Here is a 56,061-nt window from a genome sequence, read left to right on the forward strand (position 1 = left end):
TTGGTGAGACCAACCCTGAGAGGGCTGCCGGTGATTCTCTTACCCGATCACGGGCCGGGTCACAGGCCGAAGCACCCGGTGAAGGCAACCAGTCGCGGGAGGGCAACCAGTCCGGGGAGGGCAACCAGTCGCGGGAGGGCAACCAGTTTTGGGGTGTGCAGGCGAAGGTCTTCGTGACGGTCCCGATGCAGACCCTCATGGGTGGGGATGCGCCGGGTGAGCTCGAAGGGTACGGGCCGATCGACCCGGACACTGCCCGGAAACTCGCCGGGCACGCGCCGTCGTTTACGAGGATCCTCACCCACCCCTTCACGGGGGCCAGGCTGGGCGCTGATGCGACCACGTACCGGGTCCCCAAAGACCTCCAAGATGCTGTGAGAGTCAGAGACGGGACCTGTCGGCATCCGGGGTGTAACCGGTTGGCGGTGTTCTGCGAACTCGACCACACGATCCCCTGGTCCCGGGGCGGGACGACCAGTTACTCAAATCTGGCAGCGCTCTGTAAACGTCACCACATGTTCAAAACGGAGGGTTTCTGGCACTACACCCAACCTGAACCCGGGACGATCATCGCGATCTCCCCCGCCGGAGAAACCTACACCACCAAACCCAACCCACCACCCACACCACCACCACCACCACCGCGACCAGAAACCCCACCACCGTTCTAGGATGAAGCCCCTCCCCAATCGCCGAAGCGGGACATCCGGCGTCTCAGAACGACTCAGAACGCCGTCAACCCGCCAGATCTCACGCCTCGGCGAAGAGGGTAATCGTGGCATGCCGCTTGGCCGGAACGCGAAGAAAGAGCGTACGGGGGATGCTTACCCGCGATGGGCTGGCTCGGCGCGGTGTTCGTGCTCCTGGCGCCCGGGAGCCTCTCCCGCAGAGCCCCTGTGCACCGGTCCGGATTCCCTGCCCAGCCGTGACGGCCACCAGATGCGGTGACCCAGGTCGTAGGCCAGAGCGGGCACCAGCAGCGAGCGAACAATGAGCGTGTCCAGCAGCACCCCGAAGGCCACGATGAACGCAATCTGGGCCAGGAACAGGATCGGAATCACCCCGAGCGCGGCGAAGGTCGCGGCCAGCACTACCCCCGCCGACGTGATCACGCCGCCAGTGACGCCCAGACCCCGCAGGATTCCCGGGCGGGTGCCGATCCGCAGCGACTCCTCCCGGACGCGTGTCATCAGGAAGATGTTGTAGTCCACGCCGAGCGCCACGAGGAACACAAACCCGAAGAGTGGCACCGAGGCATCGGCGCCGTCGAAGCCGAACACGTTGTTGAATACCAGCGCCGAAACGCCCAGCGCCGTGGCGTAGGACAACACCACGCTCGAGATCAGCAGCACCGGCGCTACCACGGAGCGGAGCAGCAGCATGAGAATGACCAGGATCACCGCGAGCACAATCGGGATGATCTTCACCAGGTCGGCCTGCGCCGTGTCGTTGGTGTCGATGGCAATCGCTGTCACACCGCCCACCAGCGCCTCCGGGCTGGCGTCGTCGAGCTCGGTCCGCAGGTCCCGCACCACGTCCTCGGCCGCTTCTGAATCCGCCTGGGACTGCAGGGTTCCGGAGATCAACACGTTGCCGTCGCGGACGACGACGGCGGCACCGGGTTCTGGTGACTCGACAGTCAGTGCCGCGTTGGTGATGCCCGACTGACCCTGCACCACCTCCAGCACAGCATCCTGGTCCTCTTCAGGGGCGATAACCGAAACCGGGCTGCCGGAGCCGGCGTCGAAGTGGCGTGCCAGGGCGTCCTGCCCGTCCACAGCGTTGGATTCGGTCAGGATCAACGCCGATTGCGGCACCCCGTTGGCCTGCAGTTGAAGCAGTCCCAACGACCCGGCGACCAGCACCAGGAAGGACGCCACCCACACGGTCCGCGCGTGCCGTGAGATCAGCGTCGCCGTCCGCTTCCAGATACCGCGCAGACCTTCCAGCCCGGTGGCGTCGACGCCGGCCGGCTGGACATGATGGGAGCCGGCCTTGGGGCGCAACGGCCAGAACGCAGCCCGGCCAAAGAGCAGCAGGAACGCCGGTAGCAGGGTCAGGGCGGCGCCCAGCGAGAACACAATCCCGATCGCAGCGATCGGCCCCAGGCTCCGGTTCGAGTTCAGATCGGAGAAAAGCAGGCAGAGCAACGCCAGGATGACTGTCGCGCCGGAGGCGAGGATCGGTTCAAACGAGCCGCGGTACGCCACCCGCATCGCCTCCCACTTGGACTCGAACTCGCCGAGAGCCTCACGGAACCGGGCCACCAGCAGCAGGGCATAGTCGGTGGCGGCACCGATGACCAGGATGGACAGGATGCCCTGACTCTGACCGCTAAGCTGGATCCATCCCCAGCTGGCCAAGGCATAGACCAGCAGGATGGAGGTTGCGAGAGCAAATACAGAGGTCAGCAGCACCAGAAACGGCAGAATAATGGATCGGTAGACGGCCAACAAAATCACGAAGACTGCCAAGAGGGCGACGCCGAGCAATAGCCCGTCGATACCGCCGAACGCGCTGACCAAGTCGGTGGCGAAGCCGGCTGGCCCCGTGACATAGCCGGTGGTACCCTCGGGAATTTCGGCGGTCAGCACATCGCGGAGCGACTCCACCACCTCACCCAGCTCGGCATCGTCGGCAACGAACGCGATGTATTGGATGGCAAAGGAATCTTCGGATGGCACGGGCCCAATGACTGTGGGGCCACCAGCCTCAGCCGCTTCCAGACCGTCGACGGCGGCGAGCGACGCAGTCAGCTCCTCGTAGACCCCCAGCTCCGCCGGCGGGATCTCCGTAGCCGATTTCACAACGATTACGGCGGGCAGGGCATCCGAATCGGTGAACTGTGTCTGCAGCTCCCCAGCCTCCGTGGACTCGGCGCTCGCTGGCAGGAACGACGCCTGGCCATTGCTGGACACCTCCTCCAGCTTGCCGAACGTGGGGCCACCGAACGCCGCGCCGACTAGCCACACCAGGACGACGACGGCGGGCAGCAGGACCCGCAACCACTTGCTGTGCATGATGAACGCCTCTCGAAGTAATTATCTCTAGAGAAGACTATATCTATGATGGAGATAAATGGATAGACGGACTAGAGTTGTCGATGCGGCACCTGTTCAACCGATGAGGTGAAAGGACACATGGTAGAGAATCCGGGCCCTGAACTGATGGCGCTGCTCCAGCAGTTCACCGTTGAGACGGATCGGTATGTTGATGCTGTCAGCGCGCGCGATTCCCTCTACCGCACTGATCTCAACGCCCTCGGTGTGATGATGGGCGCGGCCCGCGCAGGGGCAACGGTGACTCCCGGAATGCTCCGCTCCGAACTGCACCTGAGTTCCCCCGCCACCACCGCGTTGGTGGACCGCCTGAACAGTGCGGGCCACGTGAAACGCACCAGGAGCGACGTCGACCGCCGTCAGGTTCACCTCGAGATGACCGAAAAAGCGATGGAGACCGGGGGGAAGCTCTTCGCCCCCCTAGCGCAGCACATCAGCGGCGCGCTGAAGAACTTCTCGACCAGGGAGCAACTGCTGCTCGCCGAGATGATGCGCCAGATTACCGCGGCGACCATTGCGGCGCGGAATGACGTGGACCAACCACCAGCCCTTTAGCCGGGTTGCTAGGGTGAGTCAATGGATCGATCACGGGCCGGACAGGATCATTTCGACGCAGTAGTGGTGGGCGGCGGACACAATGGGTTGGTCGCCGCCACGTATCTGGCCAAAGCGGGCCGGTCGGTGGTGGTCCTTGAACGCCAAGACCACGTCGGTGGAGCGGCGGTGTCGGCCGAGGCCTTTCCAGGCACTGGGGCGCGGTTGTCGCGCTACTCCTATCTGGTGAGCCTGCTCCCGCAGCAGATCATCGACGATTTGGGGCTCGACCTTGAACTGGTCCGCCGACGCTACTCCTCCTATACGCCCTTACCCGGGGGCGAGTCGGGGCTGCTGGTCGACACCGAGGACCGGAAGGCGACCCGCGACAGTTTCCGGCGCATTGGCGCCGGCCCGGACGCCGGTGCCTTCGGCGAATTTTACGGCCGCACTGCGATCCTTGCGGACAAGCTTTGGCCCACCTTCACCAAACCACTGCTTAGGCGGTCCGAGGCGAAGGGCCTCGTCGGCGACGACGAGATCTGGAACGACTTCATCGAGCAGCCACTCGGCGGGGTGATTGAGCGGGCCGTGGACAGCGATCTGGCCCGCGGAGTGCTCCTCACCGACGGCCTGATCAGCACCTTCGCCCGGGCCCACGACGAGGACCTGCAGCAAAACAAATGCTTCCTCTACCACGTGGTGGGTCGCGGCACCGGGGACTGGGATGTCCCGGTGGGCGGGATGGGCGCTGTCAGCGGCACCCTGGAACGAGCCGCGCGGGCAGCGGGGGTGGTGATCCGCACCGACGCCGAGGTGACCGGGGTGGCCCCCAACGGCGTCGTCCACTACCACCCCACCGGCGAGACTTCTCGGACGCAGCGCGTCACCGGTGAGTACGTACTCGCCAACGTCACCCCGGCCGTGTTGGGTCAGCTGATGGGCGGCCCCCGCACTGATGGTTGGCTCGCTCACGGCGGCGGCGCTGAAGGCGCGCAGGTCAAGGTGAACCTGCTCCTTTCTCGACTGCCGAGACTCAGGGACCCTGAGGTTCAGCCCGAGCAGGCCTTCGGCGGCACCTTCCACATCAACGAGCTGTACTCGCAGCTCGATACCGCCTACACGGCCGCCGAGAATGGTCAGATCCCGTCGCCTCTGCCCATCGAGATCTACTGCCATTCACTGGCCGACCCCTCGATCCTGTCAGATTCGCTGCGGGAATCGGGCGCCCACACCCTGACCGTCTTCTCGCTGCAGACCCCGCACCGGCTGACCCATGACGCGGATCATGATGCCCTGCGGGCCGAACTCCAGGCCGCAGTGCTCGCCTCACTGAACAGCGTGCTGGCCGAACCCGTCGAGGACTGCATCCTGCTCGACGGCGACGGGCGGCCCTGCATCGAAACGAAGACCACCCTCGATCTGGAGGGCACCCTGGGCCTGACCGGCGGCAACATCTTCCACGGGCCGCTGTCGTGGCCGTTCGCTGAAGACGACGCACCCTTGGAGACGCCCGCGCAACGGTGGGGCGTTGCCACCGACCACCCGCGGGTGTTGCTGTGCGGCGCGGGGTCCCAGCGCGGCGGCGGAGTCAGCGGTCTGGGTGGCCACAGTGCGGCGATGGCGATGCTCGAGGAGCATTAGAGCTTGATGAGAAAGCACCGCGACGGCGCGGCATCCCGCCGTCGCGGGGGGTCCCGACAGTAGAGTAAAAGCCTACTAAACCTGGATCAACAGCAAGCGTCTGAACCGGTGCGGAGCATCGGGCGGCCGCTCACCACATCTTGAGGCGAGCGTGACATACACATCACATGAGGGGCCGCGAGCCCTGGTCATCAGTACCAGCCGGGACAGGGGTGCCCTCGCTGCCGTCCGATCCTTGCGCCAGTCCGGCTGGCTGGTAGGTGTTGGCACCCCCGACGACGGCGGAATGCTCGGCGCGTCAGCCGCCTGCTCCGCCCGGCATGTGGTGCCCCGACCGCGCCAGGACGGCAGCGCGTTCACCGAGGGTGTCCGCCGGGCGGTGGCTCTCGGGTCGTACGACGTCGTGTTCGGCGGCGGCGACGACTGGATGGCAGCGCTCGCAACCTACCGCGACGACATCCCCACCCATGTGGCCCATCCGCCCGCCGCGGTGGTCGACGCTGCCCTCAACAAGGTGGACCTCACCGCACGCGCCCACCGGCTCGGCCTCGCGGCACCCCACACTGTGCCAGCCACCGACCAAACCATGACGGAGTGGCGGGGTCCGGTGGTGGTCAAATGCCTGTCGCACTGGGCCCACGGGCAGACCCGCCCCCACCGGATTGAAGCGAAACTTTTCCCCGACGTCGTCTCGGCTGGCCCCCAGATCGACCGGGTTCGGAAAGCCGGCGCCGAACCGATTCTGCAGAAACCGGTCCAGGGTCATCTGGGCGCGCTGATCGGCGTCTTCCACGACGGCCGCCTCAACGGCCGGGTGCAACAGGTCACCTCCCGGCTCTGGCCCACACCCAACGGTGTGTCCACCCGCGCGGAGACCGTACCCGTGGACGAGGAGTTGGCCGCCCGCGCGGAGGCTCTGCTGAGTGATCTGGACTGGTGGGGGCTGGTGGAGTTGCAGTTCCTAATCGACGACGACGGCGTCCATCACCTGATCGACCTCAACGGCCGGTTCTTCGGCTCGATGGCTTTGACCAACGCATCACGTCCGGGACTGACCGATCTGTGGGGGCGTCTGGTGCTGGGTGAGAACGTAGAGAAGTTAGCCGACGCTACCCCGGGGATGCGCTACGCGTGGACCGCCGGGGACCTGCGACGGGCCAGCGTCGAACGACGCGGTGGGCCGGTTGCAGACGTGGTGAACACCCTGCGGTGGGCGGGCCGGTCCCGCCACAGCGTGTGGGATGTCAAGGATTTGGGGCCGACCCTGCACCTGGCCTCGGCTCGGCTGCGACGGGTGGACCGGAAGCCCACACCGGCCGCAGCCGTCCCCTGATCCGCCTCGGTCAACCCCGCCGCCCCCGCCGTGCGACGCCTTTGACCAGGTCGAGGGCGAGGAGCCGCTCCGGCGCGCGCAGCAGCGCCAGCCCGGCCAGGTACACCCCGCACACCACAAGCGCCACAGCCCCGCCGGCCACTAGGGCGGGTTGCTCCGCCACCACCGCGAGCACGGCGACGCCGGCCACTCCGGCTATCGCCGCGAGCCCCAGGGCCCGTGCCAGAAGCGCCGTGGCCGCCCCAAGATCAAGACCCTGATGGCGGCGGTGCAGCAGCCAGCTGTTTGCAAGGGCTGCGAAGCCCAGGGAGGCAGTGGTGGCCAGCGCGATACCGGCAATGCCCATAGTCGGCGCGAGCAGGATGTCACCGACTACGTTGATGACCATAGCGATCACCGCTACGACCACCGGCGCCCGCGCATCGCCGAGGGCGTAGGAGGCGCTGACCACCACTTGCCGGCACCCAAGTGCCAGCAGTGCTGGCGCATACCAGGCCAAAGCGGTGGCCGTTGCAGCGATGTCATCGCCGGTGAAGGCACCGCGGCCGAAGGCCACCTCCGCGAGCGGTTCGGCGGCAATAATCATCACTACACACAACGGCGTCAGTACGGTCACAGCTACCGCAAGCCCCCGCCCGACCAGCCGGCGCACTTCGGCGATGTTGGTTGAGGAAGCGCTCAACGCCGGATACAGGGGTACGAGGAGGGACGCAATGATCAGGGTCTCGGGAAGATTCACGAGACGCCAACCGTAAGACAGGGCGGTGATGGCACCTTCATCAAGGGTGGAGCCCACCGCTCGATCCACCAGCGTGTTAATGTTGCCGATTGCACTGCCCACCAGCATGGGCGGCATTAGCCGCGCCATTTCCCGAAACCCCGGGTCGCGAAGGTTCAGCCGGGGACGCACCCCGGTACCCAGGGAGAACAGCGGCGGGAGTTGCAGGAGCAGCCTCGCCCCCGATCCGACGACGAAGCCCACGGCGAGCGCGGCAATCCCGTAGGTGGGACCGAACAGTCCCGCTGCGCCGATCATGATGATGTTGAACGGAACCCCCTGGAGAGCCGACCAGGCAACCCGCCCATGCGACTGCGACAGGGACGCCAGCAGATCAGTTCCGGCGATCAGCACCGTCGCGATCAGCACGATGCGGGTGAGCGCTTCGGTGGTCTCGGCCTGGGCGCCGTCGAACCCCGGGGCAATAATCGCGGTTACCGGACCGGCGAAGATGCTCATCACCACCCCGCCCACACCGAGCACGATCATAGTGACGGTGAGGGCGGTATCGAACCCGGGGTGGCCCCGGCACCCGCCCTCTTCCTCAGCGGCCTCGCGGGAGGTGACAGGGATCGCCGACCGGGCCATGGCGTAGGCGATCAGGCCCAGCACAATGTTCATCAGGCCCTGGGCCACCAGGTAGGCGTCGAGTGCGGCACCGGCGCCGAAGACGGCGGCGATGACAACGTCACGGACAAACCCGAACAGGGTGGACACGGCGGTCAGGCCGGTCACCAGTAGGGCTGCCCTTCGTATACCTGGCCTAGTCACCCTATGACGATACATTTCGTGGTCTGGATTCCCCGCACCGCGGGGCCAACGCCGCAGCTAGGATCAGTTGGTGACATTTTCCGTCTGGCTGGCTCTGCTTGGAGCCCAGGCCCTCATCAGTTTCAGCCCCGGCGCGGGGGCGGTCAACACCATGAGCAACTCGCTGACGGTGGGTTTCCGTCGGTCGATGTGGGGCATCCTCGGGCAGCAGGTAGCCCTCCTGGTGCACATTGCGGTGGTGGCTGCCGGCGTCGGGCTGCTCGTGGCGAGTTCACCGGTGGCGTTCAACGTGATCCGCTTCGGAGGCGCCGCGTACCTGGTCTATCTGGGCATCCGGAAGCTCTTCCAGGCCCCCGAGCTCGAGGAGGCAGCCGCCGTCCGCCGGGTGGAGGGCGCCTTCTCCCTGTTCCGCCGGGGCCTGTGGGTGAACCTGCTCAACCCTAAGGCCATCGTCTTTTTCCTCGCCTTCATCCCCCAGTTCATCAGGCCCTCCGAACCGCTGCTGGGCCAATACGGCATCCTGGCGGGCACTGTGGTGGCGATCGACGTGCTGGTGATGTGGTTCTTCTACGCGGCTGCCGCCAAATCGTTCAGGCGGTTTACGCAGAACCCGCGCGGGCAGGTCGTCCTCAACCGTGTCTTTGGCCTACTGTTTGTAGCCGTGGGCGTCCTGCTCGCCGTCGCCTGACGACACCCCGAAGGATCCACTGCCCATGCCACCGACAGCCGGGACCGCCGTCGCACCGTTGATCATTGCTGTTGACGGTCGCTCGGGGGCCGGCAAGACCCGGCTCGCGGTCGAGTTAGCCGCGCTGCTCCGTGAGCACCACACGGTGAGCCTGTTTCACCTCGAAGATATTTACCCGGGCTGGGATGGCCTGGAATCCGGCATGGACCGTTACGTTGCGTCGGTGCTCCGCCCTCTCGCCGCCGGGCGCACCGCCACCTGGCGGGCCTGGGACTGGGCCGCCGGCGACGATAGCCCGGGACGCCGCACCGAACCAGCCGACGTCGTCATCGTTGAGGGGGTGGGCGCAGCCTGCCGGACCGCTCGGGAATTCCTTGACGTCAGCATCTGGGTGGACGCCCCTGAAGAGGTCAGGCGTTCCAGCGCGCTGACCCGCGACGGTGACACCTACGCGCCGTTCTGGGAGCGCTGGGCCCGGCAGGAACAAACGTGGCTCGACCACGATCAGCCGCAGGTCACCGCCGACCTGGTGGTTGACGGGCACCAGGACGCCGCGGCACCGGAGCGGGCCCGGGTGGCCCTGACCGGGCTGCCTCAGTGCGGATCGCTGCTCGCGGTGGAGCGCGCGCAGCGCCGCGCCGCCTCCGTCCAGGTCGAGCGGCTGGCCGGCTGTCCCGATGGTGGTGCCCTGTTCGCCGCCCTCTATGGGCCTTCCGAGGCCGCCGTCTGGCTGGACAGTTCGGATGCGGAGGCGGGTGTGGGCGGGCGGAGCCGGTTCAGCATCATGGCCGACGACGGCGGGCAGTACGGCCAGCTGGCCCGGCACACCGCCGGCAGCACCGAGATCGTCTCCGGGCCGGTCACGGCCCGGATCCCCGGGCCGTTCTTCCGCTGGCTCGACACGACCTGGGGTCGTCGGGCGGTGCCTACCCCCGAGGACTATGAGTGCGGCTTTACGCTGGGCTGGCTCGGCTATCTTGGCTATGAGCTCAGACGGGAAACGGGTGGCATCTCGGTCCCCGCCAGCCCTCTCCCTGACGCGGTGCTCCTGTTCGCGGGCCGCGCCGTCGTCCTGGACCACGAGCAGCAGGCCACCTATCTGCTGACCCTGGCCGGGACCTCCCACGACGAAGACGCACAGGAGTGGCTCGCCTCGGCCCGCGCAGCCGTCGCTGAGGCGCACCCGCAGGACCCTGCCCCGGCCGCCGGCCCGGCGCCGGTCTTCACCTCCCGCGACACCCGGACCGGCTACCTGGACAAGGTCCGCCGGGCGCAGGCGGAGATCCGGGAGGGCAACACCTACGAGGTGTGCCTGACCACCTCCCTGCAGGCCCACACCGCCGAGCCCCTGCGGCCCCTCGACGTGTATGGTTCCCTGCGCCGGGTCAGCCCGGCTCCCTTCGGCCATTTCCTCAGGTTTCCGGGTTTCGCTGCGGCCAGCACCTCCCCTGAGCGGTTCCTGCAGCTCAGCGCCAGCGGCTCCTTGCGGGCCGAGCCGATCAAGGGCACCCGCCGTCGTTCGCCTGATCCGGAACTCGACCGAGCCCTGCGGGAAGACCTGCTGACGTCCCACAAGGACCGCGCCGAGAACATCATGATCGTTGATTTGCTGCGCAACGACCTGTCCCACGTTGCCGTCCCCGGCAGCGTGAGCGTCAGCCGGTTGTGCGAAATTGAGCGGTACGCCACCGTCTACCAGATGGTGAGCACCATCGACGCCCAGCTGCGACCCGGGACGTCCCGAACCGAGGCCGTGGCCGCGGCATTCCCCGCCGGGTCGATGACCGGCGCGCCAAAGATCAGCACAATGGCCATCCTCGACCGGTTGGAGGGAGCCCCGCGCGGCCTCTATTCGGGCGCCGTCGGCTACTTCTCGTTGAACGGCGCAGCCGACCTCGCCGTCGTCATCCGTACGCTCGTGCTTGAGGACGACGACGGCGGCACCCGCCTGACCCTGGGCGTTGGCGGGGCGATCACCGCCGACTCAAACCCGGCGGACGAGTGGGATGAGGTCCGGGCCAAGGCGTTTGGCGTGTTGTCCGGTCTCGGCGCCGAATTCCCGGATAGCTAGGGCAAGCCGGCCGCGCCGTCAATCAGATCTGACGCAGCAAGGCATTAGTATCAGTGCGGAGGAGCGAAATCGAACGGCGCACAGTTCCCAGCGCAAAACCTAGAGGAACCAGGATCAACGGCACCAAAATGACCCATGACTGGCTGAGCACAGCCTGACCAGCCTGCAGGTTTGCTCAGGTTGCGCGACCCGTTCAGGGGGTTGCGGCGCGACACGCCGGCGAACGGCCCATTGCGGTACCAGCACCTGGGCAGACCTGCACGCCGTCGGGAAGAACCAACCGGCCGGAGCCGGTCCGGCTGTTTAGCGGCGGACCTTGCGGCGTCCGCTGATGCCCTCGGCGACGCCAATCAGCAATACAGAAGCGATCACAGCTGCCACGAAGCCGATCACGTTAAGTTCGAAGATCTTCCCGGTTCCCAGGAGGCTGGCAATGATGCCGCCGATCACTGAACCGACAAGTCCCAACAGCAGCGTCGCCAGCAGCCCGAGGTTCTGCTTGCCGGGTTTGATGAGGCGCGCGAGCGCGCCGATGATGAGACCCGCGACGATAAATCCGATCACAATGACTGTCCATTCTTTGAGAGCATTCCCGTTACCACGGGGATGCGTACAACTAGTAACACTACTGATGAAATTCTATCCGATACCGTTGTCGCGAGAAGATAGGCCAAGGACACCGTCGTCGGCCGACGCGCAACTATGCTGATGCCATGACTGTTCTCGTGTTCCTCGATCCTGACTACGACAACGGCCGCGTCGCTGACGCCTCGGTGCCGCAACTGATGGCCACCGACCTCGGCGCCACCCGCGGGGATGGCATCTTCGAGTCCCTGCTGGCGCTCAATGGGGAAGCCCGGAAGGTGCAGGCCCACCTCGACCGGCTCGGGTCATCGGCACACGCGCTCAACCTGGACCTGCCCGCCCAGGATGCTTGGCGTCGGGCCATCGCCACCGCGCTCGACGCGTACGCCGCGACGACGACGGGTCCGGCCGACGTGGAACTGGCGGTGAAGCTCATGGTCACCCGCGGCGTTGAGGGTGCCGATTCCCCCACCGCCTGGGTGCAGGTGTCCCCGGTCCCAGCCAGGACGCAACGTCAGCGGCGAGACGGTCTGGCCGTGCTGTTGTTGGACCGTGGCTACGACAGCACTGTGGCGCAACGGGCTCCGTGGTTGCTGATGGGAGCGAAGACCCTGTCCTACGCCGTCAACATGGCGGCCGTCAGGTATGCGCACGACCACGACGCCGACGACGTCATCTTCACGTCCTCCGACGGCAAGGTCCTGGAGGGGCCGACGTCGACCGTGTTGCTGGCCCGGGTCCGGGACGGCATCAAGACGCTGCTGACCCCGCAGCTGGAAAGCGGGATCCTGCCCGGGACCTCGCAGAACGCGTTGTTCACGGTGGCGAAGGCTGCGGGGTGGGAACTGGGGTACGGGCCGCTGGTCCCGGCTGACCTGTACGACGCCGACGGCGTCTGGCTGATTTCCAGCATCCGTCTCCTCGCCCCGGTAAATTCCCTCGACGGTCAGCAGATCGCCGCTGCCCCTGAGCTCACTGCCGAGCTGTCGGAGTTGGTGGCAAAAATTTCCTGAGCCGGGTGTCGATTTCGGCTCCATTCGACCGTCATGAAAATGAGCGACGCAAACGGCGTCCTCACAAGGGCACGATAGGAGATGCGATGAGCACCGAATACATCATCCTGCTACACGACAACGAGACAGCCTGGCAGGAAGCGACCCCCGAGCAACGAGCCGCGACGTACGGCCGACACACCGAGTTCGCCCGGCGCTGCGCCGAAGACGGGCACACCATGACCGGCGGCGCCGAATTGCAGCCGTCCGCAACCGCCAGGATCCTCCGCGGCGAGACTGTGGGCATCACGGACGGCCCCTACACCGAGACCGCCGAACAGCTGGGCGGGTTCTATCTGGTGGAAACCGACAACGTAGAAGCGCTGACGAAACTGGTCAATGAGTTATTGGCTGATACCACCGGGCCGGCGGAGATCCGGGCCACGATCCGACCGAGCGAGGGCGGCTAAATGAAAGTCGCAGTGTTTCTGTACCAGGATGAGTCGGTCTGGGCCAACGCCACCGAGTCCGAGCAAGCGCGGTACATGGCCGAACATGATGCCTTCTCCGAGGCCGCACGCCGACGGGGGAAGGTCATCGCGGGTGAAGCCCTCGCCCCCGTGTCCACCGCCACGACGGTACGCCGTCGAGGCAACCAGGTGGGCCTCACCGATGGACCGTTCGCGGAGACCGCGGAGCAGCTGGGCGGGTTCTATGTGCTCGACGTCCCCGACCTTGACGTGGCGGTTGACCTGGTGAAGCTGCTGCCCGAATACACGGTCGAACTGCGTCCCGTCGTCGAGTACTAAAGGCCAACGCCGATGCCGGGTCTACCCGATGCCGCAGCGGTCGCGCTCGAGCGGGCCTGGCAAGAGCACTGGGCGCGGTTGCTGGCCCTCCTGGTGGGCCGCTTCCGTCGCCTGGATCTGGCCGAGGACGCGCTGGCTGATGCTTTTGCCACGGCGGTACGCACCTGGCCGCGCGACGGCATCCCGGAGTCGCCGGCGGCGTGGCTGCTGACTGCCGCCCGCCGTCGGGCCCTTGATCGGGTGCGTTCGGAGGCCATCGCGCAACGCCGGGAACCGCTGATGGTGGTGGACGCCGAGGCGCGGGACGCAGCGGCCAACGCCGTCGACGACGGCGGGCACATCCCCGACGAGCGGCTAAGGATGCTCTTCACCTGCTGCCATCCCGCTCTGTCCCCCGACGCCCGGGCGGCGTTGTCCCTCCGGTTCGTCAACGGGCTGAACGTCAGCGAGATCGCCCGGCTATTCCTGGTGCAGGAGCCAACCATGGCGGCCCGCCTCACCCGGGCGAAAAAGAAGGTGGCGGCAGCTGGCATCCCCTTCACCGTGCCCGCACCGGAGCGGATGGCCGAACGGCTGGACGTCGTCGCCGCCGTCATCTACCTTGTGTTCACCTCCGGGTACGCGCCGGCCACCGGCGATGGACCGGTACGGACGTCGTCAGCGGCCGAGGCCATCCGGTTGGCACGGGTGCTTGATGCCCTGCTTCCTGACCAACCGGTGGTGCTCGCCCTGCTGAGCCTGATGACCCTGCAGCATTCCCGTCGGGACGCTCGGGTCTCACCCTCTGGGGCGCTGGTGCTCCTTCCCGATCAGGATCGCAGCCAGTGGCACACCGGCGAGATCGGCGTTGGGCTGGAACTGCTGGGACGGGTCCCCGCCGACAGTCTTGGTCTGGCCAGGGACTATGCGCTCCAGGCGAGGATCGCTGCCCAGCACGCGGTCGCCGCGCGCGCAGCAGAGACCGACTGGGGACGCATCGCCTACCTGTACGCCGAGTTGGACGCGCTGACCGGTTCGCCGGTGGTCCGCCTCGCGCGCGCTGTTGCGGTGATGGAAGCCGATGGGCCGGACGCCGGGCTCCTGTTGCTCGATGGGCTAGACGGACGGCTTTCCCATCATCACCGGCTGCCTGCGGTGCGGGCGGAACTCCTGGTTCGCGCGGGGCGGAACGCTGAGGCAGGTGCCTCATTCGACGCCGCTATCGCCTTATGCGGGAACGAAGCGGAACGTGACCATCTCCGCCGGCGGGCCGCCGAGATCGCTGGACGGCGCCGAGCTCCTTAGGACGCGCCGAGGAGGAAGTTCCAGGTCCCCGCCAGTACCGCTGCGGTCACCGCGGCCCCGGCGATCAGTATCCCCGCCAGACAGACCCAGAGGTCGAGCCGGCTGAAGGTGCTTTCCCTCGCCCAGGTGCGGTCTCCGGCCCCGAAACCGCGCGCCTCCATGGCGACCGCCAGCCGGGTGGCACGGCGGATAGCCTGCACGATCAGGCCAAACGCCTGCCCAAGAAAGCTTTTCAGCCGGGCCACCGGGTTACCTTCAGACCCGACGCCCCGTGCATGCCGGGCCAGTCCGAGGGTCCGCCACTCATCGACCAGCAACCCGACAAGCCGCAACCCCGCCAGGGCACCCAACACAAAGCGGTGCGGCAGCCGCAGCTTTTGCGCCAGCGCATCGGCCAGATCTGTCGGGTCGGTGGTGCTCAGCAGTAAAATACCGGGAAGGGCGATGGCCAGCCCGCGTAGACCAATGGCGATCCCCGAGTTCACCGAGTCCTGGGTGAACAGGATCGGCCCAATTTCCAGCAGGACCGCGCCGGTCTTCTCGGCCAGCAGTGCCGTGCCGTAGGCGGCGACCACCGCTGCCGCCACCAGGGGCCAGGTCCGCTTCAGCAGTTGCCAGGCGCTGATGCCGCTCAGCGGCAGCAGCAGCAGTTCACACCCGAGGACGACGGCGGCGCTCACCCAATCGATGCTGAGCATCACCACGATCGTTACCAGCACAGCGGCGAACAGCTTCGACAACGGGTTGGCCCGTGACAGCAGCCGTCCCGTGAGCTGGGGGGTCAGAACATTGACGCTCACAACGTCGCCTCCAGCACGGCCCGGCGATCGTCGACCCGCAGCACCCGGCTCCCCAGCGCTGCGGTGAATTCCTGGTCATGCGTGACCGCGAGGAGGCTGCCGCCGTTGTGGATCAGTTCCGCCAGCAGTGCCACCAGTTCCGCCCAAGTGTTGGCATCCTGCCCGAAGGTGGGCTCGTCCAGCACCAGGATGTCAGGATCGGTGACCAGCATGGTCGCCACCGAGAGCCTCCGCTTTTCGCCGCCGGACAGCGTGAACGGGTTGGCCTTCAACAGCGAGGTCAGCCTGAGCCGCTCGGCGATGGGATCCACCCGCCGTCGCACTGCTGCCTCGTCGCTGCCCGCCAACCGCCGGGGACCAAACTCCAGCTCGTCGATCACCCGGTGGGTCAGGAACTGGTGTTCGGGTTCCTGAAAGACCGTTCCGATGCGGGTCACCAGTTGCGCCGACTTCCAGGCGTGCGGATTGCTCCCGGTGCCACGGGTTAGCGCGGGTGCCGCCTCCAACCGGCCGCCCCGCGTCGGTAGCAGGCCAGCGAGGGTCAGTGCAAGCGTCGACTTCCCTCCCCCGTTGGGACCGACAATTCCCAGAGAGCATCCTGCGCTCAGGGTGACATTGACGCCGTCGAGCACGGCCGGGCCGCGCTTGGTCCGCGCCACCGCGAGCCCGCTCGCTGCGAGCAGCGCTTCCCCCGGCTCGGGCCGCAGCACGGGGGGCGTCCGTTGTTGGCCGGGGATCCACACTCCGGCTTCCGCCAGCCGGGCGCGGGCCGCCGGGTCGGTGAGCACCGTGCCGGGCGGTCCATCAGCGAGGATACCGCCGTCGGCCGCAAGCACCACCACCCGGTCCACCACGTCGGCCCACACGGCCACCCGGTGCTCCACCACCACGAACGTGGCGCCGGTGCGGTTCAGGACCCGCACGACGGCGTCGCGTACCTCCAGCACGCCGGCCGGGTCGAGGTTAGCCGTGGGTTCGTCGAGGAGCAGCAACCCCGGCTGCATCGCCAGCACTGCCGCCAGCGCCAGGCGTTGCTTCTGGCCCCCGGAGAGTGCCGTTGTCGGATGGTTCAGGGGGGCGGCCAGCCCGACGTCGTCGAGCGCGCGTCGGACACGTTCCCAAATCTCCGTCCGGGGAACGGCTTGGTTCTCGGCACCAAAAGCCACCTCGTCGCCCACCCTGGCCAGCACGATCTGCGTGTCGGGGTCCTGGAGGACCAGTCCGGCGCGCCCGCGCACTGCCCCCGGGGGCTGGCCATCGAGGGTGAGGGACCCGTGCTGTTCGCCCTGCCCCTCGTCCCCGAGGACCCCGGCCAGCCCGTGCAGCAGGGTCGATTTCCCTGACCCGGACGCACCCAACAGCAACACCCGCTCACCAGGCGCGACCGCCAGGTCAAGGTCCTGGACCGCGGGGATCTTGCGCCCGGCGTGGCGCCAACTCCAGCCCTGCGCGCTGATGCTGACGGCCGGAGCGCTGACCAGTTCAGCCATCCCGGTTAGACGTCAGCCGTTCGTCCGGAGGCGAAAGCCGAGAGGACTCCCGTTTTGGCCAGGGCTCGGACCGCCAGCCAGGAGACCAACCCGGCAATCACTACCCCCGAGATGGCAGCGAATGCCACGTACATCAACTGCCACTCCACCGCCCACAGCGCGTTGTAGAGGACGTTCTCGCTGATCGCCAAGGCGAGCCCGGAGCCGAGGCCCGCAAGCAGTGCCACGCCAAGGTTCCACGTGCGGTACAGAAAGAGCAGGAAGATCAGCTCCGCGCCGATCCCCTGGATGAGGCCGGACAACAGGGTGGTCAGTCCGAACTGGGTGCCGAGCATCGCCGAAACGGCTGCTGCCAGCACCTCGCAGTAGATGGCGGCGCCCGGTTTCCTGATGATGAGGCCCCCGAGGACTCCGGCGATCAGCCAGCCGCCGGTGTAGAGACCGGCCAGTGGAGGGAAGGCACCGGTGAGGGCTGAAATGCCCGTGTAGCCAGCCGACCAGGCGAAAAACACCACCCCGACGGCGACCGCCACCACCGAGGCGACCACGATATCGACCACCCGCCATTGATTGCGGGTCCGAAAGGTGGGGGTGCTGTGGGTCTGTGCTGTTGATGAAGCCATGAAGAATCCTCCTGAGGTGCAGGAGGGGAGGGTAGACCGGCCCGCAGCAATGCCGCTGGCCGGTCTACCCTGAGATACTCGACTCCCTTCGCCGGTACTAGCCGGATCAGGTTCGAGGGTCTGCGGCAGTCCGCACTCTCAGCGCCCGCCCACCTGGATGGACGGCGCTCCCCTGTCGTATGTTTAGCAATCTCGACTCTACACCCGTGGTGTTCCTGGCTGCCAACGCGGCAGGGATGGGAGAGTCCGATGGCGGGAGGCGCGTCGTCGTAGCCGGAGGGAAACGCTAGGCTTGGAAAAAAGCCACCACCGAAGGAGAAACCCATGAATCAGCTTATGAAACTGCTCGGCGTTGCGCTGAGCCTTGGCGCTGGCATTGTTGGCGCCAAGCTAGTGGATTTTATCTGGCATAAGGCCACCGGCAAATCGACACCAAAGGAAGAGGATGCCCTCGAAAACAGCCTGCGTTCCGCCATCGCGTTCGCTCTGATCTCGGGAGCCGTGCGTGCCGTTTTACAGGTGCTGACCAACCGCACCACCCAGAAGGCAGCCCTGCGCTTCGCGAAGACCCGCAATCTGACGTAGACAGTACTACGTATCCTCGGGGCGCTCGGTCGGTTTCCGACCGGGCGCCCTTTTGTTGGCCGCACGCTCCACTACCTCATCCAGTTCGTCCATGCTGAGCAGATCACGCCTCATGTGCTTGGTCCGGTAGCCTGCCCGGCCCACCATGTGTGCTGAGACCGGGACGGTCAGCAGCATGAAAATCCAGCACACCACCAGGACAGGAACCAACACCCAACTGCGCAGTTGCAGCCCCATCGCCAGCAGGAACAAGAGCAACCCCAGTACCTGTGGTTTGGTGGCCGCGTGCATCCGGGTCAGCAGGTCAGGGAACCGGAGCAGTCCGATCCCGGCCGCCAACGACATCAGAGCTCCACCCATGAGCAGCAGGGCGGTCAGGGCATCGGTCACTGTGTCGCTCATGTCCTGCTCCTGTCCGTGACGAAGCGGGCCACGGTGACCGAACCGATGAACCCGATCACCGAGATGGCGACCAGGAGCACCACATTATCTAGATGCCGGTTGACGGCCATGTCCATGGCGAGCGCTCCACCGATGGTTGCAAGCAGCACGTCGATGGCCAGCACCCGGTCCAGGATCGACGGGCCGCGGGCAATCCGGTAAAGCGCACACAGGGCCGCCAGGATGAGGAATCCACCGGCGATGGTGATAGCAGCGACCATCATGTATTGGCCCCTCCTTGGTGGTTCGCGTTCTCCGCGGCAAAGCGCATTTCGGTCTTCAGCAACACGAGGTCGTCCCGGGTTCCCATCATCCGGATGAGCCAGGCTTCGGTGGCGCGCACATCAGCTCGGATCTTTGCAGCGTCCTCGGGCGTTGCGACGTTCAGGCAATGCAGGTACAGGGTGGACGTAGACCGGTCCACCTCGACGATCAAGGACCCTGGAATCAGGGACAGCGCGTGGCCAGTGGCGGTCACCAACAGGTCAGACTGGCTGCGCAGCCGCACCGCGACAACAGCGTTGACGAGCCGTGGACCGCGGGTAACGGAGAGCCAGAACACCTCGAAGCTCGCGACTACAAGTTTGTAGATAAAGCGCCCCGTGAAGGGCACCGCGTACAGCACATTGAACCGGCCGCTGAGCTCCACCGGCGGAAGGTAGAGCAGGTTGGCAACCCCGTAGGCGATCAGTCCGCCAAAGACGAGGTTGCCTACGCTGAAGTCCTGCCACAGGGCGCCCCAGACGATCACCAGCCAGATAATCAAAGGCAATTCGGTGATGAAGGGGATCCGCTGCCGACTCATGGAGTGCTCCCCTCGCCGAGGACAGCATCGATGTAGTCGGTGCGCTCCAGCATGTTCCGTGCAGCATTGTCGCTGATTTCGAAGAGCGGCCCGGCCAGCAGCGTCAGGAGCACGCCCAGCCCGACCAGCCCCATCGTTGGGCCGACCATGGTACGGGGCAGCAGGTTTACCGGATTCCGCCCTGAGAATCGGCCGGTGGATTCGCCGTTGACGCGCTGCGAGGTGCGAACCGAGGAGCCATCAGCTTTGGTGGCCAGCAGGATCGGATCCGGGTGGAGGGCGTCTTCGGGGCGACGCCAGAACGCGCGGTTCCAGACCCGGGCTACCGCCAGCAGGGTCAGCAGGCTGGTGAGCACACTGGCGGCGACGGCACTGTAGGCGATCGGCGAACCCAGCTCCACCCCGGCCTGCAGGATGCCTAGCTTGCCCAGGAAACCTGAGAAGGGAGGGATGCCGGCCAGGTTCATCGCCGGGATGAAGAAAAGGACGCCCAGCAAGGGGGATATCCTGGCAAGCCCACCGAGACGGTCCATGTTGGCGGTCCCACCGCGGCGTTCGATGAGCCCGGTGACCAGGAACAGGCTGGTCTGCACCGTGATGTGGTGAGCCACATAGAAGATCGCGGCGCCCAACCCGACCACTGTCGAGATCGCCAGCCCAAAAATCATGAACCCGATGTGGCTAACCAGGGTGAAGGACAACATTCGTTTGATGTCCGCCTGAGCCAGGGCACCCAGGATCCCCACCAGCATGGTGAGGATGGCTACCACCATCAGCAAGGTGTTGATCCGGTCCCCAGGAAAGAGCAGCGTCTCGGTGCGCACCATCGCGTAGACGCCAACCTTGGTGAGCAACCCGGCGAACACGGCGGTAACGGGCGCGGGCGCCGTCGGGTAGGAGTCCGGGAGCCAGAAGGAGAGTGGGAACACCGCCGCCTTGATCCCGAAGGCGACCAGCAGCATCAGGTGCAGCATCATCTGGGTGGAGGGGTCTATCTCGCCGAGCTTGATCGCGAGGTCCGCCAGGTTGATAGTGCCGGTGGCGGCATAGATCATGCCAATCGCGATGAGGAAGAGCAGGGAGGACACCACGCTGACGACCACATAGGTGACGCCCGCCCGGATCCGTGGCGTGGTTCCGCCCAGGGTCATCAGGACGTAGCTTGCGGTCAGCAGGATCTCAAAGCCCACGTACAGGTTGAAGAGGTCTCCGGACATGAAAGCGTTGGAGACGCCGGCCACCAGGATCAGGTAGGTGGGGTGGAAGATCGAAATCGGTCCGTCTTCATCGCCGTCCGTCATACCCTGCCCGGTAGCGTAGATCAGCACGGCGAGGCTGACGGCCGTGGAGATGACCAGCATCAGGGCCGAGAATTGGTCGACAACCAGGGTGATCCCGAACGGCGGCATCCACCCGCCGATGAACACCGCCGTCGCCCCATGGTTGGCGGCATTGTGCAGCAGAAACAGTTCGAGCACCAGGGTGATACTGAGAGTCGAGATGCTGACCGCGCGCTGGGACCGGGAATGACGGATCAGTAGAAAGGCAATTGCCGCGCCGAGGAACGGCAAGACTACGGCCAACGGTGCGAGGCTTGCGATGTTCACCGTGGCTCCTTCGGGTCGGAGGGAGGGCTGAGGACTCCGGCGTTTTGAGATCCAGGGGCTTCCTCGGCTTCCTCCAGCGGAGTGAATTCTGTTGTCTCCTCGGGAACGTCGGCGTCGTCTTCGGCATCGAAGCTGCCCTGGCTCGCCACCCTGCGGTCTTCCATGTCATCCTGGACCTCGTCGCGACGGCCCAGCACCCAGGACCGGTAGATGATGCCCAGCATGAAAGCCGTCACGGCGAAGGAGATCACAATGGACGTGAGGATCAGCGCCTGGGGCAGCGGATCGGAGTAGTCCTCGGCGGGAATGTCCGCCGAAAACAGCGGAGCGACGCCCGCTTGGCCCCCGGTCGAAAGAAGCAGGATGTTGGCGCCGTTGGCAAGGAGAATCAGGCCCAGAAGTACCCTGGTCAGGCTGCGTTCCAATAGGAGGTAGATGCCTGCCGCGAACAGGGCGGCCATCACCACCAGCAGGGTGATGTTCACGCTCATCGGACCACTCCCTCGCCGGATTCGGTGTGTTCTTGCTGTTGGGCCTGCATGTCGTCCGGGTCGTCGGTCGCTGAGAGGCCTTCGCTGCGCTCATCAATCTCCGATCCGAGGCTGCGCAGCACGTCGAGGACCAGCCCCACCACCACCAGGTAGACACCGATATCGAAGATCGTGGAGGTGACGAATTTGACGTCCCCGAAGACGGGCATGGTGAATTCGAGGATGGCGCTTTGCAGGATCTGGCCGCCCAGAAGGACGGGCACGACGGCGGTCAGCGACGCGGTGGCCATTCCCGTTCCCAGCAGGACGCCCGCACTGACCGGGCTGGCCTCTGCAAGCTCGAAGCGTCCACCGGCCAGGTACCGCACGGTGAGGGCCAGCCCCGCCATCAGGCCACCAGCGAACCCGCCGCCCGGAAGATTATGGCCGGCAAGGAGCAGGTAAATCGAGAAGATGATGATCGAGTGGAAGAGCAGCCGGGTGACCACTTCGAAGATGATGGAGCGGCGTTCGGGAGCGAGGGTGCGGCCTGCGACCAGCCAGGCGTCGCGGGAAACCGACGAGAACTTCCGCGCCAGTTCCAAGGCTGCAGCTTCCCGGCCGAACTCGGCGATCGGCTCCTGTCCACGGTCAACAGTTCCGGATTTGACGCTCTTCGCCCGCTGGCGGGTGTCGCCGCGCCCGCGGATGAAGATCAGGCTGGCAATGCCCGTGGCAGCGATGGCCAGGACGGAGATTTCGCCGTAGGTGTCCCACGCCCGGATATCCACGAGCGTGACGTTGACGATGTTCTCTCCGCCGCCGTCGTCGTAGGCCAACGCAGGGTATTCCAGCGACACCGGGACGGCGACGCGGGAGGCCATGGAGGACATGGCGATCGCGGCCATCACCAGGCCGAAGGAGATGCCCAGCACCGCTCGCAGCAACCGGTACCGGCCAGGTTCCCGCTGCCACAGCCGGGCTGGCAGGGAGCGGAGGGCGAGGACAAATGCCACCAGGACGATGGTTTCCACCAGCATCTGGGTCAGTGCCAGATCGGGTGCACCCTGCAGAGCGAAAATGAGCGCCATCCCGTAGCCGGTGACGCCCACCATCAGGACCGCCATGAAGCGTTTGGTGGCGCGGAGGGCCGCGAGGGCCCCGAGGATAATGACGACGCCGGCGACCATCTGGCCCGGAGAGTCAGCGAGGTGCCATTGGTCCGGTAGCGGGGCGTCGTAGAAGACGATCGCCGTCAGCGGGGTCAGGATGGCCATGGTCAGGATGACGAACAGGTAGAACGCCAGCGAACCACGCTGGGTGCGACCGGTGACCCAGACGGCGACATCGTCGAGGGTCCCAATGGTGTACTTGTAGCCGCGCTCGGCATCAACCAGCGACGGAACCTTGGCCTGGGCGCGTTCCACGTGGGCGCGGAACCAGAACAGCAGCAGCCCGGCGGCGATAGTCACCCCGGACAGCAGCAGGGCGGGAGTGAACCCGTGCCAGAGGGCGAGGTAACGTTCCTCGCCGTCGGCCTCGAAGAGGGTGACGTACGGCTGGATGATGGAATCCAGCGGGGCCGGCCAGAAACCGAGGACCACTGTGCATACGGTGAGCACCGCCGGGGCGAGGAGGAAGGACTTTTCGACGGTCTTGAACGGGGTGGGTTCCTTTCCTTTGCCCGCAAATCCGCCCCAGACAAACCGGGCACTGTAGGCGACGGTGAGGGCCGAACCGGCGACAATGCCGACGAGCAGTATCGCCCCGAGGGGCGTGGGGTCGGTCTCGGCCTGGTGGACGAAGGTCTCAAAGACCGACTCCTTGGCGACGAACCCCAGCAAGGGCGGCAGCCCGGCCATGGATGCCGCGGCGATGGTGGCGACGACGGCCAGCACTGGCGCGGTCCGGCGGATCCCCGCGAGTTTGCGGATGTCACGGGTACCCGACTGATGGTCAATGATGCCGACGACGAGGAATAGGGTTGCCTTGAACAGCCCGTGGGCAACGAGCAAACCCAACCCGGCCAGCGCACCGCCTGGCCCGCCCAACCCGACCACCATGGTGAGGAAGCCAAGCTGGCTGACCGTCCCGTAGGCAAGGATCAGTTTGAGGTCATGCTGCCGCAGCGCTCGCCAGCCGCCGACGAGCATGGTCGCAAGTCCGAGGGTCATCACCATCGGCGTCCAGGACGCGGCCTCGGCGAACCCCGGCGCGAACCGGGCCACCAGGTAGATGCCGGCCTTGACCATGGCGGCGGCGTGCAGGTAGGCGCTCACCGGTGTGGGCGCCGCCATCGCGCCGGGAAGCCAAAAGTGGAAGGGGATCAGCGCGGATTTGGTAAGCGCGCCCACGAGGATCAGCCCGACGGCGACGTCGACCACCATCCCGGTGGTGAGCAGCGCATCGGATTGGGCCATGATGTCCGAGATCCGGTAGGTCCCGGCGGTCTGACCGAGCATGATCATGCCCACCAGCATCGTCAGGCCGCCGAAGGTGGTCACGATCAGGGCCTGCAGGGCCGCGCGTCGGGCCGCCAGACGGTGCCGCGAGTAACCGATCAGCAGGTAGGACAGCACTGTGGTCAGTTCCCAGAAGATGAACAGCAGGATCAGGTCGTCGGCGGTGACCAGCCCGAACATCGAGCCCGCGAAGGCGAGCAGTTGGGCGCCGAACGGGCCGATGTTCGACTCATCTTGTTTGAAGTACCGAGCGCAGTAGAACAGCACGAGGGCGCCGATACCCAGGATGAGCAGCGACAGGACTGCTGACAGCGTGTCCATCCTGAACGCCAGTTCGAGCTTGAGGTCGGGGATCCATTGGAAAACTATCGACGGCGGTGCGTTGGGCTGACCTTCCGGGAGGCTCTGGCCCTCTCCCGTGTACTGACCGAACGTGGCAATCAGCCAGACGAACGCCGCCGCGGGGACGGCGGCAAGTACATAAAAGGCCGAGCGGCCGAGCCGCCGGAAGATCAGGGGCGCGCTGAGAGACACGGCGAACAACGCGATGAGCACGATGAGCACGATGATCTCCTGATCTCTCAGATGAGACGGTCAGCTGTTACCAGCACGGACGGTCAAGGGCTTCCATCTATTCTACCTGCGGAATACTGGCAGGCAGGCCGCGTTACGCCGTGGGCGGCTGTCCACGGATTCGCGGAATACCACCTGATGCCGTTACGTTTGCGCGACCGCGCGCCACTGTTCTCCTCTATTCTTTGGAGTGGCGGGATAGCATTCACCGTATGAGCGTGGATTTCCCCCAGCCTGTGCCATCACCTTTCCTCCCGACAGGCCCACCGGAGGGCCCCTCGCCCGGTGCTCCTGGCGGTGCGGGCCGGTTACTGTCCCGGCCGGTTCTTGCGTGGGCCTCATGGGATTGGGGATCGGCCGCCTTCAACGCTGTGATGACCACCTTCGTGTTCACCGTGTACCTCACCAGTGATGCGTTTGGCGGGGAGGACCAGGCGTCAGTGATACTTGGCTGGGGGCTTGCCACCGCTGGGGTGTTGATTGCTTTGCTGGCACCCGTGACGGGGCAGCGCTCGGACAACGGCGGCCGCCGCAAGCTTTGGCTCGGGGTGAACAGCCTGGTTGTGGCACTGCTGACGGGGCTGTGCTTCTTCGTCTACCCCCAGCCTGAGTTCCTGCTCCTGGGCGTCGCGCTGATCGCGCTGGCCAACGTCTTCTTCGAGTTTGCCGGCGTGAACTACAACGCGATGCTGACCCAGATTTCCACCCCGGACAGCATCGGCCGGATCAGCGGATTTGGTTGGGCGATGGGTTATGTCGGCGGCATCGTCGCCCTGGTGCTGGTGCTGGTGGCCTTCGTGGAGCCGATCTTCGCCTGGTTCGGTTCCGACACCGCTGACGGCCTGAACATCCGGTTGGTGGCAGTGTTCTCGGCGCTCTGGTTCCTCGCGTTTGCGTTGCCCGTGATGTTCGCCGTCCCGGAGGTGCCCAGGAAGGAGAAAGCAGCCCAGTTGGGGTTCCTCGCGTCCTACGGCCTGCTGTTCCGGCGGGTCAAGGCCATCTATCGCACCAGCCCCCACACCATCTTTTTTCTGCTGGCCAGCGCGATTTTCCGTGACGGACTGGCGGCCGTCTTCACCTTCGGCGGCATCATCGCAGCGGGCACCTTCGGTTTCACCCTGAGCGAGGTGATCGTCTTCGCCATCGCAGGCAACCTGATCGCCGCCATGGGAGCGATTGTCGGTGGCTTCCTGGATGACCGGGTGGGGCCGAAGCGGGTCATCATCGTCTCGCTGATCGGTCTGCTGATCGCCGGCTCCGCGGTACTGATTTTAGGGCCCGGCACCCGCGACGTCTTCGGTTTCACTTGGACCGGTGATGTGACGTTCTGGGTGTTCGGCTTGATGCTCACCCTGTTCGTCGGTCCGGCCCAGGCCTCATCCCGCGCGTACCTGGCCCGGCTGGCGCCGGCTGGGGAGGAGGGTGAACTGTTTGGCCTTTACGCGACTACCGGCCGGGCGGTCAGCTTCCTGGCCCCTGCCCTGTTTGCCACGTCAATCACCATCTTCGGTGAGCAGCGGTTCGGGATCATCGGCATTCTTGTGGTGCTGCTGGCTGGCCTACTGGTGTTACTCCCGGTCAAGCCGCCCGCCCGGGTGGCTATCGCCGTCGTACCGTCCCACTAGCGGTCGGGCCGGAAGCACCTTCGCTCAGATGGCGGTGCGGTGGAAATTCTGGTGGCTGCGCGACGCCGTCGGGCCGCGCTGGCCCTGATAGCGGTTGCCGTAGGGGCCGGAGCCGTAGGGATGTTCCGACGGGGAGGTGAGCCTGAAGAAGCAGAGCTGCCCAATCTTGGATCCGGGCCACAACTTGATGGGCAGGGTGGCCATGTTGGAGAGCTCGAGGGTGACGTGACCGGAGAAGCCTGGATCGATGAAGCCGGCGGTGGAGTGCGTCAGCAGGCCGAGTCGGCCGAGGGATGACTTGCCCTCCAGCCGCGCGGCAATGTCGTCGGGTAGAGTCACCGTCTCGTAGGTTGAGCCCAGGACGAACTCTCCGGGGTGCAGGATAAACGGTTCGTCCGGGGAAACTTCCACCAGCCGGGTCAACTCAGGCTGATCTTCCGCCGGGTCAATGTGAGCGTACTTGTGGTTGTCGAACAACCTGAAGTAACGGTCAATCCGGACGTCCACGCTGGATGGCTGGACCATCGCCTCGTCATAGGGGTCCAGCACGATTCGCTGGCGGTCAATTTCGGTTCGGATGTCGCGGTCGGAAATCAGCACGGTTCAAAAATACCGCAGTCCTCGACGTTAGTGGTTATCGGCCGATCTCGGTGCGGACTGCGTAAAGCTCGGGGAAGAAGGTGAGCTCCAGTGCCTTCTGCAGGAACCCGACGCCGGAGGACCCGCCGGTGCCACGTTTGAAACCGATGGTGCGTTCGACAGTCTTCAGGTGCCGGAACCGCCAAAGCTGGAAGTTGTCCTCAAGGTCCACCAGCTCCTCGCAGGCCTCGTAGAGGTCCCAGTTGTCCTCTGCGTTCTCGTACACCGCCTTGTAAACCTGAACCAGCTCAGGGTTGAACACGTGGGCTGTCCGGACGTCCCGGTCCAGTAGTTCGGCGGGGACATCGTGTCCCCGGCGGGCGAGGAAGCGGATGAACTCGTCGTAGATGCTCGTCTGGTCGAGCAGCGTGGCCAGCAGCTCCCGGGCGGCCGGGTCATTGGCGAAGACCTCAAGCATGCCGGCGTTCTTGTTGCCGAGCAGAAACTCTACGGCGCGGTACTGGTAGGACTGGAATCCGCTGGCGGCGCCCAGGCCACCGCGGAACTCTGCGTATTCGGAGGGGGTGAGGGTCGCCAGGACTGACCACTGCTCGGTCAGGGAGCGCTGGATGTGCTTGATCCGGGCGATCCCCTTCATCGCCGACCGCAGGTCATCAACCTGCAGTTTGGCCCTGACGGCGCGGAGCTCGTGCAGGACGAGCTTCAGCCACAGCTCAGAGGTCTGGTGCTGGATGATGAACAGCATTTCATCGTGGTGCTCGGGGCGGCTCACCGGGTGCTGCGCCGAGAGCAGATCACCCAGCGAAAGGTACGAGCCGTAGCTCATTGTGGCGGTGAAATCCGTCTGGAGGCCCGCTTCCAGGTGCCGGGTGTTTTTCTCGACGCTCATGGTCTTAGGGTACCCACCTTCGCCGCAGCAATTCCTGGCCGATCCGGGGGTCCTTTTATGCTGGCGGATTCTAGACTGGAGCGTAGCCGGCCAGTCCGGCGCCCGAGGAAAGGGAAGGCAATGCCACTCTATCTATCGAAGTTCAGTTACACCCCTGAGACGTGGGCCCGGCTGATCGCCAACCCTGAAGACCGGGGAGCGGCGGCGCGGGCCTACATCGAGTCGGTCGGCGGGACGCTGCACGGTTTCTGGTACGCGTTCGGCACCCACGACGGGTACAGCCTGTGGGAAGCACCCGACAACGCGTCGATGGCCGCGGTGGCCCTGGCCATCACCCAGGGTGGGGCTCTGAGCGCCCATGAAACAACTGTTCTCATGAGCGTCGAGGAGACCCTGAATGCCCTGCGGGTAGCTGGAGAGGTGAAATACCGGCCGCCGGGCGCCTGACACCCAGTGTTTTCGAGAGGGCACAGGTGAGGTAGGCTGAATCTCGTTGTTTTGCCGGGATTCACGCCATGGTTGTGGCTGGTCTTCAGGCGGGCGTAGCTCAATGGTAGAGCGCTAGCTTCCCAAGCTCGATACGCGGGTTCGATTCCCGTCGCCCGCTCCACTTTTCATCCGCCGCCTTCGGGTGGCAGGAGGTCGCCTGGCGGACCTGAGCGTCGCTTCAGGCCACTGGTCGCGGCGCGAACATGATCACTGCCACACCGACCAGGCACAGAGCCGACCCCGCGAAGTCCCAGCGGTCGGGCCGGAACCCGTCGAACACCATGCCCCAGGCCAGCGAACCCGCGACGAAGATCCCGCCGTATGCGGCAAGGATCCGCCCGAAGTTGGCATCCGGCTGCAGGGTGGCAATGAACCCGTAGGCCGCGAGGGCCATCACTCCCAGACCCGCCCACCACCACGGCTGGCCCTCTCTGATGCTCTGCCACACTAACCAGGCGCCACCGATCTCGGCGACGGCGGCGAGAATGAAGAGAACCACAACGAGGACAACAGTCATACGGCATTATCGCCCACCGGCGGCAGCCCCCGGGCTTTGCGCAGCCGTGGCGAATCAAGACCTACTTCACCCGCCACACCTGCGCACATTCTTCCGCCAGGCACGCGCCGGACAAGGTGACGGGATTAGACGGCCGCGTGGCTTCGTGCGTCGGGTGACTTGGGGACGATCGCCAACAGCCGCCGTCGTTGTCTGGGGGTAGCGGTGTAGCGGAACCGCAGCGTCAGCTGACCCTTCCGTGCGAGCACGACGGCGAATACCGCCGAGGCGAGCAGGGGCACTCCTCCGGCAATCAGCACCGTGGGGTGCGCCCCGATGTTTTCGGCAAGCCAGCCGATCATTGGCCCACCAATCGCCTGCCCACCGATGAGGACCATCATGTACAGCGCCATCACCCGGCCCCGAATGGCCAGGTTAGAGGAGACCTGCACCAACTGGTTCGCCCCGGTGATGAACCAGAGGCAGCCGATGCCCGCGAAGAACATCAGGACGGCGAAAACTGTCTGGTTGGGGGCCACCGACCCGAGGGCCATAAAACCGCCGAACGCCGCTGCGCCGCCGAGCACCCCGCGCAGTCTCAGGTTGGTGCGCCGGGTGGACGCAAGAGCACCGACCAGCGACCCGGTTGCCAGCGCCGTGTTGAGAAACCCATAGCCCTGGGCGCCCGAGTCAAAAACGGTGTCGGCAAAAGCGGCCATCAGGACCGGGGTACTCATGGCGAACACCGAAACAAACGCGCCGGTGAGCATGCACCAGAAGATGGCTGGCTTACCTCTCACGTAGCGGACTCCCTCCCGGAGCTGTCCCTTGGTCCGGGTGGCCCGGACGGCAACCGACAGCTGGTCGGTCTTCAGGAGGGCGAGAGTGAGGACGGTGTAGAGGCAGGCGACGGCGTTCACCGCGAACGCCCACCCGCTGCCGATGGCTGTGATCAGCACGCCACTGACAGCAGGACCCACCATCGCGCCGACCTGGAAGATTGATGAGTTGAGACTGATCGCGTTCCGCAGGTGAACCGGCCCCACCAAGTCATTGACAAACACCTGCCGGGCGGGTGCATCCACCACCGTCACCAGTCCCAGCACGAAGGCGATGACGTAAACGTGCCACACCTCCACCACACCGGTGAGGGCCAGAACCGCCATCACAGCCGCCATCAGGGCGGCCAGGCTCTGCGTAATCATCAGCAGAAGCCGCTTGGGATACCGGTCGGCGATGATGCCGCCCCACGGGCCGAGCAGAAGGAACGGCGCGAACTGCAGTGCCACGGTGATGCCGACGGCGGTGACCGAGCCGGAGAGCTCCAGCACCATCCAGTCCTGGGCGATGCGTTGCATCCAGACCGCAATCACCGCAATCAGGTGGGAGATCGCGAAGCTGCGGAAGTTGGGGATACGAAGCGAGATGAACGTGTCACGCCAGGCCGGACGCTGGGTGGTGATCGGCAGGGGTGCGGTAAGCGTGGGGTCTCCGGCCGGGCCGGCGGAGGGCGGTGGGGGTGCCAAGGTGTCTTCCTGTGCAGAGGGTGGGAACCTTCTCCACGCTACGCACCACCGATTCATAATGAAAGCGTATGGTGGCTATAACTCGTATTCGAAAACGTAATGAGTGGTGAAACTTATGTACGACCCCGTTCAGTTGAAGACCTTCCTCGCCGTCGCTGAGACGCTGAGTTTCACCGGCGCCGCGGGCCGACTGAACCTGAGCCAGCCCACGGTTAGTCAGCACATCAGGAAGCTGGAAGAGGCGGCCGGGCGGCTCCTGATCTCGCGCGACACCCGCGGCGTGAGTCTGACCGACAATGGGGATGCCATGGCCGGCTTCGCGCGGACCATCCTCGCAGCGCAGGAGCAGGCGCTGGTCTACTTCTCCGGCTCGGCGATGCGCGGCAGGCTCCGGTTCGGCGTCGCCGATGACCTGGCCATCACTCAGCTGCCACGCATCCTCCGCCATTTCCGTCAGCTCTATCCGCAGATCAATCTCGAACTCACCGTGACCCAGAGCCCGCTCCTGCTCCGCCGGTTGCGTGCGGGCCAACTGGACCTGATCTTCATCAAGTACATGAGCGGCACCGGGGAGGGAACCCTGGTGCAAAGTGATCAACTGGTCTGGGCCGGGCACGGAAAAACCACCCTCGAGGACGGCGCGCCGGTCCCGCTGATCGTCTACCAGTCCCCCAGCCTCACCCGCCAAATGGCCATCGATGCCCTCGAAAAGGCCGGCCGGACCTGGCGCATTACCTGCAACACCCGGGAGATTAACGGTGTCCTCGCGGCCGCCCGCGCCGGGATCGGCCTCGCCGTGTTCCCGCAGTCCCTGATCCCCGAGGACCTGGTGCAGGTCAGCAACCGCTTTAATCTGCCGCCGGTGGGCGCCGTCGACTTCACCCTCCTCAGCAATCCTCTCGCCAATCAGGAACTCGTGGCGGCATTGACCTCGGCGATCATGGGACGCGCCCTCCGGAAGGCGTCCGACGCCTGACCACCGTCGGATTCGGCGCGGGTGTGCAAGTTTGCTCAGGTTCTCGCTGTCCACCCGTGTGTCCCGGCCCGCCACCCCGGTGAACGACGACGTCCGGTGCACTACCCGGGCAAACCTGCACACCGACGTCGGGAAACCCGCCCGGTGAGCGTGGGCAACAGCACATAGCGGGGCGCTCCGGGACGGCGGTAGACTGGATGCTGATGAATCGCACAATGTTCAAGTCCAAAATTCACCGCGCCACGGTAACCCACGCAGACCTGCACTACGTGGGTTCCGTCACCGTGGACCTCGACCTGCTTGAGGCCGCCGACATTCTGCCCGGTGAGATGGTCTCGATTGTGGATGTCACCAACGGGGCCCGGTTGGAGACCTACACGATCGCCGGCGAGCGCGGTTCCGGAGTGCTGGGCATCAACGGACCGGCAGCCCACCTGGTCCACCGCGGCGACACGGTCATCCTGATCACCTACGCGCAACTGACCGACGCCGAGGCGCACCACTTCCTGCCGACCGTGGTCCACGTCGACGGGCGGAACCGCATCGTCGACCTTGGCACCGACCCCGCAGAGAGCGTCGTCGAAGGCCTTGAGCGGCCCCCGCACGCCCTGAATAATTCAACTCTTTCCCAGTAACAATTTACTTTTCGCTTTGCCTCCGTCGATCGGCCTCGCCCGGATTGCAATCGGATATTCTGGCGGATTTCCAGCTCAGGGCATAGGGTCTCAAAGATAAGGTTGCTTTGGTTCGTCTGCTGTATCTAGGGCGACCGGGCTTTCTACAATGAGGTGGAGGCACAGTGGGAATGCCCAAAAGGCGAAGGAAACTCAATCCAGTCCGGAGGCGGCCCAAGTCCGTGGCCGTGGCATCCCTGGTCATGGGAACCATGCTGCTGACCGGTTGCGGACCTACGGAAAGCGAAACGACGCTCACCTGGTACATCAACCCCGACGCCGGCGGACAGGCTGCGATTGCTGCCAGCTGCACTGAAGAGGCCGACGGCGCCTACCGGATTGAGACGTCGCTCCTGCCGACCGATGCAGCAGCACAGCGCGAGCAGCTGGCGCGGAGGCTCGCTGCCGGCGACACGTCGATGGACATCATGAGCATTGACCCGCCGTTCATCCCCGAACTTGCGGAGCCGGGCTTCCTCGCACCCATTCCCGAAGACTCGGTAGACGTGTTCTCCGAAGACGTTCTCGAAGGCGCCCTTGCCGGCGCCACCTGGAAAGACGAACTGGTGACAGTGCCTTTCTGGGCGAACACCCAGATACTTTGGTACCGCGAATCGGTGGCTGAGGCTGCAGGGCTGGACATGTCCCAGCCGGTGACGTGGGACCAGCTGATCGACGCGGCCACCGAACAGGACAAACTGCTCGGCGTGCAGGGCTCCCCCGCCGAGTCGATGACCGTGTGGATCAACGCCCTCGTGGCATCCGCCGGCGGCCAAATCCTCGAGAACCCCGAGGCTCCGGCCGACGAGCTCGAACTGGGACTGGTGTCCGACGCCGGCCGCGAGGCGGCCCGGATCATCGGCACCATCGGCGCTGAGGGACTCGGCGGTCCGGGTCTGCCGACTTCCACGGAGAACACGTCTCTCACCCTGTTCCAGGGCGATGAGGGGTCCTTCATGGTCAACTACCCGTTCGTCTGGCCCGCCACCCTGGGCGCCGTCGAGGCGGGATCCCTTGACCAGTCGGTAGTCGACGACATCGGGTGGGCGCTGTTCCCAGCGGTCACCGAGGGCGAGGACACCGCGCCACCCCTGGGCGGAATTAACCTCGGCGTCGGAGCGGCCAGCGACAGCCCGGAGCTGGCCTACGAGGCGATCGAGTGCATCGTCAAGCCGGAGAACCAGACCGAGTACTTCATCACCAACGGCAACCCGCCATCCAACTCGGAGGCCTACGACGATCCCACGATCGAGGAAGACTTCCCGATGGCCACCACCATCAGGGATTCCCTTGAACTCGCGGCCCCCCGGCCCCAGACACCGTTCTACAACGAAATCTCCACCGGACTGCAGCAGGAATGGTCACCACCCAACGAGGTGGACTCTGACCGGACCCCGGAGCAGTCCCAGGAGTTCATCACCGCAGTGCTCAGAGGGGAGAGGCTACTGTGAGTAGCTCAACGATCAACAAGCCCGACGCCGCCAACAAGCGAACCGGTAAGTCGCCGAAGAAGCAGGACAGCGACCGGGTCAAAGCCGAACGGCGGATGGGCTGGTACCTCGCCGGTCCAGCCTTCGTCGTGATGCTGCTGGTGACCCTATACCCGATTCTGCAGGCGTTCTTCGAATCCCTCTTCGCGTTCCGGCTCACCGCCCCCGACGAGCGGGAGTTCATCTGGTTCGCGAACTACATTACGATCCTCTCCGACGGCGTGTGGTGGCAGGGCCTTCTGGTAACAGTTCTTATCACGGTGATAACCGTCGCCGTCGAGTTGGTTCTCGGCTTTGCCCTCGCCCTGGTCATGAGCAAGGCCCTGAAATCGCTGAAAGGCATCCTCCGGACCGCGATCCTGGTGCCCTACGGCATTATCACCGTGGTGTCGGCGTACGCCTGGTTCTACGCCTTCGACATCAATTCCGGCTACGTAAACGCCTGGTTTGACTGGGTGCCGGGCATCGATTCGGACCTGAACTGGTTCGCCCAGACCGGCACCTCACTGTTCGTGATCATGGCGTCCGAGATCTGGAAGACCACCCCCTTCATCTCGCTGCTGCTCCTCGCCGGCCTGGCGCAGGTACCCGATGAGCTCACCGAGGCAGCCAAGGTCGACGGCGCCACCTGGTGGGAGCAGATGCGTAAAGTGGTGATCCCCAACATGAAGGCAGCGATCATGGTCGCCGTCCTCTTCAGGGCACTGGACGCCTTCCGAATCTTCGACAACGTGTTCATCATGACCAACGGTGAGAACAACACGGAAGTGCTCTCGCTTCTTGCCTACCGGACGTCGATCAGCCGCCTCGAGATAGGTCTCGGCTCGGCGGTGTCGGTCCTGCTGTTCCTCTGCGTCATCCTGATCAGTTTCGCTGCCATCAAGATCTTCAAAGTGGATCTTGCCGGCACGAGAGGAGAAAAGAAATGAAGAACTCTTCCCGGCGCGAAAAGATCTGGTGGGCGGTTATCTCGGTCCTGGTACTGATCTACGCCCTCTTCCCGGTGGCCTCCATCTTGGCCACCTCGTTCAAGTCCCCCAGCGATCTCACCAACGGAAGCTTCCTGCCGTCGTCGGGAGCCGCCACCATCTCCAACTACGAGCAGATTCTGGTCGGCGACGCGCAAGAACTGTTCCTGACATCCCTGCGCAACTCCATCGGCATCTCGCTCATCGCAACGGCGATCGCCGTCATCCTGGCCACCCTGTGCGCCTACGCGATTGCACGACTGGATTTCCCCGGCAAGAAACTGGTCCTCACCACCGCCCTGGCGGTCTCCATCTTCCCGGTGATCTCGATCGTCACTCCCCTGTTCAACCTGTGGCGCAACATCGGGCTGTATGACACCTGGCTGGGCCTGATCATCCCCTACCTGTCCCTGACCCTACCGATCTCCATCTGGACGCTGGCAGCGTTTTTCCGCCAGATCCCATGGGAACTGGAGCAGGCGGCGCAGGTGGACGGCGCCACCACCTGGCAGGCCTTCCGCAAAGCCATCGTCCCGTTGGCCGCCCCGGGTGTCTTCACGACGGCGATTATCGCGTTCTTCATCGCGTGGAACGACTTCGTCTACGGCATTTCGCTAACGTCCACCGAAGCCGCGCGGCCGGTTCCGGCAGCACTGGCGTTCTTCACCGGTGCTTCGCAGTTCGAGTCACCCACCGGCGCCATTTCGGCTGCGGCGATCATCGTCACCATCCCGATCGTCCTGTTGGTCCTGCTGTTCCAACGCCAAATCGTTTCAGGCCTGACCTCCGGCGCCGTAAAGGGCTAACGGCTCAGTCCCCGCCGCTCGCGCCAGTTACATAGAAAAGGATCACCAGAAAATGGCTTCAATTACTCTCAACAACCTGGTCAAGAAATACGGCGACGGGTTCCCCGCCGTCAATGACATCAGCATCGATATTGCCGACGGCGAATTTATCATCCTGGTTGGCCCGTCGGGCTGCGGCAAATCGACTCTCCTCCGCATGATCGTGGGGCTTGAGGACATCACGGACGGCGAGCTCCTGATCGACGGCAAGCGCGTCAACGACAAGGCACCCCGCGACCGTAACCTGGCCATGGTGTTTCAGAACTATGCGCTGTACCCCCACCTGACCGTGTACGAGAACATCGCGTTCCCGCTGCGCCTCGCCAAGGGCAAGCACACCGAGGATCAGGTGAACAAGCTGGTCACCGAGGCGGCCGCCACCCTGGAGCTCACCGACCACCTGCAGCGCAAACCGGCCAACCTCTCCGGCGGTCAACGGCAGCGGGTGGCGATGGGCCGGGCCATTGTGCGCCAGGCTGACGCGTTCCTCTTCGACGAGCCACTGTCCAACCTGGACGCCAAGCTGCGCGGCCAGATGCGCTCCGAGATTTCACAGATGCAGCGCCGGCTCGGGGTGACCAGCGTGTATGTCACCCACGACCAGACCGAAGCCATGACTCTGGGCGACCGGGTTGCCGTGCTGAAGAAGGGGGAACTGCAGCAGATCGCCTCCCCCCGGGAGCTCTACGAACAGCCGGTGAACCTCTTCGTGGCAGGATTCATCGGCTCACCGTCGATGAACTTCCTTCCCGCCACCATCGAGGGAGGCAAGCTGAAGACGGTCCTCGGCGAGCTCGACATCCCCGCCGAGAAGGCAGCGAAGGCCGAAGGTAAAAAGGTGGTTCTGGTAGGGGTGCGGCCCGAGTTCTTTGAGGACGCCAAGCTCGTCGAAGAATCCAAGCGACCCCACGGCTCGGTCTTCTCGGCCACCCTCACCCACACCGAGTGGCTTGGTAACGAGCAGTACGGCTACATTAACTTCGACCCGGACCCCGAGGTGCGTGAGCTGCTGAACAACCTGGCCCGCGACATGGACGCCGATGAGCTCCGCCCCCAGATTGTGGTGACCCTCGACGCCGCCAGCCGGATCCGCGGTGGCCGTGAAGCGGACATCTGGCTGGACACCCGCAAACTACACCTGTTTGATCCTGAGTCCGGGGAGAACCTGACACGCGACGCCGAGGCCGGCGCAGCCCTCACCGCAGAAGCCGGGGAGGAGCGTGCCGAGGAGATCGCCACCGCCCAGGAAGCAGACCGAGCCAACGGTCACGGGTCGGGTAACCGGCAGGGCAACGGCACCGACGACGCCGGCCAGCAAGGTGGCGGCAAGCACGCGGCCGCCAGCTGACCCACCATTCATCGGTGACCTGCGTCGTCGGGGTCCCAACGCCAGAGGAAGTGACAGCTATGCACGCTGTGAACCATGACAGTCGCTGACGGCTCAGCGCAGGTTGCCGAGATTGTCGAGGGCTACACTTTCGCCGGGGCATCGATTCATCTCGGTGCTGCACTGGTGGACGGGGAAGTCCATCCTGAGGCGCCGGTGCGGCTGCCGCTGGCGATGATGAACCGTCACGGTCTGGTGGCCGGCGCCACCGGAACCGGGAAGACCATCACGTTGCAGGTGATGGCTGAGCAGCTGTGCGCTCAGGGTGTTCCCGTGTTTCTGGCCGATATCAAGGGCGATTTGACCGGTCTGTCCACCCCCGGCAACGGCACCGAGAAGTTGCTGTCCCGGACCCGGAGCGTGGGCCAGCAATGGACCGCGAGGAGTTTCCCCGTCGAATACTTCTCCCTGGGCGGCAACGGGGTGGGAATTCCGGTGCGTGCCACCATCTCGGCGTTCGGCCCGCTGCTGCTCTCCCGGGTGATGGACCTGAATGAGACCCAGGAATCGAGTCTGGCCCTGGTCTTCCACTACGCGGATCAGGCGGGTCTTGAACTGTTCAATCTCGCCGACCTGCGGGCGGTCATTTCCTTCCTGACCTCCGACGAGGGTAAACCCGCCCTCAAGGATCTCGGTGGACTGTCCAAGGCCACCGCCGGGGTCATCCTGCGGGAGCTGATCACCCTCCAGACCCAGGGTATGGAGGTGTTTTTTGGGGAGCCCGAATTCGACACCGCCGATCTGCTCTGTCTCGCAGCTGACGGCCGGGGAATGATCAGCTGCCTGGAACTGCCAACCATGCTGCAGTCACCCCAACTGTTCTCCACGTTCCTGATGTGGCTGCTCGCCGACTTGTTCGCTGACCTGCCCGAAGTTGGCGACCAGGACAAGCCGAAGCTGGTCTTCTTCCTTGACGAAGCACATCTGCTCTTCAACGGCGCCTCCAAAGAGTTCCTGCAATCGATTCAGACGACGGTGCGCCTCATCCGGTCGAAGGGAATCGGCATCTTTTTTGTGACCCAGACTCCCCGGGACGTCCCCGCTGAGGTGCTGGGTCAGTTGGCCAACCGCGTCCAGCACGCGTTGAGAGTCTTCACCCCGGACGACGCTAAGGCCCTCAAAGCCACTGTGTCAACGTTTCCGACCAGCAGTTATGACCTGTCGAAGGTGCTCACCTCCGCTGGGACGGGTGAAGCGGTGGTGACCGTCATGAACGACCAGGGCGCACCCACTCCCGTGGCGCGGGCCAGGATGAGATCGCCCGAATCGACCATGGGAGCCTCAACACCAGGAGTTGTTGAACGTATCGTCAGTCTCTCCCCGCTCAGCGAACGCTACGGGTCCGCCGTCGATAACCACTCGGCATTCGAGAAACTCGCCGCCGGTACGCCGCGCGAACAGCCAGCGGCGCCACCCACCACAGCCCCGGCCCCGCCCAACCGATCACCGAGCCGGACGGCTCCCGAGGAGCGCGAGCAGGGCGGTGACCTGATGGACCTTGCGGTGAAGGCCGCCGGGTCGATCGGGGCCGAGCTGGCCCGCGGACTGTTCGGCACCCAGCGGAGGCGTAGTCGTCGTCGTTGGTAACCGTCAACCGCTCAACGGGTAACGTAATAACGTGCAAACGTCCTCGGTGATCAAAGTCCTCGCAGCCTGGCTGCTGGGGCTGATGGTCGTGGTTGCCGGTGCGATCACCACCGTGGTGCTGGTCAACGCCCACCTTTTCAGCCCCGAGGAACAGGTCCACGACTACCTCGAGGCGCTCTCCGACGGCGACGGCGAACGCGCCCTGGGCCTGCTCAACGGCTCAGTCCCGGCAGCCAATGCGGCGATGATTGACGGCGCGCCCCTGCAGCAGTCCATGTCAGCCGTGGAGAACGTCACGGTCAGCGAACCTGTTGAGGTCGGTGATGGTCGGGTGGACATCGCCATCACCTACACGGTCCGCGGCACCGAACACACCTCCACATTCCTGCTCGAACGCGCTGGCACCGAGTGGCTGTTCTTCAACACCTGGGAGTTTGTGCCCTCGGTGCTGCCCACGCTCGAGCTCTCGGTGATCAATCAGGCGGAGGCCACCCTCAACGGCACCCGGGTCGGCATGCCCGAGGGCAGGAACCGGTTCGCGGTGTTCTATCCCGGCGATTTCGAAGCTCACTACACCAGCGAGTACTTTGCGGCTCCCGCCCAGACGGTGGCCGTCACCGACCGGATGGCCACCGGAAAGCGGATCGCCCTGGCCACCGCGGCGACCGATGCCCTGGTGGAGACCGTTAACGGTCAGGTCCGGCGCTTCCTTGATGAGTGCGCGGCGCAGAAGGTGTTCCAGCCGGCCAACTGCCCGTTCAATTTCCAGACCGAGAACAGGGTGGCCGGGGACATCCGGTGGTCCATCACCGAGTACCCGGCCGTCGCCATTGAACCGTTCAACGGCGACTGGGTGATGGCGCCCCTGTCGGGCACCGCCGAGCTGTCCACGTCGCTCCAGGACCTGTTCACCGGCACCATCGAAGCGGTGACGGTCCCCCGGGAGTTCGGCTTCACCGCACGACTGTCAGTGAGCGACGACAAGATCGCCGTCACCCCGGTGGTCCAGTACTAGCGGGCCAGGACTAATCCAGGCCGCGCAGGTCCAGCGTCAGTTCGGTTTCGCCGTCGGCGCTCAGCCGCACCGGGATGCCCCAGTCCTGCTGGTACAAGTGGCAGGCCGCGTGATCGGGGATTTCCCCGCCCGGCTCGCCGTCGCAGGCCGCAGCGCGCGCGGTGATGTGCAGAACACCCTCGGTGACAGCATCGGACAGCACCAACTCCCGGGTCAGTCCCACCGATGTCCCCCCGCCGGAAACCAACAATTCATCCGGCGACGAGGATATCTTCAGCTGCGTCGGGTCCCCCCACCGGTCGTCGAGTTTCTGCCCCTTGGGTGCGGCGAACCGGATGGTCAGCGCGTGCGAACCAGGGACGACGGCGGTCTGCGGCCGCTGCGTCTGGGAGGCACCTTCATCGACGGCGAGCGCCTCCTTGGGGATGGGCACGCGAACCAGCTGGTGCCGGTTGGCTTCCACGACGATCAGGAGCGGTTCGCTGCCGGTCGTGGTGGGCGTGAGGTCCAGCAGGACGTCGCAGGGCTCTGAGAGGCCACGTGCCAGCGTCGACACCTGCCCGGTGACGGGGTCGAAGCGGCGGACTGCCCCATTGTAGGTGTCAGCGATGGCCACCGATCCGTCGGGGAGCGCCGTGATGCCCAGGGGGTGTTGCAGCCGGGCCTGATCGGCTGGACCGTCGCGGAACCCGAAGTCGAACAGTCCGGTGCCGACGGCGGTCCGCACCTGGGTCCGCCGGTGGCCGTTCACCTCAGGGAAGGACAGGGTCCGGATCGCCGAGGTCTCCGAGTCGGCGACCCAGATGTTGCCGCTGGCGTCTTCGGCGAGCCCCGAGGATTGGGCGAACCAGGCCTCGGACGCGTCGCCGTCGAGCAGGCCCTCAAGCCCGGTGCCAGCGAGGATGTCCACGGCACCGGTGACGGGGTCGAAGGTGAACAGCTGGTGGGTGCCCGCCATCGCGATGACCACGCGTTCGAGCACCGTGGACCACAGCACGTCCCACGGGGAGGACAGCGAGACCTCCAGCGGTCGGGTGCCTAGGTGGGTGTCGGTGAGGCGGGGGGTCGCATCCTCGGGGGTCCCGACGTCGTACCCGTTCGCCTGGTCGGCGTTCTCCTGAAGCTCGGACGGGCGGGCCTTCACCTGGTTTCCGGCATCCAGCAGGCGCTGAACGCCGTTACCCACGACGGTGCTGACTGCACCATCAGCGAGGGCGACGCCGCGGAGCCGGTGGTTGACCGAGTCGGCGACGACGACGTCGTACCCTACCTCCCGGGCGATGTGCGGGGGGAGGACAGCGAGGCCCTGAGGTTCGTTGAACTGGGCTGTGGCGGCGGCCCCGTCGACAAAGCCCTTCTCCCCCGACCCGATGGTGCGGCGGACGGTGACCAGATCCGCGTCGAGTTCCACCAGACGGTGGTGGCCGGTGTCGCCGACGAGGAGAGAGCCGTTATCCAGCGGAACAGCTTTGCCGGGAAACCGAAGGACGCCGGCTGTGCTTTCGGCGGGAACATAGGGCCCGTCGCCGCGGTGCAGCGTGCCCTTGGAGGTGTGCTCCTCGACGAGTTCCTGCACCAGCGACTCCAGACCGGCCGCATGGCCTTCCCCGGAGAGGTGAGCCACGATGTAGCCCTCGGGGTCCACGACAACCAGGGTGGGCCAGGCGCGTGCGGTGTAGGCCTGCCAGGTGGTCAGCTCCGGGTCGTCAAGCACCGGGTGTTGGATGTCGTAGCGTTCCACCGCGGCGGCCAGCGCGTCCGGATCAGCTTCGTGTTCGAACTTGGGCGAATGGACGCCCACTGTGACGACGACGTCGCTGAACTTTTGTTCCAGCGGGCGCAGCTCGTCCAGCACGTGTAGGCAGTTGATGCAGCAGAACGTCCAGAAATCGAGGATGACGATTTTCCCGCGCAGGTCCTCAAGGGTGAGCTGACGCCCCCCGGTGTTCAGCCAGTTGCGGCCCACCAGTTCGGAGGCGCGCACCCGGTAGTCGGTGCGGATCGAAGTCATCGATGTCTCAGTCATTCACGCTCTCCTGGTCGGTCAGGTGTGGGGGATGGTGCTGACTCGCCGGCTCCGGGTGTCCCCGAACTGCGGCGGGTGTCGCGTTTCGCCAGCGAGGCGAACATGTTGTTGTAAGCGGTGAGATCGGCGTCGTTATTCCTGTCCGCGGCGCGGTCGGTCCGTTTCGACTCGCGGGCGTCGTCGCGCGACCACATGATCGCAACGCCAATCGCCAACAGCAGAGTCGGAATCTCGCCTATTCCCCAGGTGAGTGCGCCGCCGAGTTGCTGGTCCTCAAGGGCCGACGGACCCCAATCCCGGCCCATGTTGCCGAACCAGGACGCCTGGAGCAGCGACGTCGACCCCATGAGCGCGACACCGAAAAAGGCATGGAAAGCCATCGTGGCGAACAGGAGCAGGATCCGCAGCGGGTAGGGCGCGCGGCGCGGCACCGGATCGGAGCCCAGCATGGACAGCACGAAGAGGTAGCCGGTGATCAGGAAGTGCACGTACATGAGCTCGTGGCCGACGTGCTCGCGCACCGCGAAGCCGAACAGCGGCGAATAGTAGAAGATCACGATGGAGCCAGCGAAGTTGGCCGCGGCGAACAGCGGGTGCGTCACGAGCGCCGAGAAGCGGGAGTGCACCACCACCAGGATCCACTCGCGGAGGCCCCGGGAACCGTCCCCGCGCGGGGTGAGCGCTTTCAGCGCCAGGGTGACCGGTGCGCCAAGGACCAGGAACAGCGGGACCACCATGGTCAGTGCCATGTGGCCTACCATGTGGGCGCTGAACAGCACCATGCCGTAGACGGCGGGAGCGCCGGAGGTGACGTAGGTCAGCAGCGCCAACCCCACCAGCCAGCTGGCCAGGCGCAGGAGGGACCAGTCGTCGCCGCGTTTGCGCACCCTGATGACGCCGCGCAGGTAGGCGACGCCGGCGACCGCCACGAAGGCGACCCATAGCCAGTCGAAGCGCCATTCGGTGAACCACCGTTCGGGGGTCAGTTCGGGCGGCAGGTCATACCCGGAAAGGATGCGTGCAGGGGTTGCGTCGGGCGCGATTTCGTCGGTGACGGGAGGCGCGGTGCGCCCCAGGGCCACGGCGACGCCGGAGACGGCGCCCATGATGACCAGTTCCACGGCGATCAGCTGCCACAGGACTCGCCGGGCGGAGACCTGACCGCCGGCAGGCGCGCCGCTGCCGTCTCCGAGCTGCGGGATGATCCACTGCCGGTGCATCAGTCCGATACCGCCGAGCAGGAGCGTCGCTACGGTCTTGAAGGTGACCAGCAGCCCCCACTCCGAGCTGAGCTGGCCCAGGTCGTTGATCCGCAGGCTGGCGTTGATGATTCCGGATGCCACCACGAGGACGAAAGCGAACCCGGCGAGGGCCGAGAAGCGGTGGAGCACGCTGGAGGTCAGGGAACCCAATCGTCCGCTGATCACTGCCAGGACGATGATGCCGCCGATCCACAGGCAGACCCCCACCAGGTGCAGGGCGATCGAATTGATGGCCGCGTAGTGGTCATCGCCGCTGGCCGAATGACCGATCAGAGCCATGGGTATCAGTCCAAGGAGGGACAGGATGCCGGTCAGGGCCAGCCAGCCACTGGAGCGCGCACCGAACGTCATGGTGGCGACGACGGCGGCGATCAACACGGTCGACAACCAGGCACGGCCGGTATCGAAGTCGGTGAGGTAGGACGCCAGGCCTTCGGTGTAGCCCGGATCGCCACTTAGCGGCAGACCCGCAGCGTCGGAGTAGGTGAACAGCAGCACCCCGACCGCGGCCAGGGTCCACGACACCGCAGCGGCCGAGGCGAGGGTCATGACCGCGCCGAACGCCGGATGTTCCTCGCCAGGGGCCTCTGCTTCGCTGGAGCGGCGGCGTGAGCCAGCGACCCGGCGCGGGAGGATCATCACCGCGAAGACCAGTGACCCGATCACCGCGGCGGCCGACACGTTATTGAGAGCCTTGGCCACGGGCAGACCCCAGCGGGTCAGGGCCCCCGGGTCGCCGAGCTGGCGCGGGCTGGCGGCACCGGTGAACAGCAACGCAAGGACGAGGGTCGTCACGACGGCGGCTCCGCCGGCGATGAGCCAGCCAACCTTGACCTGCTGTGCGCCCGGGCGGTCGGTCTGCCGGGGCGCCTTCGTTGTAGTAGCCACGCTTCCTATTGTCTACCCTCCGTAGAAGCGCTAACAATTCGCAGTCATCCGCCGCGCTCCACGTCCCTCTGAGCAGCAGGTTAAAAGGAAAGGCCGCCACCGGAAAGGGTGACGGCCTGGAGTCCCTAGCGGACCAGGTGAATGACTACTTGACAGCAGCCTTCAGCTTGGAACCGGCGGTCAGCTTGACGCTGCTGCCTGCTGCAATCTGGATGGTCTCGCCGGTCTGGGGGTTGCGGCCGGTGCGGGCGGCACGCTCAGTGCGCTCAACAGCGAGCCAGCCTGGGATGGTGACCTTCACGTTGTTGGCAGCCGAGGTTGCCAGTACATCGAACAGTGCGTCAAGAACGCCGTTGACGGCGGTCTGGCTGGTGTCAGCCTTCGCTGCTACTTCTGCTACCAGTTCGCTGCGGTTCTTGGTTTCTTTCGTTGCCAATTTACGTCCTCCTGGACTTGTCCGTTATTTGTAAAGCCTTCACGGTTCTGAAAGCCTCTGTGCGAAAACTTACCAGCTTGACCACCAAACTCCGGTCGTTTACGGCGTTTTTGGGGGGTTTTGGGTGCCAAAGGGCCCTATTTCGGGTTCTCGCTCCGGGAAATCCCTGCTTCGGGCCTACATAGACCACCACTACAGCGACCAGTGCACGAGCGCTCAACGCAAGAGGACGGCGACCGTGGGTCGCCGTCCTCTTGCACACTGGTTAGCACCAGCCAGCCGGTGTTACCAGCTGGACTTGGTTACACCGGGCAGCTCGCCGCGGTGAGCCATGTCGCGGAAGCGGACACGGGAGATACCGAACTTCTGCAGCGTGCCGCGGGGGCGCCCATCAATCTGGTCGCGGTTGCGCAGTCGCACCGGTGAGGCGTTGCGGGGAAGCTTCTGCAGGCCCAGGCGTGCAGCTTCGCGAGCTTCGTCCGACGCGTTGGCGTCAACGAGAGTCTTCTTCAGCTCAAGGCGCTTCTCGGCGTAGCGCTCAACAATGACCTTGCGCTGTTCGTTGCGGGCAATTTTAGACTTCTTAGCCATGTGTTTAGCGCTCCTCTCGGAATTCGACGTGCTTACGGATCTTGGGATCGTACTTCATCAGGACCATGCGGTCCGGGTCGTTGCGGCGGTTCTTACGGGTCACATAGGTGTACCCGGTGCCGGCCGTCGACTTCAGCTTGATGATCGGGCGTACGTCTTTATCTTTTGCCATTAGAGCTTCACTCCCCGGGCCAGGATCGACGCGACAACAGCGTCAATTCCGCGCACATCGATGGTCTTGATGCCACGGGCCGAAACCTGCAGCGTGACATTGCGGCGCAGGGACGGAACCCAGTAGCGCTTCTTCTGGATATTCGGGTCAAACCTGCGCTTCGTGCGGCGGTGTGAGTGGGAAATGCTGTGCCCAAAGCCCGGCTCGGCTCCAGTCACTTGGCAGTGAGCTGCCATGACGATCCTCCAAAAGAGTTAAATGAAAGTACCTGAGTACCGGCAGTCTTACCTGCCATGGAATGCGATCAGGGGCGCCCCAAAACAATAGCCAAAGCCGTTGGGATGACGAGCGGTTCTCGCGCAACCTGAGCCCCTAACTACCGACATCCGGAGGCTAACTTCCCGGACATCGGAGCAATTGCGCACGCTCCGCCACCTGATGCCCTCCCATTCTAGGAGCTGGCGCGGTTTAAGACCAATCGCCAGCGTGGGCTTTGGCGGCTTCACGGCTGAGCCCCGGGTGGGGATTCACCGAGGATCCAGTGGCTATCGTCGAGACGGGCCAGGATTTTCTTGCCAATCCGCTCAAGATCGTGCACATCATCCTCGGTCAGGGCGTCGAAGACCACCTCCCGGACGTGCCCGACGTGCTCCCTGGCCAGGAGTTGGACGTTCTCCACGCCCTCCTCAGTGATCCGTGCTGTGGTCACCCGACCATCGCTGGCACTCGGGCGCCGGGTCACCCAGCCACGCTGCTCGAGCTTCTTCACCACGTGGCTCAGGCGGGACAGGGAAGCGTTCGATCGGCCGGCCAGCTCACTCATCGCGAGCGTGAGGTCCTCCGTTTCGGAGAGCATCGCCAGGACATGGTAGTCGAACAGGGTAATCTTCGCCTGCCGGAAAAGGTGGGCGTCGAGGGTGCCCGGCAAAATGGTGGTGACTGCGTAGAGGGCAAGCCAGGCTTGCCGCTCATCGGGGTTCAACCATCGAGCACCGGTCATCAGTCAAGTCTGGCATAGAACGCTCGGGCGGCGCACTGGGGGTGTGGCCCTTATGACCAGACTGGTCGGGTGAGCTCCGGAAACTTGGCCGTCAACACATCCCCCGAGGACACGCCCCGCAGTCGTCGGCCGACCCACGGTGACAGGTAATCCCGGGCCCACTGGGCGTCGGCTCTCAGCTGATCAATGCGCGACGACGCCGGCACCGCCTCCAACTCGGGCAGGTCAATCTCATGGGAGGCCCTCAGGACTTCGAGCACCCGCTTGGCCATCAGGGTGTGCCCGGCAGCTGACATGTGCATGCGGTCGGTGTCCCAGTATCCCCAGTTCTGGAACTCCCTGAACCGCCAGTAATCCACTACATCGGCATGATGCCGGTCGGCGATCTCCCGCACCAGCTCGTTGTAAATAGCGGTCCGGCCGCGGGTCTTGCCGAACACTGCGGAACCCACTGAATCAAACCCGGTGAACAGCACGACGGCGGCGCCCGAGCTCGCCAGCCGGCCCACTCCGTCGTCGTACGCGGCCATCAACGCGTCGATGTCGATGCGCGGCCGCAGAATGTCGTTGCCGCCCGCGTAGATGGTGATCAGGGTGGGCTGTAGGGCGAGCGCACGATCAATCTGTTCGTCAAGGACCTGGCGCACCTTCTTCCCGCGGACGGCGAGGTTCGCGTAGCCCCACGAGCTGTCCGCAAGGATCAGCTGCTCGGCCACCCGGTCCGCCCACCCGCGCACACCGTTGGGGCTGGCTTCATGCCAGTCGCCCACGCCTTCCGTAAACGAATCGCCAAGGGCCACATACCGCTGAGAAAATTCCACTAGACGAGGCTACCCGCTCCCGGCGCGGGATAAGGTGGGTTAGCAAGTACCCTGATAAATTTCTGTTGAAGTAGCCCCATTCCTTGATCGTTCCCTGATCATTCCCCCATCGACCACCGAGAAGGACACCATGACCCAGCCCGCCGAAACCCGGAACAAGCGTGCCGCCTTGATCATCAACCCGGTCAAGAACACCGGCGCTGACATTCGCGCGATCGTTTCGGAACTCTGCGCCGCCGACGGGTGGGATGAGGTCCTATACCTGGAGACGACGGCCGACGATCCAGGGCGCGGCCAGGCGAAAGAAGCCGTTGACGCTGGTGTGGACGTGGTGATCGCTGCCGGCGGCGACGGAACGGTCCGTTGCGTGGCAGAGGTAGTCAATGGCACCGGCGTCGCATTGGGCCTGATCCCGCTCGGGACGGGCAACCTGCTGGCGCGTAACCTGGACATCGCCGTCGACAATCCCGAGGAGGCGGCCAAAGCTGCCCTGTTCGGCACCGAGCGCGATGTGGACGTCATCCACGTCACAGTGGACCGCGCGCAGGAATCCCACGTGTTTCTGGTGATGGCGGGCCTGGGCTTTGACGCGTCAATCATGGCTGACACCCGCGACGACCTTAAAGACAAGGTGGGCTGGCTGGCCTACGTCGACGCCGGCATCCGCAACCTGGGCGGGAAACCCACCCGAACCCGTATCACCCTTGACGGGGGCGAGCCCATCGTCCGCCGCCTGCGCAGCGTGATGGGTGGAAACTGCGGCAAGATTATGGGCGGACTGGAGATTTTTCCGGGGGCGAAGATCGACGACGGCCTGCTGGACGTCATGACCGTTGCACCGACCGGTCGGCTGGGCTGGTTCGGCGTCGTCGGCAAGCTGTTCGCCCGGGGTAAGGGAAAAGACCCGTCGCTTGAGTACTTTCAGTGCAAGAGCGCCGAAATCCAGCTCGACGAGCCGCAGGAAATCCAACTGGACGGAGACCCACTCGGCAAGGGCACCCACATGGCCCTGCGCGTGGATGCAAACTCGTTGCGGTTGCGGATGCCCTACGGCAAGAAGGATCCAGCAGTAGTTACCAACCCGACCCCGTAGCTGCTCCAATTTCCCACCGTCCGGCCACGGTGGATGGGATTGTCTAGACAATCCCATCCACGGGGCTCAGCCGGCGGGATTCCCGGGCTGCGCGCTAAAGCCGGGTCTGGGGGTCGACCTTTTCGCCGTCGACCAGGAGTTCGAAGTGGAGGTGGCAGCCGGTTGAGTTGCCGGTGCTGCCGACGGCGCCGATGCCCTGCCCCTTCGCTACGGCATCCCCGACGCTGACACCGAGGGTGTTCAGGTGGTTGTAGGAGGTTTCGAGTCCCCCGCCGTGGTCCACCACGATCCGCTGGCCACCGCCGTAGGCATGCCACCCGGATTCCACCACGGTGCCGGCGCGGGAAGCCAGCACCGGGGTGCCGCACGCGCCGGCGTAGTCGGTGCCGGTGTGCAGCTCGTCGCCGAGCCCGCCCATCGGATTCACTCGATAGCCGAACGGCGAGGCGATCGTTGCTTCCGTGATGGGCGCGGCGAACGTGGCGGCGTCACTGGACAGGACTGTAGTTTTGGCGGCCGGGGTGGAGGCCATGGCGAGCGGTGATTCCTTACCGAAGTCGATCGTGGCGTCGGCGTCAGCGGTGACGGGCGCGGTGGGGCTCGTCACCGCGTCCGCGATTGGCCGGGGTGGGACCTCCGCCGAGGGGAAGAACGCCGTCAGGGTAAGGCCCGCCGCTGCGGCGAGCGCCCCGGTGGCGAGGACAACTGACCGGCGGGGGAATGTGGGTTCGACGGACGCGCGGCGGCGCCCGGAAGTAACCGGATGGTGCACAACAAAAGCCTCTCTGCAACGCCGGTGAAGTTAGCTGTCGGATTCGAGCAAGAGTTGACTCGGCCCTCTGCCTACTGTTCCGACGAGAGCGGAAAAGCAATCTGCGAAGGGCTGCACCCCTAGGCAGGAAACTGCCAAAAGATGGGTCCTCCACCCCTGCCACGGTGAATTGGGGGCCAGCTACTGACAGGGTTAGGCGTGCAGTCTGGGAGCCACAATGATGCGAATGGCTCCCTACAAGGGTAGGCCACCGGCCGGAAAAGTTACAATTCCGTTACATATCACAGGGCGTGGCGGCTAGCTAAGCTCCGACCGGCCGCTGCGCCAATACCCCATGAAGGCAACCTGTTTGCGGTCGATGCCGACGTCGCGGACCAGATAGCGCCGCAATCCACGGACCATCGCGGCTTCGCCGGCAATCCAGGCGTAAAAGGGGAGGGCACCGGACGGCCGGTCCGGGTTAGGCGAGCCGATCAGTGCCGAAGCGTTCAACAGCTGGGGTGTCTCCCAAAGGATCGCCTCATCGATGTTCACCTCTTCCGGCTCGGGACCGGCCGCCGCGGCAGCGGCAGCCGCGAGGGTCAGACCGGCGGGAGAGCTGGGATCCACGCCGACGGCGAAGGGCGCCGCCAGCGACACCCAACCCGGGACGCGAACCGCGTCGCGGACCGCTGCGTCGAGGAGTTCCCCGTGGGGGTGTTGCCTCCGCGCCAGCCAGGTGATGTGAACCGAGGAGTCGGTAGGAACATCCTGGAAGTCCGCCCGGTCCGGCACCTCAAGGAAGGCGTGCCCACCCATGTGGGTGGGCAGCGAGCCAAGGATGGCGCTGATGGCGGGCACTGCTGTCTCGTCACCGGCGAGCAGGACGTGTTTGGCCAGCCCCGGGCGCCATTCGATCCCGCCGTAGGATCCGGCAGTGGTGCAGGTGGCGGCGTGGGCGTTCGGGCCGATCAACCAGATCCGGTCGCCGGGTGTTGCTGCGGCGGCCCAGAGCGACGCCGGACCCCCGTTCCCGGCGGCGTCGAAATGCATCACGAAATCGACATCAATCTCGGGCTGGTCGGCGTCGCACCGGGTTTCCCTGACGGTGTAGGTGCGCATCGATCCACGGTCGGCCGGGTCCAGGGCCAGCCACTGCTGGTACCAGCCGGGCCCCTCGGTGGGCGCCTCCAGCAGCTCCCGCAGATTTGGGCGGGGGGCTTCGTCGTTCTGGCTAACGGGGATTACCACCTTGATCCGCAGATCGAGGGTCGCCCCCCGCACGCCGAAGTCCTTGAGGCAGGACCCGCCGAACGTGATCCGCTGGAAGTTGTCGCTCAGGCGCTGCACCCGGGCCACGACGACGTCAAAGGCTGTCACCGCCGGGACTGCCGCTTCGGTGCGCTGACCCTGCCGGGCGGTCCGGTTGCCGACGTCGGTCATGATGCCGCCTCCAGATGGTGGGCAACCAGCGTGTCCTGCGGGTTGGGCAGGTACCCTCGCCCGGTGGTCGAGTCGGATGAAGCCGGGGTAGATTCGGCGTTCGAGTGGTGCCGGCCCACTGGCACCACCAGGGGCGTGCCGGACACAGGATCCGCAATGACGCGGCACTGCAGGCCGAAGACCGCTGTGACTGTCTCCTCGGTCACGACGTCGGCCGGGTTGCCCTGGGCGGCGATTCGGCCGTCCTTCATGGCGATCAGGTGGTCGGCGTAGCGCGCGGCGAGGTTGAGGTCGTGGAGAACGATGGCAACCGTGGTGCCATCGCGCCGGTTCAGGTCGGTGATCAGATCCAGCACCTCCACCTGGTGGGTGACGTCGAGGAAGGTGGTGGGTTCGTCCAGCAGGAGGATGTCGGTCTGCTGGGCCAGGGCCATGGCAATCCAGACGCGTTGCCGCTGACCGCCGGACAGTTCGTCAACGAATCGGTCGACGAGGTCGAGGGTGTCGGTGGCTTCGAGGGCGGCGGCGACAGCGGCGTCGTCGTCGTCGGTCCACTGCCTGAACCAGCCCTGGTGCGGGTAGCGGCCGCGCCCCACCAGATCGGCGACGGTGATCCCGTCCGGCGCGACGGGGGTCTGCGGCAGCAGCCCGAGGGTGCGGGCGACGGCACGGGTGGACAGCGCATGAATGTCCTTGCCGTCGAGGCTGACGACGCCGGCCGTCGGTTTGAGCAGCCGGGCGAGGCCGCGCAGGAGGGTCGATTTGCCGCAGGCGTTGGCGCCAACGATCACCGTGATCCTGCCGGCCGGCAGTTCGACGGTGAGGTCCTGGACTACCTTGCGGTCATCGTACGCGAGGGTCAGCTCACTGGCTGTCAACGTCATATCAGCCTCCCTGGCCTGTGCGGTTGGCGGTCACCAGCAGCCAGAGGAGAAACGGTGCGCCGAGGACGCCCGTCACCACGCCGACCGGCAGCGACACACCGGGAATCATTGTGGCGGCAACGAAATCGGCGCCGAGGACGATCACCGCACCGACCAGGCCAGCCACGGTGAGCGACACGGCGCCCTTGACGAGCCGCCGGGCGATCGGGCCGGCGAGGAACGCGACGAACGCCACCGGGCCGGCCGCTGCCGTGGCAACGGCGGTGAGGGCAACTCCGACGGTGATCAGGGCCAGCCGGGACGGCTCCACCCGGACACCGAGGCTCGCCGCGGTGTCGTCACCCAGTTCCAGGCCACGCAGCACCCGCGACAAGACCGCGGCGGTGGGGACCAGCAGCGCCAGGGCGAGCAGCAGGACGGTGGCGCGGTCCCAGTTACTGGAGTTCAGCGAACCGTTCAGCCAGACCAGCGCGTCGGACGCTGTCCGGATATCGGTGCGGGTCAGCAGGAAACTGACCATGGCGTGCATGACAGCGGCGAAGCCGATCCCCACGAGGATCAGCCGGTAGCCGGCCACCGATCCGCGGCGGGACAGCAAATAGATGGCGGCCGCGACGGTGAGCGCCCCGATCAGGGCGGACAGGGACACGGCAACACCGGCGGCACCGAACAGCACGATCGCCGCCACCGCCGAGGCGCTGGCGCCGTAGCTGATCCCGATAATGTCCGGGCTGGCGAGCGGGTTGCGCAGCAGGGTCTGGAAGATGGCGCCCGCGACACCAAAGGCCACGCCGATGAGGACGCCGATAACGGCGCGGGGCAGCTTGTTTTCCATCACGATGAAGGTGGCTCCGGGAATGTCAGCGCCGCCGAGGATCCTGAAGAAGTCGGGAATGGTCACCGTGTAGGTGCCGAGGAGGACGGTGACGGCGAACAGGACTGCGGTGATCCCAGCGAGGATGATGATCGCTCTGAGGCGCTGCGCGGCCTGGCGGTGCCGGCCGTCACTGATGGCGGCTCTCGGCGTCGGGCTGGTCGGGGCCGCGTGGGGTGCGGTGTGGAGGCTCACAGCTGGGCCAGTTTCCGCCGTCGGACCAGCCAGATGAACACCGGGGCGCCCATGATGGCGGTCATGATGCCCACCTGCACCTCACCCGGCGGGAGGATCAGTCGGCCGACGATATCGGCGCCGATCAGCAGGACCGGCGCGAGTACCATCGAAAACGGTAGGATCCACCGGTAGTCGGGGCCGGTGAGCACCCGCACCAGGTGGGGGATCACCAGGCCGACGAACGCGATCGGCCCGGCGGCGGCCGTGGCAGCACCGCAGAGGATGACGACGCCGAAGGCAGCGACGCCGCGGGCGACCGCCACGTTCTGGCCGAGGCCTTTGGCGATGTCGTCGCCCAGGGACAGGCTGTTGAGGGCCTTGCCGGTCGCCAAGGTCAGCAGGATCCCGATGATCAGGAACGGCAGGACCGGCAGGAGGACGTCCCAGCCCCGACCGGAGACGGTGCCCACCTGCCAAAACCGGAACCGGTCGAGGGTTTCCTGGCTGGAGACGAGGACGGCGTTCATCAGGCTGACAAGTCCGGCGGACAGTGCCGCGCCGGCGAGGGCCAGTTTGATGGGAGTGGCACCGTCCCGGCCCAGGCTCGCTACGGCGTACACGATGACGGCGGCAAGGGCGGCTCCGGCGAAGGCGAACCAGATGTACCCGGTCACGTCGGCCACCCCGAAGACGTAAATGCCGGTGACGATGGCCAGCGCCGCGCCGGCGTTGACGCCGAGGATGCCCGGGTCGGCCAGGGGGTTGCGGGCCACGCCCTGCATGGCGGCGCCCGCGAGGCCGAGTGCGGCACCGACCATGAGGCCGGTCACCGTGCGGGGAATCCGGGAGTGGACTACTGCGTGGTCGCCGTTGGCCGGGTCGAAGTCGGTCAGCGCGGCGACGAACACGTCGACGCTGATGGGCCGGGAACCGAAGGCCAGCGATGCCGCGCAGATCAGGACCAGGACCACCGCCGTCGCGCTGAACTTGAGGACCCAGCGCCCGTGGGGTTTGCTGCCGGCCGGTGTCGGAGCGCTTTCGGGAGGGGCTTGCGCAGTCTGCACTGCCATGACACGCCTCCTTCCCGTCAAATTTCGAACAGAAGTAAGGCTAGCCTATGGTCACCTTCATTAGGAAACGGTTCTGTTCCCTAATTGACCTTGTGTGGGACCGTTGTACCGCCGGGTGCGTACAGGTCTGCCCAGGTTGTCACGCCGTCGTCGTCATTCGCTCGGCGTGTTTGGCCAAACACGCCGAAACCCCGCCCAATACCTGGGCAATCCGATACGGGGCGGTACTGCGCAGACGGTTCAGACTGCGGCGGGAGGGGTGCCCTTGCCGAAGGGGCGCCCGCCCAGGCTTTCCCGCCCATGTTCGGTGTGCCAGTTCGCCAGGTCCGGACCCTTGGGCACAATCCCGGTGGGGTTGATGTCCTCGTGGACGATGTAGTAGTGGTCCTTGATCTGGGCGAAGTCCACCGTGTCGCCGAAGCCGGGGGTCTGGAACAGGTCCCGGGCATAGCCCCACAAGGCCGGCATCTCCGTGAGCTTGTTCCGGTTGCACTTGAAGTGCCCGTGGTAGACGGGGTCGAAGCGCACCAGCGTGGTGAACAGTCTGACGTCGGCCTCGGTGATGGTGTCTCCGACCAGAAAGCGTTGGTGCTGCAGACGCTCTTCCAGCCAGTCGAGGGCCGCAAACAGCCGGTCGTAGGCGTCGTTGTAGGCTTTCTGTGAACCGGCGAATCCGCACCGGTAGACACCATTGTTCAGTTCGGTGAACACCCGCTTGCTGACCTCGTCGATTTCGGTGCGGAGTGCCTCCGGGTACAGCTCGGGGGCGCCCTCCCGGTGGAAGTCTTTCCACTCGGTGGAGAAATCCAGGGTGATCTGCGGGAAGTTGTTGGTGACCACAGCGCCGGAGGGCACATCGACCATCGCGGGTACCGTAATGCCGCGTCGGTACTCGGGGTCCCGCTTGAAGAACGCCTCCTGCAACCTTTCGATTCCGAGCACTGGGTCGCGTCCGCCGGGGTCGAGGTCGAAGGTCCAGGACCGCATGTCGTGCGTCGGACCCGGGGTGCCCAACGAGATGGCGTCCTCGAGCCCCAACAGGCGGCGCACGATGATGGCGCGGTTGGCCCAGGGGCATGCGCGCGCCGCAATCAGCCGGTACCGGCCGGCTTCCACCGGATAACCGTCGGCACCGTCCCGGGTAATCCGGGTTTCGATGTAGGTGGTGTCGCGGCTGAATTCTTTACCCGTGTTCACGTAGGCGCCGCGGGTACTGTGCTCGTTTTCGCTCATGACTCAAGCTTAGGTGCAGGACCGTGCGGGTCGCCGATTAGTCATTGTTGTGCTGGGCGGATTCGCGCTCGTACTTCCGGCGCAACTCCCGGCCCTTGTCAATGTCCTCGAGTTCCTTGTCCAGCTTCTTGCGGCTCATCTTGTCGTCCCGCGGCGGAAGCTGGAGGGTCTTTTCCGCCTCGATTCCGGCCTGAAGTTGTCGCCCCCGTTCCACCTCGGCGTCGAACTCTGCACCGAAGAGTAGGGACAGGTTGGCCAGCCACAACCACAGCAGCAGCACAACGACGCCGGCAATCGCACCGTAGGTCTTGTCGTAGCTGCCGAAATTCCCAACATAGAGGGAGAAGCCCGCCGTCGTCATCGCCAAGACCAGCAACGCAACGAAGGCTCCCATGCTCATCCAGCGGAATTTAGGCTGCTTCACGTTCGGGGCGCCGTAGTACAGGACGGCGATCATCAGTACGGCGAAGACCACCATGACCGGCCACTTGGCGATGTTCCAGATCAGGATCGCGGTGTCGCCGAGGCCAATCACATTGCCGACTGATTCGGCAATGGGTCCGGAGAGCACCAGCAGGAGCGCCATTATCACAACTAGGAGGAGGACGGAGACGGTGATGAGGAGCATTGCGGGGCGCAGCTTCCAGAATGGCCGGCCTTCATCGACCTCGTAGATCCGGTTCATCGCCCGGCTAAAGGCGCCCACATAGCCGGAGGCCGACCAGATAGCCCCGAGGATGCCGATCGCCAGCGTGAGGCCAGCACCCGACGAGGACGCGAGACCCTCGATGGTGTCGGTCAGCGTCTTGTTTCGGGCAATGTCGGGAGCCACGCCCTCGAGGACGTCGAGCACTGTTGCCGTGGTGGCTTCGGCTTGCCCAAATACCCCGAGCATCGACACCAGTGCCAGCAGGGCTGGAAAGATGGCGAGCACCGCGTAGTAGGTCAGCGCGGCCGCCAGGTCTGTGCACTGGTCCTTGCCGAATTCCCGGACCGTGCGCTTGAGCACATACCCCCATGCAGGCTTCTTCAGCTCGGTGGGACTGTCCGCTTTCCGGTCATCGTCCGGATGCGGCGCGTTCTGGGCCTTGTCCTGGGTCTGTGCCGCGGGCGAGTCCGCCGTTGTGCCACCGCTTCGTGCCATTGGTACCTCCACTTGGTTCGCCAGGACTCACCTGATCCTCAGGACGCTTACTAGGGCATTAGCCTACCCAAGGATTACCGTTGAAGGATGGCTCCCTTTCCGACTTCATCCTCCAGGCCGCTGCGAATCGCCGTCATCGGTGCCACCGGCAACGTCGGAACCGCTGTGCTGCGCCGGTTACGGCGAGCCGCGGGCGAACATCCGGGGGGCGTCGAGGTGGTGGGATTCGCACGCCGTCTTCCCGACGACACTCAGGCGCCTTATGCGGGTTGCGAGTGGCACGCCCTGGACATCGGGACCGACGACGGTCGCCTGGCGCTGACCGCTGCGCTCAAGGGGGTCGACGCCGTCGTGCATCTGGCCTGGGCTATCCAACCGAACCGCGACGAAGCGGCGATGCACCGCACCAATGTCACCGGCACCGCCAACGCTTTGCGGGCAACCGCCGACGCCGCCGTCCGCCACTTCGTGTGCGCCTCCTCAGTCGGTGCGTACAGCCCGGCCACCAAGGGACAGCGGGTGGATGAGAGTTGGCCCCACGGCGGGATCAGCACCTCGCATTACGGCCGACATAAGGCGGAGCAGGAGGCGCTTCTTGACGACTTCGAACTGCAGTACCCGGAAATCCCCGTTACCCGGCTGCGCCCCGGCCTGATTTTCCAGCAGGATGCTGGCAGCGAGATCGGCCGGTACTTCCTGGGGCCGCTGGTGCCAAAGGTTCTGCTGGACCGGCTGCGGCTCCCGCTGCTCCCCATCCCGGATCGGCTGATCTTCCAGGCGGTCCACGCCGACGACGTCGCCGATGCCTACTGGCGGGCAGTCAGCCGACGCGTCGGTGGGGCGTTCAACATCGCCGCCGAACCTGTCCTTACCCCGGTCAGAGTCGCCGGACAGCTGGGTGCCCGACGCGTCGTGAACCTCCCGGTGAGGGTGCTGCGCGCCGTCGTCGGCCTGACCTGGGCGCTGGGACTGCAACGCACCGATCCTGGGTGGATCGACATGGCAGCGCAGGCGCCGGTGATGGACACCGACCGGGCCCGCATGCTGCTGGGCTGGGAGCCGGAGCACTCTTCGCTGGACGCACTGCGCGCCGTCCTGACCGGGCTCGCCGCCGGCGACGGGGTTACCGGCTCACCCAGCCTCAAGCCCCGAAGCTGACCCCGCACCGAAGCGAGTCCCCCCGCCCACGGGTGGGGCTATTCCTTCACGGCCCCAGCGGAAGCGT

General features: G+C 65.4%; 55 protein-coding genes, 1 tRNA gene and 2 riboswitches (1 of these 58 only partly in view). Of the genes, 24 read left to right on the plus strand and 32 right to left on the minus strand.

Going from position 1 to position 56,061, the window contains the following annotated elements; all coding sequences use genetic code 11:
• Nucleotides 1-671: HNH endonuclease signature motif containing protein (locus ACX80O_RS08955; RefSeq protein ID WP_459333233.1), on the plus strand; the 671-nt coding region annotated here is incomplete at its 5' end.
• 153 nt (nt 672-824) lie between these two features.
• Here the strand turns inward: ACX80O_RS08955 and ACX80O_RS08960 are convergent.
• Nucleotides 825-3,020, minus strand: coding sequence for an MMPL family transporter (locus tag ACX80O_RS08960; protein WP_459333234.1), 2,196 nt, complete (start codon nt 3,018-3,020; stop codon nt 825-827).
• A 120-nt stretch (nt 3,021-3,140) separates the two neighbouring features.
• On the opposite strand from ACX80O_RS08960, the gene ACX80O_RS08965 reads away from it, so the two are divergent.
• The 3 genes from ACX80O_RS08965 to ACX80O_RS08975 all read left to right on the plus strand — a co-directional run bounded on the left by ACX80O_RS08965 (nt 3,141) and on the right by ACX80O_RS08975 (nt 6,570).
• Entirely contained in the window at nt 3,141-3,614 is a 474-nt protein-coding gene (locus ACX80O_RS08965; protein ID WP_459333235.1) for a MarR family winged helix-turn-helix transcriptional regulator, read from the plus strand.
• Nucleotides 3,615-3,635: 21 nt separating this feature from the next.
• Entirely contained in the window at nt 3,636-5,237 is a 1,602-nt protein-coding gene (locus ACX80O_RS08970) for a phytoene desaturase family protein (RefSeq protein ID WP_459333236.1), read from the plus strand.
• Between the two features lie 151 nt (nt 5,238-5,388).
• The gene (locus tag ACX80O_RS08975; protein ID WP_459333237.1) at nt 5,389-6,570 is read left to right on the plus strand and encodes an ATP-grasp domain-containing protein; all 1,182 of its coding nucleotides are present in this window, start codon (nt 5,389-5,391) and stop codon (nt 6,568-6,570) included.
• A gap of 10 nt (nt 6,571-6,580) precedes the next feature.
• Here ACX80O_RS08975 and murJ read toward each other — a convergent pair whose 3' ends face one another.
• Nucleotides 6,581-8,083 (minus strand): murein biosynthesis integral membrane protein MurJ, encoded by a 1,503-nt coding sequence (gene murJ, locus ACX80O_RS08980; protein WP_459333238.1) that lies wholly within the window; start codon nt 8,081-8,083, stop codon nt 6,581-6,583.
• Between the two features lie 106 nt (nt 8,084-8,189).
• Here murJ and ACX80O_RS08985 point away from each other — a divergent pair, with 106 nt between their 5' ends.
• Together ACX80O_RS08985 and pabB are read left to right on the plus strand one after the other, a co-directional pair.
• Nucleotides 8,190-8,807, plus strand: coding sequence for a LysE family transporter (locus tag ACX80O_RS08985; RefSeq protein ID WP_459306257.1), 618 nt, complete (start codon nt 8,190-8,192; stop codon nt 8,805-8,807).
• 25 nt (nt 8,808-8,832) lie between these two features.
• Nucleotides 8,833-10,878, plus strand: coding sequence for an aminodeoxychorismate synthase component I (pabB, locus tag ACX80O_RS08990; protein ID WP_459333239.1), 2,046 nt, complete (start codon nt 8,833-8,835; stop codon nt 10,876-10,878).
• A gap of 303 nt (nt 10,879-11,181) precedes the next feature.
• Here pabB and ACX80O_RS08995 read toward each other — a convergent pair whose 3' ends face one another.
• Nucleotides 11,182-11,442, minus strand: a complete 261-nt coding sequence (locus ACX80O_RS08995) for a GlsB/YeaQ/YmgE family stress response membrane protein (protein WP_459306260.1) — start codon at nt 11,440-11,442, stop codon at nt 11,182-11,184.
• A gap of 149 nt (nt 11,443-11,591) precedes the next feature.
• Here ACX80O_RS08995 and ACX80O_RS09000 point away from each other — a divergent pair, with 149 nt between their 5' ends.
• From ACX80O_RS09000 to ACX80O_RS09015, 4 genes are all read left to right on the plus strand, one after another.
• On the plus strand, nt 11,592-12,476 hold the full coding sequence (locus tag ACX80O_RS09000) for an aminodeoxychorismate lyase (RefSeq protein WP_459306261.1): 885 nt from the start codon (nt 11,592-11,594) through the stop codon (nt 12,474-12,476).
• 86 nt (nt 12,477-12,562) lie between these two features.
• Nucleotides 12,563-12,925: a YciI family protein gene (locus tag ACX80O_RS09005; RefSeq protein WP_459306263.1), complete on the plus strand. Its 363-nt coding sequence runs from the start codon at nt 12,563-12,565 to the stop codon at nt 12,923-12,925.
• Nucleotides 12,926-13,264, plus strand: a complete 339-nt coding sequence (locus tag ACX80O_RS09010) for a YciI family protein (RefSeq protein ID WP_459306265.1) — start codon at nt 12,926-12,928, stop codon at nt 13,262-13,264.
• A gap of 12 nt (nt 13,265-13,276) precedes the next feature.
• On the plus strand, nt 13,277-14,548 hold the full coding sequence (locus tag ACX80O_RS09015; protein WP_459333240.1) for an RNA polymerase sigma factor: 1,272 nt from the start codon (nt 13,277-13,279) through the stop codon (nt 14,546-14,548).
• On the opposite strand, the gene ACX80O_RS09020 is transcribed toward ACX80O_RS09015, so the two are convergent.
• The 3 genes from ACX80O_RS09020 to ACX80O_RS09030 are packed head-to-tail and all read right to left on the minus strand — an operon-like array spanning nt 14,545 to nt 17,461.
• A complete protein-coding gene (locus tag ACX80O_RS09020; protein WP_459306268.1) occupies nt 14,545-15,348 on the minus strand; it encodes an energy-coupling factor transporter transmembrane component T family protein in 804 nt (267 codons plus the stop codon). The genes ACX80O_RS09015 and ACX80O_RS09020 overlap by 4 nt on opposite strands.
• Nucleotides 15,345-16,838, minus strand: a complete 1,494-nt coding sequence (locus tag ACX80O_RS09025) for an ABC transporter ATP-binding protein (RefSeq protein WP_459333241.1) — start codon at nt 16,836-16,838, stop codon at nt 15,345-15,347. The genes ACX80O_RS09020 and ACX80O_RS09025 overlap by 4 nt, the downstream gene beginning before the upstream one ends.
• A gap of 5 nt (nt 16,839-16,843) precedes the next feature.
• Nucleotides 16,844-17,461 (minus strand): ECF transporter S component, encoded by a 618-nt coding sequence (locus ACX80O_RS09030; RefSeq protein WP_459306271.1) that lies wholly within the window; start codon nt 17,459-17,461, stop codon nt 16,844-16,846.
• 66 nt (nt 17,462-17,527) lie between these two features.
• A riboswitch (TPP riboswitch) is annotated at nt 17,528-17,645 on the minus strand.
• A 140-nt stretch (nt 17,646-17,785) separates the two neighbouring features.
• Here ACX80O_RS09030 and ACX80O_RS09035 point away from each other — a divergent pair.
• Complete coding sequence (locus tag ACX80O_RS09035; protein WP_459306273.1) at nt 17,786-18,046, plus strand: DUF4235 domain-containing protein; 261 nt, start codon at nt 17,786-17,788, stop codon at nt 18,044-18,046.
• A gap of 6 nt (nt 18,047-18,052) precedes the next feature.
• On the opposite strand, the gene mnhG is transcribed toward ACX80O_RS09035, so the two are convergent.
• From mnhG to ACX80O_RS09065, 6 genes are read right to left on the minus strand one after another with little or no spacing between them, the layout of a single operon-like run.
• Nucleotides 18,053-18,448, minus strand: a complete 396-nt coding sequence (mnhG, locus tag ACX80O_RS09040) for a monovalent cation/H(+) antiporter subunit G (protein ID WP_459306274.1) — start codon at nt 18,446-18,448, stop codon at nt 18,053-18,055.
• Nucleotides 18,445-18,708 (minus strand): MrpF/PhaF family protein, encoded by a 264-nt coding sequence (locus ACX80O_RS09045; RefSeq protein WP_459306652.1) that lies wholly within the window; start codon nt 18,706-18,708, stop codon nt 18,445-18,447. Before ACX80O_RS09045 ends, mnhG begins: the two co-directional genes overlap by 4 nt.
• A complete protein-coding gene (locus ACX80O_RS09050) occupies nt 18,708-19,292 on the minus strand; it encodes a Na+/H+ antiporter subunit E (protein ID WP_459306275.1) in 585 nt (194 codons plus the stop codon). Before ACX80O_RS09050 ends, ACX80O_RS09045 begins: the two co-directional genes overlap by 1 nt.
• Nucleotides 19,289-20,899, minus strand: coding sequence for a Na+/H+ antiporter subunit D (locus ACX80O_RS09055; RefSeq protein ID WP_459333242.1), 1,611 nt, complete (start codon nt 20,897-20,899; stop codon nt 19,289-19,291). Before ACX80O_RS09055 ends, ACX80O_RS09050 begins: the two co-directional genes overlap by 4 nt.
• Complete coding sequence (locus ACX80O_RS09060) at nt 20,896-21,390, minus strand: Na(+)/H(+) antiporter subunit C (RefSeq protein ID WP_459333243.1); 495 nt, start codon at nt 21,388-21,390, stop codon at nt 20,896-20,898. Before ACX80O_RS09060 ends, ACX80O_RS09055 begins: the two co-directional genes overlap by 4 nt.
• On the minus strand, nt 21,387-24,395 hold the full coding sequence (locus tag ACX80O_RS09065) for a Na+/H+ antiporter subunit A (protein ID WP_459333244.1): 3,009 nt from the start codon (nt 24,393-24,395) through the stop codon (nt 21,387-21,389). The genes ACX80O_RS09060 and ACX80O_RS09065 overlap by 4 nt, the downstream gene beginning before the upstream one ends.
• A gap of 221 nt (nt 24,396-24,616) precedes the next feature.
• Here ACX80O_RS09065 and ACX80O_RS09070 point away from each other — a divergent pair, with 221 nt between their 5' ends.
• Nucleotides 24,617-26,029 carry an MFS transporter gene (locus ACX80O_RS09070; RefSeq protein ID WP_459333245.1) on the plus strand — a complete coding sequence of 471 codons (1,413 nt, stop codon included), beginning with the start codon at nt 24,617-24,619 and terminating at the stop codon, nt 26,027-26,029.
• Nucleotides 26,030-26,053: 24 nt separating this feature from the next.
• Here the strand turns inward: ACX80O_RS09070 and dcd are convergent, their stop codons facing one another.
• Together dcd and kynA are read right to left on the minus strand one after the other, a co-directional pair.
• Nucleotides 26,054-26,629, minus strand: coding sequence for a dCTP deaminase (gene dcd, locus ACX80O_RS09075; protein ID WP_459333246.1), 576 nt, complete (start codon nt 26,627-26,629; stop codon nt 26,054-26,056).
• Nucleotides 26,630-26,663: 34 nt separating this feature from the next.
• Complete coding sequence (kynA, locus tag ACX80O_RS09080; protein ID WP_459333247.1) at nt 26,664-27,518, minus strand: tryptophan 2,3-dioxygenase; 855 nt, start codon at nt 27,516-27,518, stop codon at nt 26,664-26,666.
• Between the two features lie 120 nt (nt 27,519-27,638).
• Between kynA and ACX80O_RS09085 the strand changes: the two genes are divergently transcribed.
• Both ACX80O_RS09085 and ACX80O_RS09090 read left to right on the plus strand, forming a co-directional pair.
• Nucleotides 27,639-27,965 carry a GYD domain-containing protein gene (locus ACX80O_RS09085; RefSeq protein ID WP_459306284.1) on the plus strand — a complete coding sequence of 109 codons (327 nt, stop codon included), beginning with the start codon at nt 27,639-27,641 and terminating at the stop codon, nt 27,963-27,965.
• 89 nt (nt 27,966-28,054) lie between these two features.
• Nucleotides 28,055-28,128, plus strand: a tRNA-Gly gene (locus ACX80O_RS09090).
• Nucleotides 28,129-28,185: 57 nt separating this feature from the next.
• Here ACX80O_RS09090 and ACX80O_RS09095 read toward each other — a convergent pair.
• Both ACX80O_RS09095 and ACX80O_RS09100 read right to left on the minus strand, forming a co-directional pair.
• Nucleotides 28,186-28,524: a YnfA family protein gene (locus ACX80O_RS09095; RefSeq protein ID WP_459306285.1), complete on the minus strand. Its 339-nt coding sequence runs from the start codon at nt 28,522-28,524 to the stop codon at nt 28,186-28,188.
• Between the two features lie 125 nt (nt 28,525-28,649).
• Nucleotides 28,650-30,029, minus strand: a complete 1,380-nt coding sequence (locus tag ACX80O_RS09100) for an MFS transporter (RefSeq protein WP_459333248.1) — start codon at nt 30,027-30,029, stop codon at nt 28,650-28,652.
• A gap of 115 nt (nt 30,030-30,144) precedes the next feature.
• On the opposite strand from ACX80O_RS09100, the gene ACX80O_RS09105 reads away from it, so the two are divergent.
• From ACX80O_RS09105 to ACX80O_RS09140, 8 genes are all read left to right on the plus strand, one after another.
• A complete protein-coding gene (locus ACX80O_RS09105; protein WP_459306288.1) occupies nt 30,145-31,005 on the plus strand; it encodes a LysR substrate-binding domain-containing protein in 861 nt (286 codons plus the stop codon).
• A 203-nt stretch (nt 31,006-31,208) separates the two neighbouring features.
• Nucleotides 31,209-31,640: an aspartate 1-decarboxylase gene (gene panD, locus ACX80O_RS09110; RefSeq protein ID WP_459306289.1), complete on the plus strand. Its 432-nt coding sequence runs from the start codon at nt 31,209-31,211 to the stop codon at nt 31,638-31,640.
• A 170-nt stretch (nt 31,641-31,810) separates the two neighbouring features.
• Nucleotides 31,811-33,130, plus strand: a complete 1,320-nt coding sequence (locus ACX80O_RS09115) for a sugar ABC transporter substrate-binding protein (protein ID WP_459333249.1) — start codon at nt 31,811-31,813, stop codon at nt 33,128-33,130.
• 11 nt (nt 33,131-33,141) lie between these two features.
• The gene (locus ACX80O_RS09120) at nt 33,142-34,098 is read left to right on the plus strand and encodes a carbohydrate ABC transporter permease (RefSeq protein WP_459333301.1); all 957 of its coding nucleotides are present in this window, start codon (nt 33,142-33,144) and stop codon (nt 34,096-34,098) included.
• Nucleotides 34,095-34,943, plus strand: coding sequence for a carbohydrate ABC transporter permease (locus ACX80O_RS09125; protein ID WP_459306291.1), 849 nt, complete (start codon nt 34,095-34,097; stop codon nt 34,941-34,943). The genes ACX80O_RS09120 and ACX80O_RS09125 overlap by 4 nt, the downstream gene beginning before the upstream one ends.
• 52 nt (nt 34,944-34,995) lie before the next feature.
• Nucleotides 34,996-36,330 (plus strand): ABC transporter ATP-binding protein, encoded by a 1,335-nt coding sequence (locus tag ACX80O_RS09130; RefSeq protein WP_459333250.1) that lies wholly within the window; start codon nt 34,996-34,998, stop codon nt 36,328-36,330.
• 75 nt (nt 36,331-36,405) lie between these two features.
• Nucleotides 36,406-37,956, plus strand: a complete 1,551-nt coding sequence (locus tag ACX80O_RS09135) for a helicase HerA-like domain-containing protein (RefSeq protein ID WP_459333251.1) — start codon at nt 36,406-36,408, stop codon at nt 37,954-37,956.
• Between the two features lie 31 nt (nt 37,957-37,987).
• The gene (locus ACX80O_RS09140; protein ID WP_459306296.1) at nt 37,988-38,971 is read left to right on the plus strand and encodes a hypothetical protein; all 984 of its coding nucleotides are present in this window, start codon (nt 37,988-37,990) and stop codon (nt 38,969-38,971) included.
• A 10-nt stretch (nt 38,972-38,981) separates the two neighbouring features.
• Here ACX80O_RS09140 and ACX80O_RS09145 read toward each other — a convergent pair whose 3' ends face one another.
• The 8 genes from ACX80O_RS09145 to ACX80O_RS09180 form a co-directional block, all read right to left on the minus strand.
• The gene (locus tag ACX80O_RS09145) at nt 38,982-40,997 is read right to left on the minus strand and encodes an NHL domain-containing thioredoxin family protein (protein WP_459333252.1); all 2,016 of its coding nucleotides are present in this window, start codon (nt 40,995-40,997) and stop codon (nt 38,982-38,984) included.
• Nucleotides 40,994-43,147 carry a bifunctional copper resistance protein CopD/cytochrome c oxidase assembly protein gene (locus tag ACX80O_RS09150; protein WP_459333253.1) on the minus strand — a complete coding sequence of 718 codons (2,154 nt, stop codon included), beginning with the start codon at nt 43,145-43,147 and terminating at the stop codon, nt 40,994-40,996. The genes ACX80O_RS09145 and ACX80O_RS09150 overlap by 4 nt, the downstream gene beginning before the upstream one ends.
• Nucleotides 43,148-43,292: 145 nt before the next feature.
• On the minus strand, nt 43,293-43,583 hold the full coding sequence (locus ACX80O_RS09155) for an HU family DNA-binding protein (RefSeq protein WP_019481737.1): 291 nt from the start codon (nt 43,581-43,583) through the stop codon (nt 43,293-43,295).
• 285 nt (nt 43,584-43,868) lie between these two features.
• Nucleotides 43,869-44,174, minus strand: coding sequence for a 30S ribosomal protein S14 (rpsN, locus tag ACX80O_RS09160; RefSeq protein WP_196840064.1), 306 nt, complete (start codon nt 44,172-44,174; stop codon nt 43,869-43,871).
• Between the two features lie 4 nt (nt 44,175-44,178).
• On the minus strand, nt 44,179-44,346 hold the full coding sequence (rpmG, locus tag ACX80O_RS09165) for a 50S ribosomal protein L33 (RefSeq protein ID WP_019481734.1): 168 nt from the start codon (nt 44,344-44,346) through the stop codon (nt 44,179-44,181).
• A complete protein-coding gene (gene rpmB / locus ACX80O_RS09170) occupies nt 44,346-44,582 on the minus strand; it encodes a 50S ribosomal protein L28 (RefSeq protein WP_019481733.1) in 237 nt (78 codons plus the stop codon). Before rpmB ends, rpmG begins: the two co-directional genes overlap by 1 nt.
• A 266-nt stretch (nt 44,583-44,848) precedes the next feature.
• The gene (locus tag ACX80O_RS09175; RefSeq protein ID WP_459333254.1) at nt 44,849-45,346 is read right to left on the minus strand and encodes a MarR family winged helix-turn-helix transcriptional regulator; all 498 of its coding nucleotides are present in this window, start codon (nt 45,344-45,346) and stop codon (nt 44,849-44,851) included.
• 50 nt (nt 45,347-45,396) lie between these two features.
• Entirely contained in the window at nt 45,397-46,167 is a 771-nt protein-coding gene (locus ACX80O_RS09180; protein WP_459333255.1) for an SGNH/GDSL hydrolase family protein, read from the minus strand.
• 130 nt (nt 46,168-46,297) lie between these two features.
• Here ACX80O_RS09180 and ACX80O_RS09185 point away from each other — a divergent pair, with 130 nt between their 5' ends.
• A complete protein-coding gene (locus ACX80O_RS09185) occupies nt 46,298-47,260 on the plus strand; it encodes a diacylglycerol/lipid kinase family protein (protein WP_459306304.1) in 963 nt (320 codons plus the stop codon).
• A 94-nt stretch (nt 47,261-47,354) separates the two neighbouring features.
• On the opposite strand, the gene ACX80O_RS09190 is transcribed toward ACX80O_RS09185, so the two are convergent.
• From ACX80O_RS09190 to ACX80O_RS09220, 7 genes are all read right to left on the minus strand, one after another.
• On the minus strand, nt 47,355-48,032 hold the full coding sequence (locus ACX80O_RS09190) for a M23 family metallopeptidase (protein ID WP_459333256.1): 678 nt from the start codon (nt 48,030-48,032) through the stop codon (nt 47,355-47,357).
• 4 nt (nt 48,033-48,036) lie between these two features.
• Nucleotides 48,037-48,224, minus strand: a riboswitch (cyclic di-AMP (ydaO/yuaA leader).
• Nucleotides 48,225-48,329: 105 nt separating this feature from the next.
• The gene (locus tag ACX80O_RS09195; protein WP_459333257.1) at nt 48,330-49,454 is read right to left on the minus strand and encodes a siderophore-interacting protein; all 1,125 of its coding nucleotides are present in this window, start codon (nt 49,452-49,454) and stop codon (nt 48,330-48,332) included.
• Nucleotides 49,451-50,338 carry an ABC transporter ATP-binding protein gene (locus ACX80O_RS09200; RefSeq protein ID WP_459333258.1) on the minus strand — a complete coding sequence of 296 codons (888 nt, stop codon included), beginning with the start codon at nt 50,336-50,338 and terminating at the stop codon, nt 49,451-49,453. The genes ACX80O_RS09195 and ACX80O_RS09200 overlap by 4 nt, the downstream gene beginning before the upstream one ends.
• Before the next feature lies 1 nt (nt 50,339).
• Nucleotides 50,340-51,350 (minus strand): FecCD family ABC transporter permease, encoded by a 1,011-nt coding sequence (locus ACX80O_RS09205; protein WP_459333302.1) that lies wholly within the window; start codon nt 51,348-51,350, stop codon nt 50,340-50,342.
• A gap of 53 nt (nt 51,351-51,403) precedes the next feature.
• Nucleotides 51,404-52,459 carry a FecCD family ABC transporter permease gene (locus ACX80O_RS09210; protein ID WP_459333259.1) on the minus strand — a complete coding sequence of 352 codons (1,056 nt, stop codon included), beginning with the start codon at nt 52,457-52,459 and terminating at the stop codon, nt 51,404-51,406.
• 240 nt (nt 52,460-52,699) lie between these two features.
• Nucleotides 52,700-53,692 (minus strand): glutathione S-transferase family protein, encoded by a 993-nt coding sequence (locus ACX80O_RS09215; RefSeq protein ID WP_459333260.1) that lies wholly within the window; start codon nt 53,690-53,692, stop codon nt 52,700-52,702.
• Nucleotides 53,693-53,729: 37 nt separating this feature from the next.
• The gene (locus ACX80O_RS09220) at nt 53,730-54,836 is read right to left on the minus strand and encodes a YihY/virulence factor BrkB family protein (RefSeq protein WP_459306315.1); all 1,107 of its coding nucleotides are present in this window, start codon (nt 54,834-54,836) and stop codon (nt 53,730-53,732) included.
• Nucleotides 54,837-54,956: 120 nt separating this feature from the next.
• Here ACX80O_RS09220 and ACX80O_RS09225 point away from each other — a divergent pair, with 120 nt between their 5' ends.
• On the plus strand, nt 54,957-55,994 hold the full coding sequence (locus ACX80O_RS09225) for an NAD-dependent epimerase/dehydratase family protein (protein WP_459306657.1): 1,038 nt from the start codon (nt 54,957-54,959) through the stop codon (nt 55,992-55,994).
• A gap of 38 nt (nt 55,995-56,032) precedes the next feature.
• On the opposite strand, the gene ACX80O_RS09230 is transcribed toward ACX80O_RS09225, so the two are convergent.
• Nucleotides 56,033-56,061, minus strand: partial view of a carbohydrate ABC transporter permease gene (locus ACX80O_RS09230; protein ID WP_459306317.1) — the 3' end only. 862 nt of this gene lie beyond the right edge of the window; 29 of the gene's 891 nt are visible here — the last part of the coding sequence; its start codon lies beyond the right edge, outside the window — the gene reads right to left on this strand; it ends in the stop codon at nt 56,033-56,035.

Source organism: Arthrobacter glycogeni (assembly GCF_054511155.1).

What these genes read in the sequence shown, in the direction of transcription:
- ACX80O_RS09070 (WP_459333245.1), top strand. Translation starts at nt 24,617, where the DNA reads ATGAGCGTGGATTTCCCCCAGCCTGTGCCATCACCTTTCCTCCCGACA.
- ACX80O_RS09095 (WP_459306285.1), bottom strand. Translation starts at nt 28,524, where the DNA reads ATGACTGTTGTCCTCGTTGTGGTTCTCTTCATTCTCGCCGCCGTCGCC.
- ACX80O_RS09030 (WP_459306271.1), bottom strand. Translation starts at nt 17,461, where the DNA reads ATGGCTTCATCAACAGCACAGACCCACAGCACCCCCACCTTTCGGACC.
- ACX80O_RS09000 (WP_459306261.1), top strand. Translation starts at nt 11,592, where the DNA reads ATGACTGTTCTCGTGTTCCTCGATCCTGACTACGACAACGGCCGCGTC.
- ACX80O_RS08960 (WP_459333234.1), bottom strand. Translation starts at nt 3,020, where the DNA reads ATGCACAGCAAGTGGTTGCGGGTCCTGCTGCCCGCCGTCGTCGTCCTG.
- ACX80O_RS09125 (WP_459306291.1), top strand. Translation starts at nt 34,095, where the DNA reads ATGAAGAACTCTTCCCGGCGCGAAAAGATCTGGTGGGCGGTTATCTCG.
- ACX80O_RS09085 (WP_459306284.1), top strand. Translation starts at nt 27,639, where the DNA reads ATGCCACTCTATCTATCGAAGTTCAGTTACACCCCTGAGACGTGGGCC.
- ACX80O_RS09035 (WP_459306273.1), top strand. Translation starts at nt 17,786, where the DNA reads ATGAATCAGCTTATGAAACTGCTCGGCGTTGCGCTGAGCCTTGGCGCT.
- ACX80O_RS09010 (WP_459306265.1), top strand. Translation starts at nt 12,926, where the DNA reads ATGAAAGTCGCAGTGTTTCTGTACCAGGATGAGTCGGTCTGGGCCAAC.
- rpmB (WP_019481733.1), bottom strand. Translation starts at nt 44,582, where the DNA reads ATGGCAGCTCACTGCCAAGTGACTGGAGCCGAGCCGGGCTTTGGGCAC.
- ACX80O_RS09195 (WP_459333257.1), bottom strand. Translation starts at nt 49,454, where the DNA reads ATGACCGACGTCGGCAACCGGACCGCCCGGCAGGGTCAGCGCACCGAA.
- ACX80O_RS09105 (WP_459306288.1), top strand. Translation starts at nt 30,145, where the DNA reads ATGTACGACCCCGTTCAGTTGAAGACCTTCCTCGCCGTCGCTGAGACG.
- ACX80O_RS09145 (WP_459333252.1), bottom strand. Translation starts at nt 40,997, where the DNA reads ATGACTGAGACATCGATGACTTCGATCCGCACCGACTACCGGGTGCGC.
- kynA (WP_459333247.1), bottom strand. Translation starts at nt 27,518, where the DNA reads ATGAGCGTCGAGAAAAACACCCGGCACCTGGAAGCGGGCCTCCAGACG.
- ACX80O_RS09215 (WP_459333260.1), bottom strand. Translation starts at nt 53,692, where the DNA reads ATGAGCGAAAACGAGCACAGTACCCGCGGCGCCTACGTGAACACGGGT.
- ACX80O_RS09185 (WP_459306304.1), top strand. Translation starts at nt 46,298, where the DNA reads ATGACCCAGCCCGCCGAAACCCGGAACAAGCGTGCCGCCTTGATCATC.
- ACX80O_RS09025 (WP_459333241.1), bottom strand. Translation starts at nt 16,838, where the DNA reads ATGGCTGAACTGGTCAGCGCTCCGGCCGTCAGCATCAGCGCGCAGGGC.
- ACX80O_RS09200 (WP_459333258.1), bottom strand. Translation starts at nt 50,338, where the DNA reads ATGACGTTGACAGCCAGTGAGCTGACCCTCGCGTACGATGACCGCAAG.
- ACX80O_RS09050 (WP_459306275.1), bottom strand. Translation starts at nt 19,292, where the DNA reads ATGAGTCGGCAGCGGATCCCCTTCATCACCGAATTGCCTTTGATTATC.
- ACX80O_RS09115 (WP_459333249.1), top strand. Translation starts at nt 31,811, where the DNA reads ATGCCCAAAAGGCGAAGGAAACTCAATCCAGTCCGGAGGCGGCCCAAG.
- pabB (WP_459333239.1), top strand. Translation starts at nt 8,833, where the DNA reads ATGCCACCGACAGCCGGGACCGCCGTCGCACCGTTGATCATTGCTGTT.
- panD (WP_459306289.1), top strand. Translation starts at nt 31,209, where the DNA reads ATGAATCGCACAATGTTCAAGTCCAAAATTCACCGCGCCACGGTAACC.
- ACX80O_RS09135 (WP_459333251.1), top strand. Translation starts at nt 36,406, where the DNA reads ATGACAGTCGCTGACGGCTCAGCGCAGGTTGCCGAGATTGTCGAGGGC.
- ACX80O_RS09060 (WP_459333243.1), bottom strand. Translation starts at nt 21,390, where the DNA reads ATGAGCGTGAACATCACCCTGCTGGTGGTGATGGCCGCCCTGTTCGCG.
- ACX80O_RS09130 (WP_459333250.1), top strand. Translation starts at nt 34,996, where the DNA reads ATGGCTTCAATTACTCTCAACAACCTGGTCAAGAAATACGGCGACGGG.
- ACX80O_RS09005 (WP_459306263.1), top strand. Translation starts at nt 12,563, where the DNA reads ATGAGCACCGAATACATCATCCTGCTACACGACAACGAGACAGCCTGG.
- rpmG (WP_019481734.1), bottom strand. Translation starts at nt 44,346, where the DNA reads ATGGCAAAAGATAAAGACGTACGCCCGATCATCAAGCTGAAGTCGACG.
- ACX80O_RS09210 (WP_459333259.1), bottom strand. Translation starts at nt 52,459, where the DNA reads ATGGCAGTGCAGACTGCGCAAGCCCCTCCCGAAAGCGCTCCGACACCG.
- mnhG (WP_459306274.1), bottom strand. Translation starts at nt 18,448, where the DNA reads ATGAGCGACACAGTGACCGATGCCCTGACCGCCCTGCTGCTCATGGGT.
- ACX80O_RS08970 (WP_459333236.1), top strand. Translation starts at nt 3,636, where the DNA reads ATGGATCGATCACGGGCCGGACAGGATCATTTCGACGCAGTAGTGGTG.
- ACX80O_RS08965 (WP_459333235.1), top strand. Translation starts at nt 3,141, where the DNA reads ATGGTAGAGAATCCGGGCCCTGAACTGATGGCGCTGCTCCAGCAGTTC.
- ACX80O_RS09045 (WP_459306652.1), bottom strand. Translation starts at nt 18,708, where the DNA reads ATGGTCGCTGCTATCACCATCGCCGGTGGATTCCTCATCCTGGCGGCC.
- ACX80O_RS09015 (WP_459333240.1), top strand. Translation starts at nt 13,277, where the DNA reads ATGCCGGGTCTACCCGATGCCGCAGCGGTCGCGCTCGAGCGGGCCTGG.
- ACX80O_RS09220 (WP_459306315.1), bottom strand. Translation starts at nt 54,836, where the DNA reads ATGGCACGAAGCGGTGGCACAACGGCGGACTCGCCCGCGGCACAGACC.
- rpsN (WP_196840064.1), bottom strand. Translation starts at nt 44,174, where the DNA reads ATGGCTAAGAAGTCTAAAATTGCCCGCAACGAACAGCGCAAGGTCATT.
- ACX80O_RS09175 (WP_459333254.1), bottom strand. Translation starts at nt 45,346, where the DNA reads ATGACCGGTGCTCGATGGTTGAACCCCGATGAGCGGCAAGCCTGGCTT.